General features: G+C 56.0%; 52 protein-coding genes (1 of these 52 running past the window's edge). 35 read left to right on the top strand and 17 right to left on the bottom strand.

Annotated features, from left to right (window positions below):
- Window positions 1-367 carry the 5' portion of a polyamine export protein PaeA gene (paeA, locus tag QVF11_RS13840; RefSeq protein WP_287857526.1) on the bottom strand. 977 nt of this gene lie to the left of the window's left edge, so only the first 367 of its 1344 coding nucleotides appear in the window; it begins with the start codon at window positions 365-367; its stop codon lies beyond the left edge, outside the window.
- A 179-nt stretch (window positions 368-546) separates the two neighbouring features.
- Window positions 547-1185, bottom strand: coding sequence for a peptide-methionine (S)-S-oxide reductase MsrA (msrA, locus tag QVF11_RS13835; protein WP_287857525.1), 639 nt, complete (start codon window positions 1183-1185; stop codon window positions 547-549).
- A gap of 218 nt (window positions 1186-1403) precedes the next feature.
- On the opposite strand from msrA, the gene tamA reads away from it, so the two are divergent.
- The 3 genes from tamA to QVF11_RS13820 are packed head-to-tail and all read left to right on the top strand — an operon-like array spanning window position 1404 to window position 7257.
- Window positions 1404-3137, top strand: a complete 1734-nt coding sequence (gene tamA / locus QVF11_RS13830; protein ID WP_112216733.1) for an autotransporter assembly complex protein TamA — start codon at window positions 1404-1406, stop codon at window positions 3135-3137.
- Window positions 3134-6910, top strand: coding sequence for an autotransporter assembly complex protein TamB (tamB, locus tag QVF11_RS13825; RefSeq protein ID WP_287857523.1), 3777 nt, complete (start codon window positions 3134-3136; stop codon window positions 6908-6910). Before tamA ends, tamB begins: the two co-directional genes overlap by 4 nt.
- Window positions 6911-6912: 2 nt before the next feature.
- Window positions 6913-7257 carry a gamma-glutamylcyclotransferase family protein gene (locus tag QVF11_RS13820; protein WP_004098039.1) on the top strand — a complete coding sequence of 115 codons (345 nt, stop codon included), beginning with the start codon at window positions 6913-6915 and terminating at the stop codon, window positions 7255-7257.
- 192 nt (window positions 7258-7449) lie between these two features.
- Here QVF11_RS13820 and QVF11_RS13815 read toward each other — a convergent pair whose 3' ends face one another.
- The 3 genes from QVF11_RS13815 to ppa all read right to left on the bottom strand — a co-directional run bounded on the left by QVF11_RS13815 (window position 7450) and on the right by ppa (window position 10532).
- Entirely contained in the window at window positions 7450-8739 is a 1290-nt protein-coding gene (locus tag QVF11_RS13815; protein WP_287857522.1) for a hypothetical protein, read from the bottom strand.
- Window positions 8739-9929, bottom strand: a complete 1191-nt coding sequence (locus tag QVF11_RS13810) for a hypothetical protein (protein ID WP_287857520.1) — start codon at window positions 9927-9929, stop codon at window positions 8739-8741. Before QVF11_RS13810 ends, QVF11_RS13815 begins: the two co-directional genes overlap by 1 nt.
- 75 nt (window positions 9930-10004) lie before the next feature.
- The gene (gene ppa / locus QVF11_RS13805; RefSeq protein ID WP_005134479.1) at window positions 10005-10532 is read right to left on the bottom strand and encodes an inorganic diphosphatase; all 528 of its coding nucleotides are present in this window, start codon (window positions 10530-10532) and stop codon (window positions 10005-10007) included.
- Between the two features lie 403 nt (window positions 10533-10935).
- Here ppa and ytfQ point away from each other — a divergent pair, with 403 nt between their 5' ends.
- The 4 genes from ytfQ to yjfF all read left to right on the top strand — a co-directional run bounded on the left by ytfQ (window position 10936) and on the right by yjfF (window position 15584).
- The gene (gene ytfQ, locus QVF11_RS13800; RefSeq protein WP_287857517.1) at window positions 10936-11892 is read left to right on the top strand and encodes a galactofuranose ABC transporter, galactofuranose-binding protein YtfQ; all 957 of its coding nucleotides are present in this window, start codon (window positions 10936-10938) and stop codon (window positions 11890-11892) included.
- Window positions 11893-12036: 144 nt separating this feature from the next.
- The gene (gene ytfR / locus QVF11_RS13795) at window positions 12037-13539 is read left to right on the top strand and encodes a galactofuranose ABC transporter, ATP-binding protein YtfR (protein ID WP_287857515.1); all 1503 of its coding nucleotides are present in this window, start codon (window positions 12037-12039) and stop codon (window positions 13537-13539) included.
- Between the two features lie 10 nt (window positions 13540-13549).
- Window positions 13550-14575 carry a galactofuranose ABC transporter, ATP-binding protein YtfT gene (ytfT, locus tag QVF11_RS13790; RefSeq protein WP_139540984.1) on the top strand — a complete coding sequence of 342 codons (1026 nt, stop codon included), beginning with the start codon at window positions 13550-13552 and terminating at the stop codon, window positions 14573-14575.
- A complete protein-coding gene (gene yjfF / locus QVF11_RS13785) occupies window positions 14562-15584 on the top strand; it encodes a galactofuranose ABC transporter, permease protein YjfF (protein WP_112216724.1) in 1023 nt (340 codons plus the stop codon). Before ytfT ends, yjfF begins: the two co-directional genes overlap by 14 nt.
- A 45-nt stretch (window positions 15585-15629) precedes the next feature.
- Here the strand turns inward: yjfF and QVF11_RS13780 are convergent, their stop codons facing one another.
- From QVF11_RS13780 to QVF11_RS13770, 3 genes are all read right to left on the bottom strand, one after another.
- Window positions 15630-16634: a SphA family protein gene (locus QVF11_RS13780; RefSeq protein ID WP_182235806.1), complete on the bottom strand. Its 1005-nt coding sequence runs from the start codon at window positions 16632-16634 to the stop codon at window positions 15630-15632.
- Between the two features lie 155 nt (window positions 16635-16789).
- Window positions 16790-17281, bottom strand: a complete 492-nt coding sequence (locus QVF11_RS13775) for a flavin reductase family protein (RefSeq protein WP_287857510.1) — start codon at window positions 17279-17281, stop codon at window positions 16790-16792.
- Complete coding sequence (locus QVF11_RS13770; RefSeq protein WP_110274410.1) at window positions 17278-18426, bottom strand: LLM class flavin-dependent oxidoreductase; 1149 nt, start codon at window positions 18424-18426, stop codon at window positions 17278-17280. The genes QVF11_RS13775 and QVF11_RS13770 overlap by 4 nt, the downstream gene beginning before the upstream one ends.
- A gap of 186 nt (window positions 18427-18612) precedes the next feature.
- Here QVF11_RS13770 and QVF11_RS13765 point away from each other — a divergent pair, with 186 nt between their 5' ends.
- Together QVF11_RS13765 and QVF11_RS13760 are read left to right on the top strand one after the other, a co-directional pair.
- Window positions 18613-19080 carry a MarR family winged helix-turn-helix transcriptional regulator gene (locus tag QVF11_RS13765; RefSeq protein WP_287857508.1) on the top strand — a complete coding sequence of 156 codons (468 nt, stop codon included), beginning with the start codon at window positions 18613-18615 and terminating at the stop codon, window positions 19078-19080.
- A 121-nt stretch (window positions 19081-19201) separates the two neighbouring features.
- Window positions 19202-19987 carry a cyclase family protein gene (locus QVF11_RS13760; RefSeq protein ID WP_112216720.1) on the top strand — a complete coding sequence of 262 codons (786 nt, stop codon included), beginning with the start codon at window positions 19202-19204 and terminating at the stop codon, window positions 19985-19987.
- Window positions 19988-20066: 79 nt separating this feature from the next.
- Here QVF11_RS13760 and QVF11_RS13755 read toward each other — a convergent pair whose 3' ends face one another.
- Window positions 20067-21074 carry an AraC family transcriptional regulator gene (locus tag QVF11_RS13755; RefSeq protein WP_112216719.1) on the bottom strand — a complete coding sequence of 336 codons (1008 nt, stop codon included), beginning with the start codon at window positions 21072-21074 and terminating at the stop codon, window positions 20067-20069.
- A 333-nt stretch (window positions 21075-21407) separates the two neighbouring features.
- On the opposite strand from QVF11_RS13755, the gene QVF11_RS13750 reads away from it, so the two are divergent.
- The 10 genes from QVF11_RS13750 to QVF11_RS13705 all read left to right on the top strand — a co-directional run bounded on the left by QVF11_RS13750 (window position 21408) and on the right by QVF11_RS13705 (window position 33703).
- A complete protein-coding gene (locus QVF11_RS13750) occupies window positions 21408-22688 on the top strand; it encodes an MFS transporter (RefSeq protein ID WP_287857504.1) in 1281 nt (426 codons plus the stop codon).
- Between the two features lie 317 nt (window positions 22689-23005).
- Window positions 23006-25180, top strand: a complete 2175-nt coding sequence (locus QVF11_RS13745; RefSeq protein WP_287857502.1) for an indolepyruvate ferredoxin oxidoreductase subunit alpha — start codon at window positions 23006-23008, stop codon at window positions 25178-25180.
- Window positions 25181-25191: 11 nt separating this feature from the next.
- Complete coding sequence (locus tag QVF11_RS13740; protein ID WP_142514502.1) at window positions 25192-26679, top strand: indolepyruvate oxidoreductase subunit beta family protein; 1488 nt, start codon at window positions 25192-25194, stop codon at window positions 26677-26679.
- A gap of 9 nt (window positions 26680-26688) precedes the next feature.
- Window positions 26689-27114, top strand: coding sequence for an acyl-CoA thioesterase (locus tag QVF11_RS13735; RefSeq protein WP_112216715.1), 426 nt, complete (start codon window positions 26689-26691; stop codon window positions 27112-27114).
- Window positions 27111-29408 carry a bifunctional salicylyl-CoA 5-hydroxylase/oxidoreductase gene (locus QVF11_RS13730; RefSeq protein WP_287857499.1) on the top strand — a complete coding sequence of 766 codons (2298 nt, stop codon included), beginning with the start codon at window positions 27111-27113 and terminating at the stop codon, window positions 29406-29408. The genes QVF11_RS13735 and QVF11_RS13730 overlap by 4 nt, the downstream gene beginning before the upstream one ends.
- Window positions 29405-30535 carry a cupin domain-containing protein gene (locus tag QVF11_RS13725; protein WP_287857497.1) on the top strand — a complete coding sequence of 377 codons (1131 nt, stop codon included), beginning with the start codon at window positions 29405-29407 and terminating at the stop codon, window positions 30533-30535. Before QVF11_RS13730 ends, QVF11_RS13725 begins: the two co-directional genes overlap by 4 nt.
- Window positions 30535-31446: a fumarylacetoacetate hydrolase family protein gene (locus QVF11_RS13720; protein ID WP_287857495.1), complete on the top strand. Its 912-nt coding sequence runs from the start codon at window positions 30535-30537 to the stop codon at window positions 31444-31446. Before QVF11_RS13725 ends, QVF11_RS13720 begins: the two co-directional genes overlap by 1 nt.
- Window positions 31447-31460: 14 nt before the next feature.
- Window positions 31461-32489, top strand: coding sequence for a carbon-nitrogen hydrolase family protein (locus QVF11_RS13715; protein WP_112216711.1), 1029 nt, complete (start codon window positions 31461-31463; stop codon window positions 32487-32489).
- Window positions 32489-33244, top strand: coding sequence for a maleate cis-trans isomerase family protein (locus QVF11_RS13710; RefSeq protein ID WP_142514507.1), 756 nt, complete (start codon window positions 32489-32491; stop codon window positions 33242-33244). The genes QVF11_RS13715 and QVF11_RS13710 overlap by 1 nt, the downstream gene beginning before the upstream one ends.
- A gap of 15 nt (window positions 33245-33259) precedes the next feature.
- Window positions 33260-33703 carry a MarR family winged helix-turn-helix transcriptional regulator gene (locus QVF11_RS13705; protein WP_110274398.1) on the top strand — a complete coding sequence of 148 codons (444 nt, stop codon included), beginning with the start codon at window positions 33260-33262 and terminating at the stop codon, window positions 33701-33703.
- A 50-nt stretch (window positions 33704-33753) separates the two neighbouring features.
- Here QVF11_RS13705 and fbp read toward each other — a convergent pair whose 3' ends face one another.
- Entirely contained in the window at window positions 33754-34752 is a 999-nt protein-coding gene (gene fbp, locus QVF11_RS13700; RefSeq protein ID WP_110274397.1) for a class 1 fructose-bisphosphatase, read from the bottom strand.
- Window positions 34753-34926: 174 nt separating this feature from the next.
- On the opposite strand from fbp, the gene mpl reads away from it, so the two are divergent.
- Window positions 34927-36300, top strand: coding sequence for a UDP-N-acetylmuramate:L-alanyl-gamma-D-glutamyl-meso-diaminopimelate ligase (gene mpl / locus QVF11_RS13695; RefSeq protein WP_112216708.1), 1374 nt, complete (start codon window positions 34927-34929; stop codon window positions 36298-36300).
- A gap of 64 nt (window positions 36301-36364) precedes the next feature.
- Window positions 36365-36910 (top strand): GNAT family N-acetyltransferase, encoded by a 546-nt coding sequence (locus tag QVF11_RS13690; protein WP_287857491.1) that lies wholly within the window; start codon window positions 36365-36367, stop codon window positions 36908-36910.
- A gap of 139 nt (window positions 36911-37049) precedes the next feature.
- Here QVF11_RS13690 and QVF11_RS13685 read toward each other — a convergent pair whose 3' ends face one another.
- The 5 genes from QVF11_RS13685 to yjgA all read right to left on the bottom strand — a co-directional run bounded on the left by QVF11_RS13685 (window position 37050) and on the right by yjgA (window position 45263).
- Window positions 37050-38258 (bottom strand): aldose 1-epimerase family protein, encoded by a 1209-nt coding sequence (locus QVF11_RS13685; RefSeq protein WP_287857489.1) that lies wholly within the window; start codon window positions 38256-38258, stop codon window positions 37050-37052.
- Window positions 38259-38582: 324 nt separating this feature from the next.
- Window positions 38583-39725 (bottom strand): iron-containing alcohol dehydrogenase, encoded by a 1143-nt coding sequence (locus tag QVF11_RS13680; RefSeq protein ID WP_112216705.1) that lies wholly within the window; start codon window positions 39723-39725, stop codon window positions 38583-38585.
- A 207-nt stretch (window positions 39726-39932) separates the two neighbouring features.
- Window positions 39933-41444 carry a CoA-acylating methylmalonate-semialdehyde dehydrogenase gene (locus tag QVF11_RS13675; protein WP_112216704.1) on the bottom strand — a complete coding sequence of 504 codons (1512 nt, stop codon included), beginning with the start codon at window positions 41442-41444 and terminating at the stop codon, window positions 39933-39935.
- Between the two features lie 107 nt (window positions 41445-41551).
- Window positions 41552-44221 carry a bifunctional acetaldehyde-CoA/alcohol dehydrogenase gene (gene adhE, locus QVF11_RS13670; RefSeq protein ID WP_287857486.1) on the bottom strand — a complete coding sequence of 890 codons (2670 nt, stop codon included), beginning with the start codon at window positions 44219-44221 and terminating at the stop codon, window positions 41552-41554.
- Between the two features lie 490 nt (window positions 44222-44711).
- The gene (gene yjgA, locus QVF11_RS13665; RefSeq protein WP_112216245.1) at window positions 44712-45263 is read right to left on the bottom strand and encodes a ribosome biogenesis factor YjgA; all 552 of its coding nucleotides are present in this window, start codon (window positions 45261-45263) and stop codon (window positions 44712-44714) included.
- 94 nt (window positions 45264-45357) lie between these two features.
- Between yjgA and pmbA the strand changes: the two genes are divergently transcribed.
- The 14 genes from pmbA to QVF11_RS13595 all read left to right on the top strand — a co-directional run bounded on the left by pmbA (window position 45358) and on the right by QVF11_RS13595 (window position 56760).
- Window positions 45358-46710: a metalloprotease PmbA gene (gene pmbA / locus QVF11_RS13660; RefSeq protein ID WP_112216246.1), complete on the top strand. Its 1353-nt coding sequence runs from the start codon at window positions 45358-45360 to the stop codon at window positions 46708-46710.
- A gap of 65 nt (window positions 46711-46775) precedes the next feature.
- Window positions 46776-47162 carry a cytochrome b562 gene (cybC, locus tag QVF11_RS13655; protein ID WP_112216247.1) on the top strand — a complete coding sequence of 129 codons (387 nt, stop codon included), beginning with the start codon at window positions 46776-46778 and terminating at the stop codon, window positions 47160-47162.
- A 347-nt stretch (window positions 47163-47509) separates the two neighbouring features.
- Window positions 47510-47848 (top strand): glycine dehydrogenase, encoded by a 339-nt coding sequence (locus QVF11_RS13650; protein WP_110276582.1) that lies wholly within the window; start codon window positions 47510-47512, stop codon window positions 47846-47848.
- 10 nt (window positions 47849-47858) lie between these two features.
- Complete coding sequence (locus QVF11_RS13645) at window positions 47859-48221, top strand: SFCGS family glycine-rich protein (protein WP_110276583.1); 363 nt, start codon at window positions 47859-47861, stop codon at window positions 48219-48221.
- Between the two features lie 2 nt (window positions 48222-48223).
- Window positions 48224-48523, top strand: coding sequence for a DUF4312 family protein (locus tag QVF11_RS13640; RefSeq protein ID WP_004108982.1), 300 nt, complete (start codon window positions 48224-48226; stop codon window positions 48521-48523).
- 20 nt (window positions 48524-48543) lie between these two features.
- The gene (locus QVF11_RS13635; RefSeq protein ID WP_112216248.1) at window positions 48544-49320 is read left to right on the top strand and encodes a DUF4311 domain-containing protein; all 777 of its coding nucleotides are present in this window, start codon (window positions 48544-48546) and stop codon (window positions 49318-49320) included.
- A 12-nt stretch (window positions 49321-49332) separates the two neighbouring features.
- Window positions 49333-49977: a DUF4310 family protein gene (locus tag QVF11_RS13630; protein WP_112216249.1), complete on the top strand. Its 645-nt coding sequence runs from the start codon at window positions 49333-49335 to the stop codon at window positions 49975-49977.
- A gap of 42 nt (window positions 49978-50019) precedes the next feature.
- On the top strand, window positions 50020-51153 hold the full coding sequence (locus QVF11_RS13625; RefSeq protein WP_287857478.1) for an amidohydrolase/deacetylase family metallohydrolase: 1134 nt from the start codon (window positions 50020-50022) through the stop codon (window positions 51151-51153).
- Window positions 51137-52255: a DgaE family pyridoxal phosphate-dependent ammonia lyase gene (locus QVF11_RS13620; protein WP_287857476.1), complete on the top strand. Its 1119-nt coding sequence runs from the start codon at window positions 51137-51139 to the stop codon at window positions 52253-52255. The genes QVF11_RS13625 and QVF11_RS13620 overlap by 17 nt, the downstream gene beginning before the upstream one ends.
- Window positions 52252-52992, top strand: a complete 741-nt coding sequence (gene dagF / locus QVF11_RS13615) for a 2-dehydro-3-deoxy-phosphogluconate aldolase (RefSeq protein ID WP_112216252.1) — start codon at window positions 52252-52254, stop codon at window positions 52990-52992. The genes QVF11_RS13620 and dagF overlap by 4 nt, the downstream gene beginning before the upstream one ends.
- An 89-nt stretch (window positions 52993-53081) precedes the next feature.
- On the top strand, window positions 53082-54233 hold the full coding sequence (locus tag QVF11_RS13610) for a lactonase family protein (RefSeq protein WP_142512838.1): 1152 nt from the start codon (window positions 53082-53084) through the stop codon (window positions 54231-54233).
- 22 nt (window positions 54234-54255) lie between these two features.
- Window positions 54256-56166 (top strand): BglG family transcription antiterminator, encoded by a 1911-nt coding sequence (locus QVF11_RS13605; protein ID WP_287857472.1) that lies wholly within the window; start codon window positions 54256-54258, stop codon window positions 56164-56166.
- Between the two features lie 77 nt (window positions 56167-56243).
- Complete coding sequence (locus tag QVF11_RS13600; RefSeq protein WP_287857470.1) at window positions 56244-56486, top strand: type II toxin-antitoxin system RelB/DinJ family antitoxin; 243 nt, start codon at window positions 56244-56246, stop codon at window positions 56484-56486.
- Window positions 56476-56760 carry a type II toxin-antitoxin system RelE family toxin gene (locus QVF11_RS13595; protein ID WP_287857468.1) on the top strand — a complete coding sequence of 95 codons (285 nt, stop codon included), beginning with the start codon at window positions 56476-56478 and terminating at the stop codon, window positions 56758-56760. The genes QVF11_RS13600 and QVF11_RS13595 overlap by 11 nt, the downstream gene beginning before the upstream one ends.
- Before the next feature lie 5 nt (window positions 56761-56765).
- Here QVF11_RS13595 and nrdG read toward each other — a convergent pair whose 3' ends face one another.
- Entirely contained in the window at window positions 56766-57230 is a 465-nt protein-coding gene (gene nrdG, locus QVF11_RS13590) for an anaerobic ribonucleoside-triphosphate reductase-activating protein (RefSeq protein WP_112216290.1), read from the bottom strand.
- Between the two features lie 244 nt (window positions 57231-57474).
- Window positions 57475-57671, bottom strand: a 197-nt coding sequence (gene nrdD, locus QVF11_RS13585) for an anaerobic ribonucleoside-triphosphate reductase (RefSeq protein WP_287857465.1), incomplete at its 5' end; no start/stop codon positions are given.

The following is a 57671-nucleotide window of genomic DNA, read 5'->3' as shown; positions in this document are numbered from 1 at the left end:
GTTTCGGAGTCAGGTCAGCAAACAGGATGAACAGGCTGGTGACCAGGGTGAAGGAGATGATAAAGCTTAACTGCTCGGAGAGCTCCGGTGATAAATAGCGGCTCAGCAAGCCGTGAAAAGCCGGTGAAAATGCAGCGTCGCCGACGATACCGCCGAGAATCGCCACCGCGTTAAGGCCGATTTGCACCACGGTGAAGAACATACCGGGGTTTTCCTGCATTTTGAGCACGCGTTGAGCGTTGACGTTGCCATCATCGGCCAACAGTTTGAGTTTGATTTTACGTGACGCGGCCAGCGAAATTTCCGATATCGAAAAGAACGCACTGACGGCTATCAGACAAAGTATTACTAAAATACTGTTTAACATATCTTATCTGACCGTTGAGATCAGATCCTCGGAAGGGAAGTGGATAACGCTAAGTGGAATTCACAAAAAACCGGTCCGAAGGCTCTGGACCGGCGATAACACGGGGTAGTATAGCGTAAGGTACTGTAAAGCCGCCAGAGCGTTAATTATTCAACCCGGCGGCTTGCCGAACGGTGAAATCAGGCCTGCGGCGGCAAACAAACGCCAATCCCGCCGATACCGCAGTATCCATACGGGTTCTTATGCAGATACTGCTGGTGGTCATCTTCTGCATAATAGAACGGTTTCGCTGTGGCGATTTCGGTGGTGATCGCACGGGTGTCGTTCGCTTCATTCATTGCCGCCTGAAAACGCGCCAGGCTGGCCTTCGCCGCTTCACTCTGCTCTGGCGTCAGCGGATAAATCGCGGAGCGATATTGCGTACCGTGGTCGTTACCCTGCTGCATCCCCTGTGCCGGGTCGTGATTTTCCCAGAATACCTGTAGCAGCTGATCATAGCTGATGACCTGCGGATCGTAGACCACGCGCACGGCTTCGGCATGGCCAGTCTCGCCGCTGCACACTTCTCGATAGGTCGGGTTTGGCGTATAGCCGCCAGTGTATCCAGCAGCGGTGCTGTAAACTCCAGGCAACTGCCAGAACAGGCGTTCGACGCCCCAGAAACAACCCATGGCAAATAGCGCGACTTCCATTCCTGCAGGTACGTTAGTCATCGAGTGGCCATTAACGGCGTGGAGTGTGGCTACCGGCATTGGCGTATTGCGCCCCGGCAGCGCATCCGCTTGGGCGACAAGATGCGTTTTATCAAATAGACTCACGGTTGGCCTCTCAAAACAGAAAATGTGGTTAATGTGGTTAAGGTTGTAACGAAGCGTGTCTTTTAACACAATAGACACGCTCATTACGTCTAGATTTAACCATAAGAATAATTTGGGCTATCGTCACTTTTTCAACCCTTAGTTGTTAGGGTTTTGTTAAGCCGTGGAGCGGCACTTTCGTTTCCTTCGGGGGGAAACAAGGATATTCAGGAGAAAACGTGCTACAAATCCGCCAGTTATGTATCACCAGCCTTTTGCTGGTCAGCGGGGTCGCCAGCGCAGCGAGCGTGCGTTTGCAGGTTGAGGGGTTATCCGGGGAACTGGAAAAAAACGTCCGCGCCCAACTTTCCACGATCCAGAGCGATGAAGTGACGCCGGACCGTCGCTTCCGTGCGCGCGTCGATGACGCCATCCGCGAAGGCCTGAAAGCGCTCGGCTACTACGAACCAACGATCGATTTTGATTTACGTCCACCGCCGGCGAAGGGCCGTCAGGTGCTGATTGCCAAAGTGACGCCCGGCGAGCCGGTGCGTATAGGCGGTACTGAAGTGATTTTGCGCGGCGGGGCCCGAACCGATAGCGATTATCTGGATCTGCTCAAAACGCGCCCGGCTATCGGCACCGTGTTGAATCACAGCGACTATGATGGCTTCAAAAGCTCCCTGACCCGCGTTGCGCTGCGTAAAGGCTATTTTGATAGCGAGTTTAATAAAAGCCAGCTCGGCGTCTCTCTCGACAGACATCAGGCCTTCTGGGATATCGACTACAACAGCGGCGAGCGCTACCGCTTTGGTCCGGTTACTTTTGAAGGCTCGCAAATTCGCGACGAGTATCTGCAAAACCTGGTGCCGTTTAAGCAGGGCGACTACTACACCTCGCAGGATTTAGCCGAACTCAACCGCCGCCTGGCGGCGACCGGCTGGTTTAGCTCGGTGGTGGTCGCGCCGCAGTTTGAAAAATCCCGTCAGACCAAAGTTCTGCCCCTACAGGGTGTGGTCTCCCCGCGTAAAGAGAATACCGTTGAAACCGGTGTCGGCTATTCCACCGACGTCGGGCCGCGCGTCAAAGGCACGTGGAAAAAACCGTGGATGAACTCCTACGGCCATAGTCTGACCTCCAGCCTCAGTGTTTCTGCTCCTGAACAGCAGCTCGATTTCAGCTATAAAGTCCCGCTGTTAAAAAGCCCGCTTGAGCAGTACTACCTGATGCAGGGCGGCTTCAAGCGTACGGATCTCAACGACACCAAAGCCGATTCCACAACTCTGGCCGTGTCGCGCTACTGGGAGATGTCGAGCGGCTGGCAGCGCGCGCTCAACCTGCGCTGGAGCCTTGACCACTTTACCCAGGCCAGCGTCACCAACACTACCATGCTGATCTACCCCGGCGTGTCGGTGAACCGCACGCGCTCGCGAGGCGGCTTGATGCCGACCTGGGGGGATTCGCAGCGCTACTCGGTGGACTACTCCAACACCATGTGGGGCTCGGACATTAACTTTATCGTGATGCAGGCGCAGGACGTCTGGATCCGTACCCTCTACGATCGCCACCGCTTCGTGGTGCGCGGTAACCTCGGCTGGATTGAAGCCGATAACTTCAGCAAGGTCCCGCCAGACCTGCGTTTCTTCGCCGGTGGCGACCGCAGCATTCGTGGGTATAAATACAAATCTATCTCGCCTAAAGACGATGACGGCAAGCTGATGGGGGCCTCGAAGCTGGCTACCGGCTCGCTGGAATATCAGTACAACGTGACCGGCAAGTGGTGGGGGGCAGTGTTTGTCGATAGCGGCGAAGCGGTGAGCGATATCCGTAAGAGTGATTTCAAAACCGGTGCGGGTCTTGGCGTACGCTGGCAGTCACCGGTCGGGCCGATCAAGCTGGATATCGCCAGGCCGATAGGCGACAAAGAAGAGCACGGTTTACAGTTTTACATCGGTCTGGGGCCTGAATTATGAGTTTATGGAAGAAGATAAGCCTCGGCGTACTGATCTTTTTAGTGTTGCTGCTGGGGACGGTTGGGTTTTTGGTTGGCACCACCACTGGCTTGCATCTGGTGATTAAAGCCGCCGACCGCTGGGTTCCAGGGCTGGATATCGGTAAAACCACCGGCGGCTGGCGTGACCTGACGCTGGAAAACGTGCGCTTTGAGCAGCCGGGCGTGGCGGTCACCGCCGGTCAGTTTCACCTTGGCGTCAAGCTACGCTGCCTGTGGGACAGCAGCCTGTGCGTTAACGATATCTCGCTGCGCGATATCTACGTGGCGATCGATACCAGTAAGATGCCGCCAGCGGCGCCGGTTGAGGAAGAAGATAGCGGTCCGCTAAATCTTTCTACCCCGTATCCGATTACCCTGAGCCGAGTGGCGCTGCATAACGTTAACGTGAAAATCGACGATACCGCCGTTTCGGTACGCGACTTTTCCACCGGTCTGAACTGGCAGGAGAAAAACCTGACCCTGACGCCGACCTCCCTGCAAGGGCTGCTGATCGCGCTGCCGAAGGTGGCGAAGGTGGCTCAGGAGCAGGTGGTCGAGCCGAAAATTGACAACCCGCAGCCGCAAGAAAAGCCGCTCGGCGAGACGATGAAAGACCTCTTCTCGAAGCCGGTGCTGCCGGAAATGGCCGACGTCCATCTGCCGCTGAATCTCAATATCCAGGAGTTCCGCGGTGAACAGCTGCGCCTGACCGGCGATACCGATATGACCATCTACAATCTGCTGCTTAAAGTGAGCAGCATTGATGGGCAGATGAAGCTGGACGCGCTGGACGTGGACTCTGACCAGGGGAAAGTCACCGCTTCCGGTAGCGCTCAGTTGCAGGACAACTGGCCGGTTGATATCACCCTCAACAGTACGCTGAACATCGACCCGCTCAAGGGCGAAAAGGTGCAGCTGAAAGTCGGCGGCGAAGTACGTAAAAAGCTGACGGTCGGCGTAGATTTGGCTGGCCCAGTGGCGATGACTCTACGGGCGGAAGCGCAGCTGGCGGAAGCTGGGCTGCCGCTGGATTTGGAAGTGAAAAGCAAACAGCTCTACTGGCCGTTTACCGGCGAGAAGGAGTTTCAGGCCGACGATGTGCTGCTGAAATTTAACGGCAAGATGACCGACTACGCCCTGGCTTTCAGCACCGCGGTGAAAGGGAAATCCCTGCCTCCGGCGAAGATTAACCTGAACGCGAAGGGCAACGAGCAGCAGGTTAATCTCGATAAGCTGACCGTCGCCGCCCTGGAAGGGAAAACCGAGCTGAAGGCGCTGCTCGACTGGCAACAGGCAATCAGCTGGCGCGGCGAGCTGACCCTTGACGGCATCAATACCGCCAAAGAAGTGCCGGACTGGCCGTCGAAGCTAAACGGTTTGATTAAGACCCAGGGCAGCCTGTACGGCGGCAGCTGGCAGATGTCGGTGCCGGAGCTGAAAATCACCGGTAACGTGAAACAGAATAAGGTCGATGTCAGCGGCTCACTGCAGGGCAACAGCTATATGCAGTGGAAAATTCCCGGCCTGCATCTGGCTCTAGGTCCCAATAGCGCCGACGTGAAAGGCGAGCTGGGGGTCAAAGACCTTAACCTCGATGCCACCATTGATGCACCGCATCTTGACAACGCGCTACCGGGCCTCGGCGGCACGGCGAAGGGGTTGGTAAAAGTTCGTGGTACCGTTGATGCGCCGCAGTTGCTGGCGGATATCACCGCCCGGTCGCTGCGCTGGCAGGAGCTGTCCGTTGCTCAGGTGAACGTGAAGGGCGACGTGAAATCAACCGACCAGATTGGCGGAAACCTCGACGTGCGTGTAGACCGCATCAGCCAGCCGGGCGTCAATATTAGCCTGGTGCAGCTCAATGCCAAGGGCAACGAGAAGCAGCACGACCTGCAGCTGCGGGTGCAGGGCGATCCGGTTTCCGGACAGCTGTCGCTGGCGGGTAGCTTTGATCGTAAAGAGGAGCGCTGGAAAGGGACGTTAAGCAATACCCGCTTCCAGACGCCGGTTGGGCCGGTTGCGCTAACGCGCGACATCGCGCTGGATTACCGTAACCTGGAACAGAAAATCAGCATTGGGCCACACTGCTGGACTAACCCGAACGCCGAGCTGTGCGTGCCGCAGACCATCGACGCCGGGGCCAGCGGACACGCGGTGGTGAATCTCAACCGTTTCGACCTCGCGATGCTGAAGCCGTTTATGCCGGAAGAAACGCAGGCCAGCGGCGTGTTTAGCGGTAACGCCGATGTGAGCTGGGACACCACCAAAGAGGGGCTGCCGCAGGGTAAAGTCACCCTGAACGGGCGCAACGTGAAGGTGACTCAGACGGTGAACGATGCGCCGCTGCCGGTGGCGTTCGATACCCTGAACCTCACGGCCGATCTGCACAATAACCGTGCTCAACTGGGCTGGCTGATTCGCCTGACCAATAACGGTCAACTGGATGGACAGGTGCAAATCACCGATCCGCAGGGCAGGCGTAATCTCGGCGGCAACGTCAATATCAACAACTTCTCGCTAGCGATGATTAACCCAATCTTCTCGCGCGGAGAGAAGGCCGAAGGGAAGCTTAACGCGCGTCTCACTCTTGGCGGCAACCTCCAGAGTCCGCAGCTGTTCGGGCAGATGCAGCTCAACGGCGTCGATGTTGAAGGCAACTTTATGCCGTTTGATATGCGTCCGAGCCAGCTGGCGATGAACTTCACTGGTACGCGCTCGACGTTGCAGGGAACGGTGAATACCAGCCAGGGGCAGATTGCCCTGAGCGGTAACGCCGACTGGACGCAGATTGATAACTGGCGCGCGCAAATTGCGGCGAAAGGCAGCCGGGTGCGGATAACCGTACCGCCGATGGTACGCCTTGATGTGTCGCCGGACGTAGTCTTTACCGCCACGCCGAGCCTGTTTAGCCTTGATGGCAACGTCGATGTTCCGTGGGCGCGTATCGTTGTTAACGAAGTGCCGGAAAGCGCCGTTGGCGTCTCTTCTGATGAGGTGATGCTGGATAAAAATCTGCAACCTATCAAGCAGCAGAGCGCCGGTATCCCTATCAACAGTAACCTGACGATTCATGTTGGCAACAACGTGCGTCTCGACGCCTTTGGCTTGAAAGCGCGTTTGACCGGCGATTTGAAAGTGGCTCAGGATAAACAAGGGCTGGGGCTGAACGGGCAGATTAACATCCCGGAAGGTCGTTTCCATGCCTATGGTCAGGATCTTATCGTGCGTAAAGGCGAGCTGCTGTTCTCCGGTCCACCGGATCAGCCGCTGTTGAATATCGAAGCCATTCGTAACCCGGATGCGACAGAAGACGACGTGATCGCTGGCGTTCGCGTGACCGGATCGGCGGATCAGCCGAAAGCGGAGATTTTCTCTGACCCGGTTATGTCGCAGCAGGAAGCCCTCTCTTACCTGCTACGCGGGCAGGGTTTAAGCAGCGGACAGAGCGATAGTGCAGCGATGACTTCAATGCTTATTGGTATGGGGGTTGCACAAAGTGGTCAGGTTGTGGGTAAAATCGGCGAGACGTTTGGCGTAAGCAATCTGGCGCTGGATACCGAGGGAGTGGGCGACTCCTCCCAGGTGGTGGTCAGCGGCTATGTGCTGCCGGGTCTGCAGGTAAAATATGGGGTAGGGATCTTTGATTCCCTGGCGACGTTGACGTTACGCTATCGCCTGATGCCTAAGCTATATATGGAAGCGGTGTCTGGCGTAGACCAGGCTCTCGATTTGCTCTATCAGTTTGAGTTTTAGCAATGCGAATATTTGTTTACGGCAGTTTACGACGCAAACAAGGCAACAGCCACTGGATGACCAACGCTCAGTGGCTGGGCGATCATAGTGTCAATGATTATCAACTGTATAGCCTGGGCCACTATCCAGGCGCGGTGCCTGGAGACGGCACGGTACATGGTGAGGTCTATCGTATTGACGCATCGACGCTGGCCGAATTGGATGCGCTGCGTACCAAAGGCGGCGAGTATGCTCGTCACCTGATCCAGACGCCCTACGGTAGCGCCTGGATGTATGTCTATCAGCGCCCTGTCGAGGGCTTCACGCTGATAGAAAGCGGCAACTGGTTGGACAAAGACCAGTATTAGGAATGATAACGCCACCTTCGGGTGGCGTTGTTTTATCTGCGGGTTAGCACTGGCTGGTTTTTGTCGCCCGGCTTAGCGTAGCGCGTAGTTCCCCGGAAGCGGCGCTAAAGCGCCTGTCCGGGCTACCGGCCCGCGGACGGCTGAAAACCGATCGGCAGGATCAGCTAAACCCTATCCATATGGTCGGCCGGATTATTCAAATGTACCGATCTGATAGTTCAACGTACGGTAATACTCAGGGAAACGGATAAAACGATCGCCAGCGCCATCAAATACCCCGTTTTTCCCCGGTAGCTTATAGCGTTGCCAATTTTTGCCGCCATCGCGGGAAAGATACAGATGCGTTCTGTCGCCGATATCTTTTTCTATCGCCAGCAGGTTAAGCCCGGCATAAATTTTCCCTAACCGATCGATATGTTCAAGTACCAACTGCGACGTACCGTTTTCCTCTAACCGATACAGGCCAAAGCGTGAAGCGCTTATTCTGCTGATCAGGAAAATCTGCCCCTGCGGCGAACGGGCGATATCGCGGATATTGGTAGCGAGAATTTGCTCCTGCTGTGACGAGACCACGTTATAGAGAAAGCGCCGTTCTCCCCGGCCTTCAGGAAGCGAAACGGTGACGTCGGCCAGTAGCCGCTGGTGGTTATCGATATACCAGCGTAGCTGGCTCAACCTGACAGACTGTTCTGCGCTATTGTCCCACTGGGTAGTGTTGCGCTTTAGCAGTGGACGAATATCGGCAGCGATTTGCCAACTTTGTCCCTGGTCTTCTGAAACGGAAAGCGTGTACTGGTCCGCCAGCCATAGCTTGCCTGCCTCAGCGCTGACCAGCTTCTGGGAATAAAAGCGTGACGGCATATCTGGCTCAGGAAAGCGCCACTGCGTCAGTTGCTGCCAGTTGATGCCGCCGTCCGGGCTATACCAGACGCTCTTGTTGGCGTGAAAAGGCCCATCGGCAATCAGATAGCACTCACCCTGAAGCGTGCAAACAGGGTCGTCGATATCCCCCAGCCATAGCGCGGAAGTCTGGAGCTGGCCCTGGCGGTCGAGATGCATGATGCTGGTCAGAGGAATGTTAAACCTGTCATCCCCGCGGTCGGTAGAAGTAAACCGGTTATACCGGCCTTTAATATCGCGTTCCAACTGCTCTTTTGCCATGAGACGGACATTAAGCAACTGGGGCATAAGGGGCGTTATTCGTTCAAGCGGCGGATTGTAATGATGAATAACACGCCGTTGTTGTTTATCCAGCTCATAGCGTTTGACGGTAAACAGCTCTTCGTGGCTGATAAACAGCGCACCGTTGGTAAAGCTGCTGATAATTGGGTCTTCAACCTCTTTTTCCTCGCCGCTCATCTGGTGCTGGTGCCACGTGATATTGGGCAGAAAGAGGTTAAACGAAAACGTCGCGGACCACAGGAAAGCCGCCAGCGTGACTATCGCGAGAAACAGTAACCGGCGCTTTATCGTGCTGAACATTACATCAGCTCCTGAAGCGTGGTGTTAGCTTCGGTGCGACCGAGGTAGCGCTTAAATGTACGCTGTAACGCTATCCAGTCGCCCACGCGGCTTGAGAGCATACGGGTCGCCAGGCCGCACAGTTCGAGGAGTACGATTACCCCGCCGACGCATAATAACGTTAAGGAAAGCAGGTCAAGCGACTCTGTGGCGAATTTCCAACCGTCCCAGCCGGACGTTCGCATATCATTCAGCTCCAGGCCGAACATAAACAGGAACATGACCAGCGCGATACTATAAAACACCTTATATATCTGCGACATTTGCTGTTCACCGGGATAGAACGGATGAGCTTTCAGATAAGCGCCGCCGTCGTTGCCGTTATACAGCGCCTGAACGTTGCCATTATCCCGCCGGTATATGGCGAGTATCCTATCGCCTTTGGCGAGAAAAGGCGGATGGTAACGGTAAAATAAAGGGTGGAGACCCCATCGGGTGCCGCTGATTTGCCAGGAGAAAGAGCGCGGCGCGTCATCGCACTGGAACAGTACGCCGTGATATTCGCGATGCGTTTTTCCTGCCCCAGTGGACCACTTCTTAAAATAGAGGCTTTTGATTATCCCTTCTTCAATGCTGAAGTGCGGCGGGACAGGATTATCGGCGGCAAAGGGCTGTATATGACTGCTGACGGCGGGGGAGATGGGTTGGCAGAATGAAACGTCTTTGCGTTGTGCCTGGCTCATTCTCGCCATTAGTCCACGCATTCCGGGGTGTATTTTTTGCGCGAAGCGATGCAACAGCGCGCCGATGCCCATCAGCGCAGGAACTAGCGCCAGCGCGGCGATAATCCCAAAAACAATAACCACCCAGGTTGTTGTGTAGAAATACGTTGGATACGCGGCGGCGGCAAACACCAGAGTACCGATAAAAAACATCAGCAGTTTGCTTTTCAGCGACGGCCTGGCCGGTTCGAGCAGAACGTTGCGGTCGCTCAGCCAGTGGATCCAGAAGCTGCCGTCCGGCAGGCGGCGAGCGCCAATATGCAGCGGCTGGTTGAGCTTAAGCTGCTCAAAAAGCGTGGGATCCTGGAAGTAACGCGTATCGGTATAAAAAACGTGGTCGCCAGCGACAAGGCGCAGATAGCTCTGCTTCTCAGAAGCGGCAGGGGTAAATCCGGTAAAATTCAGCGTGAAATAGCGGGTGTTTTTCACAAGGTTCCCTCTTGTGCAAGGCTGCAGCGTTCCGTTGCCGCAAACAGGCAGGGCAGGCGCCCTGCCTGAGAGAGATTACTTCTTAGCGCGCTCGAAGGACGCAACGATTTCAGCTTTAGCTGCTTCAGCGTTGTCCCAACCGTCAACTTTTACCCATTTGCCCGCTTCGAGATCTTTGTAGTGCTCGAAGAAGTGGGTGATCTGCGCTTTCAGCAGGTCTGGCAGGTCGTTCACATCTTTGATGTGATCGTATTCTTTGCTCAGCTTAGTGTGCGGTACCGCAACCAGTTTCGCATCTTCGCCGGATTCGTCGGTCATTTTCAGAACGCCAACCGGACGGCAGCGGATCACAGAACCTGGCTCCAGCGGATACGGAGTCGGGACCAGAACGTCTACCGGGTCACCGTCCAGAGACAGGGTGTGGTTGATGTAACCGTAGTTGCACGGATAGAACATCGCCGTGGACATGAAACGGTCAACGAACAGTGCACCGCTCTCTTTGTCGACTTCGTATTTGATTGGGTCTGCGTTCGCCGGGATCTCGATCACGACGTAGATGTCTTCCGGCAGATCTTTGCCCGCAGGTACGTTGAGTAAGCTCATGTCTGTTTCCTTTAAAATGTATGGCAAACAAGTGCCCGGTATTATAGCCAACTCACATCGAATGTCTTCGCTTCTTTTTCGCCAGAACGGGTGGGCGGTGTCCGAATTTTTCCCTGCAATACAGCCTGAAAATCCATAAACATAGCCGCATCCTGAATAAAATTATGTAACCGTTTTCATCGCATCTGTTTGATATCTCAAAGCGTGCAAAATTTTGTCATAAACGGTAAGGGGTGCGCAGGTCGCGAAGCCTTATCGGCTCTCTACTGCCGCAAGTCATGCGTATTAACATCTAATTAACTTTTTTGAAGTGTGATGTAACGCATTCAGTTACATCTCCGATTGTCTATAGTTTGTCCGCAGGTGAGGTTTTAACCAACAATAACCCTACGAGGATCCTCTTATGTGGAAGCGCTTACTTCTTGTCACAGCAGTTTCCGCAGCTATGTCATCTATGACCATGGCTGCCCCTCTGACCGTAGGTTTTTCGCAGGTCGGCTCTGAATCCGGCTGGCGTGCGGCCGAAACTAACGTCGCAAAAGAGGAAGCCGCGAAGCGCGGTATCACTCTGAAGATTGCCGACGCTCAGCAAAAACAGGAAAACCAGATTAAAGCCGTACGTTCCTTTATCGCGCAGGGCGTTGACGCCATCTTCATCGCCCCGGTAGTAGCTACCGGCTGGGAGCCGGTGCTGAAAGAAGCGAAAGAAGCCAAAATCCCGGTATTCCTGCTCGATCGTTCTATTGATGTCAAAGATAAAGATCTCTACATGACCACCGTCACCGCTAACAACGTGCTGGAAGGTCAACTGATTGGCGAGTGGCTGGTGAAAACCGTTGACGGTAAACCCTGTAACGTCGTTGAACTGCAGGGCACCGTCGGGGCCAGCGTGGCGATTGACCGTAAGAAAGGTTTTGCTGAGGCAATTTCCAAAGCTTCCAATATCAAAATTATCCGCTCTCAGTCCGGTGACTTTACCCGCAGTAAGGGCAAAGAAGTGATGGAGAGCTTTATCAAAGCGGAAAACAACGGCAAGAACATCTGCATGGTTTACGCCCATAACGACGACATGGTGATTGGCGCGATTCAGGCGATTAAAGAGGCCGGGCTGAAGCCGGGCAAAGATATTCTGACCGGTTCTATCGACGGCGTGCCGGATATCTATAAAGCGATGATGGCTGGTGAAGCGAACGCCAGCGTAGAGCTGACGCCAAATATGGCCGGCCCGGCGTTCGATGCGCTGGAGAAATACAAAAAAGACGGCACTCTGCCGGAGAAAGTGACCATTACCAAATCGACGCTCTACTTACCGGATACAGCGAAAGAAGAGTTAGAGAAGAAGAAAAATATGGGCTATTGAGTCGCGAATTACAGGTTCACCGCCGTCTGCGGATTGGGTAGCCCGGACAGGCGCGCAGCACCGCCTCCGGGATTTCCCCGGTCGCTAAAGCACGGCTGAGCTCCCTCTCCCCTCGTTGGGAGAGGGCAAAGGTGAGGGAAGATCATGAACGGCGAATCACATCAGGAAATCCTTCGTACCGAAGGGCTAAGCAAATTTTTCCCCGGCGTGAAAGCGCTGGATGACGTTAATTTCAGCCTGCGCCGGGGCGAAATCATGGCTCTGTTAGGCGAAAACGGCGCGGGTAAATCCACTCTGATTAAAGCGCTCACCGGCGTTTATCACGCCGATCGCGGGGCTATCTGGCTGGAAGGTCAGGCGATTTCACCGAAGAATACCGCCCATGCCCAGCAGTTGGGGATCGGCACCGTTTACCAGGAAGTGAACCTGCTGCCCAATATGTCGGTGGCGGATAATCTGTTTATTGGTCGCGAACCACGCCGTTTTGGTCTGCTGAGGCGCAAAGAGATGGAAAAGCGTGCCACGGCGCTGATGGAATCCTACGGTTTTTCCCTCGACGTGCGCGAGCCCCTCAACCGCTTTTCGGTCGCGATGCAGCAGATAGTTGCTATCTGCCGGGCGATCGACCTGTCAGCAAAAGTGTTAATTCTTGATGAACCTACCGCCAGCCTGGATACCCAGGAGGTGGAGATGCTATTTACTCTGATGCGCCGGCTGCGCGATAGCGGCGTCAGCCTGATTTTTGTCACCCATTTCCTCGACCAGGTTTATGCCGTTAGCGACCGGATCACCGTTTTGCGTAATGGCGGCTTCGTCGGCTGTCGGGAAACCCGCGAGCTGCCGCAAATCGAACTGGTAAAAATGATGCTCGGCCGCGAGCTGGAGCACAACGCCCTGCAGCGCGCGGGCCGCACTCTGTTGAGTGATAAACCGGTCGCTGCCTTCGAAGATTTTGGCAAAAAAGGCACCATCGCCCCGTTTAATCTGCAGGTTCGCCCCGGGGAAATCGTCGGCCTGGCGGGGCTACTAGGCTCAGGACGCACGGAAACCGCTGAGGTCATTTTCGGCATCAAACCCGCCGACAGCGGCAAAGCGTGGATCAAAGGCAAGCCGCAAACCCTGCGCTCGCCGCATCAGGCCTCCTGCCTTGGAATCGGCTTTTGCCCGGAAGATCGTAAAACCGACGGCATCATTGCCGCTGCTTCGGTAAGGGAGAACATCATTCTCGCGCTCCAGGCGCAGCGCGGCTGGCTGCGCCCGATTGGCCGACGCGAACAAAATGAGATTGCCGAGCGCTTTATTCGACAGCTGGGTATTCGTACCCCCAGCGCCGAGCAGCCGATCGAGTTCCTCTCCGGTGGTAATCAGCAGAAGGTGCTGCTCTCCCGCTGGCTGCTGACCAAACCACAGTTCCTGATCCTCGATGAGCCGACTCGCGGTATCGACGTGGGTGCCCATGCGGAGATCATCCGCCTGATTGAAACCTTGTGCGCCGATGGTCTGGCGCTGCTGGTTATCTCTTCGGAGCTGGAAGAATTGGTGGGTTATGCCGACCGGGTGATTATCATGCGCGATCGTCAGCAGGTGGCGGAGCTGGCTCTGAGCGAGCTCTCCGTCCCGGCGATCATGAACGCTATTGCGGCATAAGGAGTAACCGATGATGCCTCGATCTGTTCCGAAAACCGGTCAGCCAAAACGACGCTTTAGCTGGCCAAAAGGGATGCCGCAAATTATTGCGCTGCTGTTGGTGCTGGTTGTTGATAGCCTGGTGGCCCCGCATTTCTACCAGATAGTGTTGCAGGAAGGGCGGCTGTTCGGCAGCCCGATTGATATTTTGAACCGCGCTGCGCCGGTAGCCCTGCTGGCGATCGGCATGACGCTGGTTATCGCTACCGGTGGGATTGACCTGTCTGTGGGCGCGGTGATGGCGATTGCTGGAGCCACGGCGGCGTCGATGACCGTGGCGGGGCACAGTCTGCCGGTTGTGCTGCTGGCATCGCTCGCGGCCGGTGCGCTGGCGGGTCTGTGGAACGGAATTCTGGTGGCAATACTGAAGATCCAGCCGTTTGTCGCCACTTTGATCCTGATGGTGGCCGGACGCGGAGTTGCCCAACTGATCACTTCCGGGCAGATAGTAACCTTTGATTCTCCACATCTGGCCTGGCTCGGCAGCGGATCTCTGCTGCTGTTCCCGACGCCGGTGATCATTGCCATCGTTACGCTGGCGCTATTCTGGTTATTTACCCGCAAGACCGCGCTGGGGATGTTTATTGAAGCGGTGGGCATTAACATCCGTGCGGCGAAAAATGCCGGGGTGAATACCCGCATCGTGGTGATGCTGGCCTACGTATTAAGCGGCGTTTGTGCGGCCATCGCCGGGATTATCGTCGCGGCGGATATTCGCGGTGCCGATGCCAATAACGCCGGATTATGGCTGGAGCTGGACGCTATTCTGGCGGTGGTGATCGGTGGCGGCTCGCTGATGGGCGGGCGCTTTAACCTGCTGCTCTCGGTGGTCGGGGCGCTGATCATCCAGGGGATGAATACCGGGATCCTGCTGTCAGGATTTCCGCCGGAGCTTAATCAGGTAGTCAAAGCGGTGGTGGTGCTGTGCGTACTGATTGTCCAGTCGCCGCGCTTTATCAGCTTACTGAAGGGGATGCGCGGCCATGATAAAACGTAATTTACCGTTAATGATCACTCTGGCGGTGTTTGTGCTGGGCTATCTCTACTGCCTGACCCAATTTCCCGGCTTTGCCTCGACGCGGGTGATTTGCAATATCCTGACCGATAACGCTTTCCTTGGGATCATTGCTGTCGGCATGACCTTTGTGATCCTCTCCGGCGGGATCGATCTGTCGGTGGGATCGGTGATTGCATTTACCGGGGTATTTCTTGCCAAAGCGATCGGTTTTTGGGGGATCTCGCCGCTGGTGGCGTTTCCGCTGGTGCTGGTGATGGGCTGTGCCTTTGGCGCGTTTATGGGGCTGCTGATTGATGCGCTGAAGATCCCTGCTTTTATTATCACTCTCGCTGGAATGTTCTTCCTGCGCGGCGTCAGTTACCTGGTCTCCGAAGAATCTATTCCTATTAATCACCCGGTCTATGACACCCTTTCCAGCCTGGCATGGATGATTCCCGGTGGCGGTCGCCTGAGCGCTATGGGGCTGCTGATGCTGCTGGTGGTGGTGGCCGGGATTTTTATGGCTCACCGCACCCGCTTTGGCAATCAGGTTTACGCCATCGGCGGCAGCGCCACCTCGGCGAACCTGATGGGGATCTCGACGCGTAGCACCACGATCCGCATCTATATGCTCTCCACCGGACTGGCGACGCTGGCGGGAATTGTCTTCTCCATTTATACCCAGGCAGGCTATGCGCTGGCGGGCGTTGGCGTTGAACTGGACGCCATTGCTTCAGTGGTTATTGGTGGCACGTTGTTAAGCGGTGGCGTGGGGACGGTGCTGGGCACGCTATTTGGCGTGGCGATTCAGGGGCTGATTCAGACGTACATCAACTTCGACGGTACCCTGAGTTCATGGTGGACCAAAATCGCCATCGGGATCCTGCTGTTTGTCTTTATTGCGCTTCAGCGCGGCCTGACGGTGCTGTGGGAGAATCGGCAGAGTTCGCCGGTTACACGAGTGAATAACGTGCCAGCCAATCATGCTGGTGCGACCGATAAGTGGTGAAGTGACCGGGCCTGATGAGCAAAACGCCATCAGGCACCGGCTTTTTTAAAACCCATGAATATAAAATAGGTTCACGATCGCGCTGTTTCTGAGCCGGTTTTCTACCGCCGTTTCGGTGTAGAAGTTTAGCGTCAGGGTGTTATTGGCCGAATGATTCCACATCAGCCCGGGGCCAATGCCTAATACCTGCTCGCGGGAGTTTGGTAGGTCATCGCCATTCACTTTATCGTCGGAAATTTGCTTCAGATAATAGCCGTTAATACCCAGATGCCACTTGGGAGCCACTTCATATTCGGCAGCAAAGTTGAGCCAGGCCAACTGACCGGCGCGGGTGCGTTGTACGCTTTCGCCTTTCCAGTCCAGCGGGGCGCTGCTGGCCGGGTTGGTATTATTGAAGTTCACCAGATACTGTAAACGCCAGTTTAACGAGGCGCGCGGGGCAAAGAGCCAGGTGGCGGCCCAGGTTGGCGTAAACGACCACTGGTTCGCCCCCGGATTAATGTCCTGCTTCGCGTCATATTTTCCGGTGGGTACGTTGAAGCCGATTTCAAAACGCTGGGCAAACAGCGGCGTGCCCTGCGCATCCATCACCGGGTTAATTTGCAGATAGGTGCCGATAAAAATATCGCCAAACCCAGCATCATTGGCCTGTAATTTTGCCGGAGCATCGCCGAAATCGGTATGAAAGCCGACGATCGGAATAATCAGGTCTAAACCCAGCGAGGCATTCTCAAACGGGGAGTGTGCAAAGGTATAGAGAAATTGGTGGCTGGTTAGCCAGGTATCCACATTGCTTTTGCCAAAGGCATCTATTTTATTCCCGGCGCTGTCTTTAATCGCATTCGCATGGGTATAGCGATAATAGCCCAGATAGGACAGCTGTCCCGGCGCGGCCGCTGGGAAGCCGTCAAAAAAGCTGGTCAGGCCGAGGTTGATGCCAGCAGGCTCCGCCACCGACGGTGTAGCGGCTTCTGCCGGAGCATGGGCCAGTAAAATGAGCGCAAGAAGCCCCCCGACTCTGCGAGAGAGCCTGGTAAACGATACGGACATGATATTCTACCTTTTAACGACCTACCGTCTTTCCAGTTGCAGGGGGAGACCAAGTCGACACATTGGAATTGACCCGCCTTCCTGCAACTCGAAATCCATTAGGGTATAAAATAATCGTTTCTGGAATACATCGACCAGGCTTATCAGGAACGGAATTAGGCGATACGACGGGTCTGCACTGGCGCACCGTTGCGATAGAGCAGACAATCGCGGTCGTTCCGCTCAACGGCGACGACCGTGGCGGTCACGATGCTGTGGGTGGTGTCATCAATGATCTGATCCACCACGCAGTCGAAGCTCACTGCGGTACCTTCCAGCATTGGCGCGCCCGACTTCAGCGGATACCAGTTTCCCTGGCTGAAGCGCTGCTCGCCATGAAACGCTTTACTGGCGAAACGCATGGCGTGGTCGAGCTGTTCACTGGCCAGCACGTTGATGCCAATCCCCTCGCCAACGTTCAGCTGGCGATGGGCGCTGGCGCTTTTGCCAACGCAGACCAACACGCGCGGTGGATCGACGCTCACCGAGCAGAACGACGAGGCGGTTAAGCCGTTACGCTGCTCGTCGGAATGGACGGTAATCACCGCCACCGGCAGCGTCAGTTGACGCATGCCCAGTTTGAACTCATCAGCGGACAGAGAACTCATGCGGCTTCTCCTGCGGCGGAATCATACGGACGGAACGGCTCACGCAGGCCACGGGCTTCCAGGCGCGGCAGCACTTCGTCGCGGAAATAGGGGAACTCGCTGACATAGTCGGTGAACGACAGCGTGGTGCCGGAGAAACCGGTACGATACAGCTGCTCCAGGCCGTCGGCGACATCGTCCGGCGTCCCGACCAGCGGGAAGCCGCCGTGGCCAGCAGAGAAGCGGTCGCGAATCAGTTTGAGCTGATCTTTCGGGAACGATTCGGCGTTCTCGAACATCAGACGAATAATGTTATCCACCGCTGCCCAGTCGGCGTTCTGCTGGGAATAGTAGTGGTGATACTCCTCGGCTTCCGCGCGGGTTGGGCGGCAGACGACGTAGGAGAAGGTCAGAATATTGAGCGCTTTCTGGCGTGCGGCATCGAGGGCCTTCTGCTTCAACTCGACAATCTCTTTTGCGGAGCGCTCCAGGGTGATGGCGGAGGTGAACAGGAAATCGGCGTTGCGAATGGCGAAATCGCGCCCTTCGCCGGAACCGGCGGCGTTAAAAATCGGGATGTCTTGTTGCAGCGGTAACGGCAGACCGTAGGTGTCTTTCAGCTTGAAGAAATTGCCGTCCCAGTTGAAGGCTTTCTCTTCGCGCCACAGTTTACGGATCACCTCAAACCACTCCTGGCCGTAGGCGTAGCGGCTTTCGTGATCGTAGGCGAGGTCGCCGCCCAGCGCTTCATATTCCGGGCGGTTCCAGCCGCAAACCACGTTCAGCCCCGCGCGACCCTGGCCGATGTGATCCATCGTCGCCAGCTGTTTTGCCACCACCACCGGATGGTTAAAAGAGGTATGAACGGTAGAAAAGACGCTGATATGGCGAGTTGCCGCAAGCAGCGCGGAGGCCCAGGTGACGGTCTCCAGCACGTTGCCGTGGAAGTTGGTTTCGCCACCGTAGCCGATCCAGCGGGCGATCGGCAGCAGAAACTCGATCCCGGCTTCATCGGCGAGCTGCGCCATTTTCAGGTTGTTTTCCCAGGAGTTGTTCCAGCGATCTTCAATTTTGGTGACAGCCATACCGCCGGAGCAGTTCGCTGCAAAGAAACCCAATTTAAACTTATTGTTATTCAGGATCCGGTTTACTTTAGTGTTTGCCATGAGGTGGCTCCTTTCGGAAGTAGGTGATGACTTAACACAACTAAGCAATGGGTATATATTTTATATATGAATATTTTATACTTAAACAATATCGATTGCTTAATAATCACCCACCTGTGAGAGCAATCACATAATAAAATGTGATGATTAGGCTGGGAAGTCATGAGAAACAGAGGTAAATAATTAATGAAAACAAATGCATCCGCTATTTCACCTGAAGGCGGCTCGCGCGATGTCAAACTGTGGCTGCGGCTGTTATCGTGCGTCAACATCATTGAAACTGAACTTCGTCAGCGGATGCGTGAGCAGTTTGGCAGCACGCTGCCGCGCTTTGATATGCTGGCGCAACTAGATCGCTTCCCGGACGGCATCAAGATGGGCGAACTGTCGCGACTGATGCTGGTGACGGGCGGCAACATTACAGGGCTTGCCGATAGTCTGGAAAAAGAGGGCATGGCGGTGCGGGTGTACGATCCCAACGATCGTCGCTCGTGTCGGATCAAACTGACCGCGTCCGGCAAACAGCAGTTTGATCTGATGGCGGCGGCGCACCAGGGCTGGCTGAACGAACTGATGGCCGCTCTGCCGATGAAAGAAAAAGATCAGCTCTATACGCTACTGGGCAATTTTAAGAGCCAGTTCCCAGGAATGTAACGCCAACGGAAGTTTTTTCACTTTCTGGATAACAGCTTCAGGAAATGGATAGAGCGTTTGCCGGGCCTGCTTACAATGTTACTTGTTTGTTAATTTCAATTTCCCAAACAGGTGACCGCGTATGAACAAAGCATTGCTGACTGAATTTTCTGAGGGGATCGCTCAGGGCGCGATCCGGATTGTCGATTTAACACAAACGCTGAGCGAACGCTTCCCGACGCTGCAGCTGCCGCCACAGTTCGGCCAGGCCTGGGGCTTTAAAAAAGAGACCATTTCCCACTACGATGAAAATGGCCCCGGTTGGTACTGGAACAACTTTACCTGTAGCGAACACACCGGCACTCACTTTGATGCGCCGGCGCACTGGGTGAGCGGTCGTGAGCATCATGAAAATACCGTTGATACCATCAACCCTGCGGCGTTCATCGGCCCGGCGGTGGTGGTGGATGCCAGCCGCGAAGTAGCGGAAAATCCGGACTGGATCTTGTCGGTAGATTACCTGGAAAGCTGGGAAAAACAGCACGGTAAGATCCCGGAAGGCGCCTGGGTGCTGTTCCGTACTGACTGGTCGAAAAAGGCCGACGACGCTGGGGCGTTTCTCAATATGCGCGACGACGGCGCCCACACGCCAGGCCCCGCGCAGGCAACCGTCGAATGGCTGATTGAAGCGCGCAACGTACGTGGCTTTGGCGTGGAAACTATTAACACCGATGCCGGGCAATCCTACGCCTGGCCGGTGCCCTATCCCTGCCATACCCTGATGCACGGCGCTAATAAATATGGCCTGCAATGCCTGACCAACCTCGATCAATTACCGACGCGCGGTGCGGTGATTATCGCGGCCCCGCTCAAAATTGAGCAGGGTTCCGGTAGCCCGTTACGCGTACTGGCGCTGGTTAGCGAATAACTTCAACACAAATACACTAAGTCATTCGAGTTGCAGGACAAAACGCATCTGCAACTTGAAGTACGACGTGTATTGCCGGTCAGCGCTTACGCATGCTCTGACTGGGCGTCTCACCAAAGCGTGCTCTGTACTCGGCGCTAAAGCGCCCCATATGGGCAAATCCCCAGCGCAGCGCAGCGCCTGTCACGTTGTTTACCTCGCCGGAAAGCAGCTCGGCGCGCACCCGCTCCATACGGGTATCCCGCAGATATTGCATTGGGCTGACGCCAAGAAAGTTTTTAAACCCCGCATACAGTCCACGCAGGCTAACGCCGCCAATCCCCGCCAGTGCTTCCGCGCTCAGCGTTTCGTGCGCGTGGGCGTGAATGTACTCTTGCACGCGGCGGACGTGGGCCGGGCGAATGCTGGAACGCTTGCTGTCAGCGGGTTGGCGATAGTTATGCTGGTGGCTATTGAGCAACGTGGTGGCCACCAGTTGCTCCATCTGCTGGCGAATCAGACGGTGTTTTTCCAGGTCCAGCCCCTGGCTGGCGCACTCCAGCAGATAACCAATGAGCGCACACCACGCCGGGTTCTCCTGCCAGCGGAACGCGGTCTCGAAGCGCAGCGGTTCGTTCAGCGGCTGGCCAAGCTGGCCGACCAGCATGTTCTCCAGCAGCGAGCGGGAGATGCGCAGCAGAAACTGATCGTTGCCCGGCTCCCAGCGCATGCGGGTGACGTCTTCCGGGTTAATCACCGTGGCCAGTTGCGGACCGGATAGGATCTCCTGACCTTCGCTCACCACTGTGGCGCTACCGTGCAGCGGCATCTGCACCAGAAAAAAATCCTTCATCAGGCACGGCGCGATATCCACCCGCGAGCTATAGCGCAGGCGGTTAAGTGAGATTTCACCCATCGGAATGTGGTGCATCCGCACGTCGGCGCGCGCGCCGCGATCGACCAGATCCACCTGGCAAGGTTTGAAGATCCGTCCTACGACGGCACCTGCTTGCTCCAGCGTGGCGGAGGTAAACAGCAGGTTGGCGGACGAATTGAGATGACTAAGCGCGGCGGACAGACGCGGTGAGACGATATCGTTGATCAACATAACAGACTCCTCGTGGAGACGACGTAAAGGTGAAACGTCCTGCCTGTTGTTGATTGCTGGCCGTCATACGCGAACGCGTTGCTTTAATCAACATTCCACTAACAACTTGCTAACGCATACACGTTAACTGGAATTCAGAAGTTATGTCAGAGCAAATTCCGATAACGAGAGATGGATCGCGCAGATTTTGTTATCGCTGCGGGCGGCGAAATGCCATTTTGCGCGGTGATTATCCGGCTTGTGCAGATATAACTGCTGGCAGATGGAGGGAGGATTGATCCTTTGCGCCACTTTTCTTATCGCTGATGGTGTGTCCACTAACCGGAGTTTGCCATGACCATTGCGATGACAAAGAGTGCGGTGCGTCCGTACGCCGTGACCCGCCGGGTATTACTGGTGTGCTGGTTGAGTATTTTATTTGAAGGCTATGACGTTGGCGTGATGGGAGCGGTGCTTTCCAGTATGGCGGAAGACGCTGGCTGGGGGCTGACGCCGCTGGAGCTGGGGGCGCTCAGTAGCTACGCGCTGGTGGGAATGTTCTTCGGCGCATTCGCTGCCGGTTCACTGAGCGAACGCATCGGGCGGCGGCGGATGCTGCTGTTGTGCGTCGGGCTGTTTTCGATTTCGATGATAGCCACCACCTGGGCGCCGACGCCGCTGCTGTTCGGCGTGGCGCGTTTTGTTGGAGGGCTGGGGCTGGGCGGGGTGATTCCTGTGGCGGCGGCGCTAACCGTAGAATATTCGCCGCCGGAGCGGCGCAGCTACAACTACGGGATTATGTATTCTGGCTATTCGCTGGGCATTCTGTGCTCGGCGCTGGTGGCGATGTGGCTGATTCCCCACTTCGGCTGGCGCAGCGTGATTGGCGTGGGCGCCCTGCCGCTGCTGGTGCTGTGGCCGATGTCGCGCCTGCTGCCGGAGTCGCTAGAGTATCTGGTCAGCCGTGGGCGAATGATTGAGGCGCGTGAGCTGTCATCGCGTCTCGGCGTTCCGCTGCCGCAAGCGGAAACGCCGCGCCCGCAGCTGGAGGGCTGGCGTAAAACCGGCAGCCTGCTGTTCTCGGGTGACTATCTGCGCGCCACGGCCTGCTTCTGGGTCGCCTTATTCTGCGGCATGTTGCTGGTCTATGGTCTCAACACCTGGCTGCCGAGCATCATGCGCAAAAGCGGCTATGCGCTGGGGCCAAGCCTGCTGTTTTTGGTGGTGTTTAGCCTCGCCTCGGCGGTGGGCGGCTTGTTCCTCGGGCGCATTGCCGATCGTATCGGCGCGAAACGGGCGGTGGCGCTTTCTTACCTCGTGGGCGGCGCGGGTATTTGCGCGCTGATGTTCCCGCACTCGCTGCCGGTCAATATTCTGCTGACCGCGCTGGCAGGTGTCGGCAGTATTTCTGCATCGCTTATCTTGACCGGCTATCTGGCGACCTGGTATCCAGGCAACAGCCGCGCGGCGGCCACCGGTTGGGCGCTGAGCTTTGCGCGTATCGGCGCGATGAGCGGGCCACTGTTTGGCGCGTGGATAGCCAGCAGTGGGCTATCTCTGTCGTGGAACTTTGGCGCGTTTGCGCTGGTGTCGCTGGTCGCGGCGCTGACGGTGATGTTGCTACCGAAGCGGTAGGATGCCGGAAATCAGAAGAACGATAATCTTTTAAATTACGGTGCGTTAACCCTCTCTCTTAAAAAGGAGAGGGGCGCACCGAGCTGAGATATTCATGTTCAGCACACCTCAATCCAGCACCCAACGGTTCCTTCGCCCCTTTTGGGAGAGGGCCAGGGTGAGGGGATGCGTACCAATCCCCCCATTTTTATCCCCGTTCTGCAATCGCTATCCATCTTCCGCACAAATGACAATTCCATGACAAATCATGGATTGCCCCTCCTTCGCACGTTGCTTACAAGTTAATCAGACCAAATTGAAATGAAAGTGAGGTTGTGATGGCTGAACGTTCGTTTGTTGAAGAGGTAAAGAAACTGACTTTACCGGCAGGTTCTGTATTTAGCGGCGAAGGTATTCTGGCCGTCACTAAAGCGCTGCTGGAATCCGGCGTCTCCTACGTGGCCGGCTATCAGGGCGCGCCTATTTCCCACTTGATGGACGTGCTGGCCGATGCCCAGCCGATCCTCGACGAGTATGGCATTCGCTTTGAAAACAGCGCCAGCGAAGCTACCGCGGCGGCGACGCTGGCGGCGTCGGTCAACTACCCGCTGCGCGGCGCGGTGACCTTCAAGGCGACGGTTGGCACCAACGTGGCTTCCGACGCGCTGGCCAACCTCTCCTCCGGCGGCGTGCTGGGCGGAGCGTTGATTATCGTCGGCGAAGACTACGGCGAAGGTTCATCAATCATGCAGGAGCGCAGCCATGCTTTCGCCATGAAATCACAAATGTGGCTGCTCGACCCGCGCCCGAACCTGCCGTGTATCGTGCAGGCGGTGAAGGATGGCTTTGAACTGTCCGAGGCCAGCAACACCCCGGTGATGCTGCAAATGCGCATCCGTTCCTGTCACGTTCACGGTCAGTTTGTCACCTCGGAAAACCGCGCTCCGGCGTTTACGGTGAAACAGGCGCTGGAAAATCCCCAGCGCGACGTCAACCGCATCGTGCTGCCGCCCGCCAGCTTCCTGCATGAAAAAGAGAAGGTTCATCAGCGCTGGCCTGCGGCGGTGCGCTTCATTCGCGAACGTCGCCTGAACGAGTTCTTCTCCTCCGACGCCGACGATATCGGCATCGTGCTGCAGGGCGGCAACTACAACACGTTGATTCGCGCCCTTAACCAGCAGGATCTGGCCGACGTGTTTGGCAACAGCAAAATCCCGCTGTACGTGATGAACGTCGCCTACCCGCTGGTGGACGAAGAGTTGGACGAGTTCTGCCGCAACAAGCGCGCGGTGCTGGTGCTGGAAGAGGGGCAGCCGAACTTCGTTGAGCAGAATATTGCTAACATCCTGCGCCAGAAGGGGCTGAGTACCAAACTGCACGGCAAAGACCTGTTACCGCTTGCTGGCGAGTACAACACCGCCACCGTGCTGGCGGGGCTGCGCGCCTTCTTCGAACGTTACGATCGTCTGGCGCCGGATGCCCTGGCTGCCGCGCGCCAGGTGCGCATTCCGCTGGCCAACGTGATGCCGGATGTCGTCAACGCCGCGCCGCCTGCGCTGGCTGATGCGATTCACGCTCGCCCGCCAGGGTTTTGTACCGGCTGCCCGGAGCGGCCGATTTTTACCGCCATGAAGCTGATTGAGCGCGAGCTTGGCCCGCACCACATCAGCGCCGACATCGGCTGCCATCTGTTCTCGATTCTGCCGCCGTTTAATCTCGGTAATACCACCATGGGCTACGGTCTGGGCGGCGCGGGAGCGGCGGCGCTCAATAGCAAAGACGGCAAGCGCGCCATCTCGGTGATGGGCGACGGCGGTTTCTGGCACAACGGTCTGACCAGCGGCATCGCCAACAGCGTATTTAACCAGAGCAACAACCTGACCATTGTGGTCGACAACAGCTACACCTCAGCCACTGGCGGTCAGGACATTCTGTCGTCCACCGCGCAAAACGCCACCCGCAGTACAGGCCACGCTATTGAGCAGGCGGTGAAGGGCGTTGGCGTGAAATGGGTGAAAACGGTGCGTCGCACCTATGACCTGAAAACCATGACCGCTACTCTGCGCGACGCCTTAACCAGCAAAACGCCGGGTCCGAAGGTGCTGATTGCCCAGAGCGAATGCATGCTCAACCGCCAGCGCCGTGAAAAGCAGCAGGTGCGTAAAGCGCTGGAGAGCGGCAAACGCGTGGTGGCGGAGCGCTTCGGCGTGGATAGCGACACCTGTACCGGCGACCACTCTTGCATTCGTCTTTCCGGCTGTCCGTCACTGTCGATTAAACCGAACCCGGATCCACTGCGTACCGACCCGGTCGCAACGGTGATCAACAGCTGTGTCGGCTGCGGCCTGTGCGGCGAAGTGTCGCATGCCGCCGTGTTGTGCCCCTCGTTTTATCGGGCGCGCATCGTCACCCATCCGGGGCGCAGTGAACGCTGGAGAGAGGCGATTCGTCGTCCATTAATCAACTGGTTACAGCGCCGGAACGCCCGTCGCCTGGCCCGCGTTAGCCTGTAAGGAGCACTCAGATGCCGAAAGTACAGCCCATCAAAATCGCCATTCTGGCGATGGGCGGGGAAGGGGGCGGCGTGCTAGCCGACTGGATTGTCAACCTGGGCGAAGAGAACGGCTATTTCGCCCAGACCACCTCGGTACCGGGCGTGGCGCAACGTACCGGCTCCACCATCTATTACGTCGAGCTGTTTCCGGGTCTGCACGAGCTGGATAAACCGCCGGTGCTGGCGTTGATGCCGATGCCGGGCGACGTAGACGTGGTGCTGGCCTCCGAGCTGATGGAGGCCGGGCGCGCGGTGCAGCGCGGGTTAGTGACGCAGCAGCGCACTACGCTTATAGCCTCCACCCACCGCGTTTACTCCATTGGTGAAAAAACGGCGATGGGCGACGGTCGTGTGAATAACACCACGTTGATCGACCACGCCAGCAGCGCCGCGCGCAAATTTATCCGCTTCGACATGGCGAAAACGGCGGAAGAGAGCCGCAGCGTAATTAGCGCCGTACTCTTTGGCGCGCTGTGCGGTTCCGGCGTGCTGCCGTTTAACCAGCAGCAGTTTGAAGAAACCATTACCCGCGGCGGCGTAGGGGTGAAAACCAGCCTTGTCGCCTTCGCCCAGGGGGTGATGAACACCCGTCTGGAAGAGGCGGAACCGGCAGTGGTTACTACTCAGGCGCCCCAGCCTTCCAATGCGAAAGTGGCGGCGTTGCTGACGCGCATCCATCAGGAACTGCCGGAAAGCGCACAGCCGACTGCCATTGAAGGCGTGCGCCGCCTGTTGGATTACCAGGATGTGGCCTGGGCGGCGAACTATCTCGATCGTCTGGCCGCGCTCGCCGCACAGCCCGGCGGTAACGATGAGCTGCTGCTGCGTGAAGCTGCACGACATCTGGCTATCTGGATGTCGTGGGAAGACACCATTCGCGTGGCGGATCTGAAGATTCGCGGCAGCCGCTTTGAGCGTATCCGCAGCGACGTGAAACTGCAGGATAACCAGCATCTGAGTATCAACGAATACATGCACCCACGGCTGGAGGAGATCTGCGAAACCCTGCCCACCGGGCTGGGGCGCTGGCTGCAACAGCCGGGCTTTTGTCAGCGCCTGTTGAGTAATGCCACACGCAAAGGACGCGTGGTAACCACCAGCTCGCTGCGTGGCTACCTGCTGCTGTGGACGCTGGCGCACTGGCGTCGCGGGCGTCGCCTGACCCTGCGCTACCAGCTGGAAACGGCGCGTATTGATGAATGGCTGCAATACGTTATCCGCGCGGCGGCGTTCAACCCGGCGCTGGCGCTGGAGATTGTGCAGTGTCAGCGGCTGGTGAAAGGTTATGGCGACACCCACGCCCGCGGGTTACGTAATTACCAGACGTTAATCGGCATTGTGGAACGCCACGATTGTCGTCTGCCGCCCGCCACTTTGCGCGAGCTGCGCGATGCGGCGCTGGCGGATGAACATGGCGATAAATTGCGCGAGTGCCAGGTGCGCCTGGCGCTGAACTAAGGAGCTTTTATGAGTGCTACAACCTTTACCCAGCCGCACCGCATTCGTTTTGCCGAGTGCGATCCGGCGGGGATTGTTTTCTATCCGCAATATTTCGTGATGTTCAACAACCTGCTGGAAGCATGGGTTGATTCGCTGCTGCCGTATGGTTTTGCCGGTTTTATCGGCGAGCGCCGCTTCGGCATGCCGACGGTGCACCTGGACGCAGATTTTAAAGCCGTCAGTCGTATGGGCGACGACGTCATTCTCCAGTTGGAAGTGATTCACATTGGTTCGCGCTCGCTGAAGCTGGCGCTGAACTGTACCAGCCTTGAAGGCGAGCAGCGCATGCAGGTCACCCAGACGCTGGTGACGACCTCCCTTGAAACCCATCGTTCTATCGATATCCCGGCTGAGCTGCTGGCCGCGTTGCAATCATCAGGAGAGAGTCTATGAACATTGTGTGTATCGGCGGCGGTCCGGCGGGGCTTTACTTTGCCCTACTGATGAAGCTGCAAAACCCGGCCAACAACATCGTGGTGGTGGAGCGTAACCGCCCGTACGACACTTTCGGTTGGGGCGTGGTCTTCTCCGACGCTACGCTGGAAAATTTGCGCCAGGCCGACCCGGTGAGCGCCGAGCAGATTGCCCAGCAGTTCAACCGCTGGGACGATATCGAAATTCACTTTAAGGATTCGGTAAACCGCAGCGGCGGTCACGGCTTTATCGGCATTGGCCGTAAAAAGCTGCTCAACATTTTGCAGGAGCGTTGTCAGTCGCTCGGCGTTGAACTGGTGTTCGACACCCTGGTGGAGGACGAGCAGACGCAGATTGAACGTTATCAGGCGGATCTGGTGATCGCCTCCGACGGTATTAACAGCCGTATTCGCAGCCGCTATCAGCAGCAGTTTCAGCCGGATATCGACAACCGTCAGTGTCGTTTTGTCTGGCTGGGCACGCGCAAAGTATTTGAAGCCTTTACCTTTTTATTTGCCGAATCGCCGCACGGCTGGTTCCAGGTACATGCCTACCAGTTCGAGCCGGGGTTATCGACCTTTATTATCGAAACCACCGAAGAGACGTGGAAAGCAGCCGGGTTGGATGAGATGAGCCAGGAAGAGGGCATCGCTTACTGCGAGAAGCTATTCGCCCCGTGGCTGGACGGCCTGCCGCTGATGTCCAACGCGGCCCACCTGCGCGGCGCGGCAATCTGGATCCGCTTCCCGCGGGTGATTTGCGAGAACTGGGTGCACTGGATTGAACATCAGAAGAAGCCAGTACCGCTGGTGCTGATGGGCGATGCCGCTCACACCGCCCACTTCTCGATTGGTTCCGGCACAAAGTTAGCGCTGGAAGATGCTATCGAACTGGCTAACAGCTTACAGCACACCAGTGGCGACCTGCATCGCGGCCTCGACCACTATCAGGCGGTGCGCAGCGTCGAGGTGCTGAAAATTCAGAACGCGGCGCGCAACTCCACCGAGTGGTTCGAGAATGTCGCCCGCTACGAAAATTTTCCCCCGCAGCAGTTTGCCTACTCGCTGCTGACCCGCTCCCAGCGTATCTCTCACGAGAACCTGCGCCTGCGCGATCCGCAGTGGTTAAATCAATATGAGCAGTGGCTGGCGAAAGCGCCGGGCGTGCCGCCGATCCTCACGCCATATCAGGTACGCGGCGTGACGCTGAAAAACCGCACCGTGATTTCGCCGGTGTTGCTCTACCAGGCGAAAGAGGGCGTGCCGGGTATGTTCCACCTGATGCATCTGGGCAGCCGCGCCGTCGGCGGGGCGGGGCTGGTCATGACCGAAATGACCGCCGTGTCGCCGCAGGGGCGCATCACTCCCGGTTGTCCGGGGCTGTGGAACGACGAGCAGGTGCTTGCCTGGCGGCAGGTGACCGATTTTGTCCATCAAAATAGCGGTGCCAGCATTGGTGTACAGCTGGGGCACGCAGGGCGTCGCGGTTCCACCCAGCGTGGGGATGAGAAGCCGGATCACCCGTTGGCGCAGGGCAACTGGCCGCTAATTTCCGCCTCGCCGCTGCCGTACCGTCCTGGCGTGTCTCAGGTGCCGGAGGAAGTGACGGCTGAACAGCTTGATGCGGTGATTGCCGAGTTTGTCGCGGCGACGCGTCGCGCGGCTAAAGCCGGGTTTGACTGGCTGGAAATTCAGGCGGCGCACGGCGTGCTGCTGTCGAGCTTTATCTCGCCGTTGACCAACCAGCGCCAGGATGAATATGGCGGTTCGCTGGAAAACCGTCTGCGCTTCCCTCTGGCGGTGTTCCGCGCGGTGCGGGAAGTGTGGCCGCAGCATTTACCTATTTCGGTGCGTATCTCCGCGACCGACTGGGTGGAAGGGGGGACTACGGTGGACGAGGCGGTAGAGATAGCCCGCCGTTTGCGCGAAGCGGGCGTGGACATGATCACCTGCTCCTCCGGCGAAGTTTCTGTCGATCAAAAACCGGTGTATGGCCGTATGTTCCAGACGCCGATGGCCGACCGTCTGCGCAATGAAGGCGGCGTTGCCACCATGGCGGTGGGCGCGATTAGCGATGCGGATCAGGTGAACAGCATTATCGCTTCCGGGCGTGCCGATCTGTGCGCCATTGGCCGCCCTGCGCTGGCGGATGCTAACTGGTTACAGCGCGAATGCGCCCGCTATGGTTGGAGTCAGGTGGCCTGGCATCCGGCCTATCACTATGGCCGCGATTTGTTGCAGCGTGCGTTACATCCACAGGAGAAATCAGCATGAAATATGACGACTTTCGTGAAAGCACCGCCGGTCGCGCGGACGTAGAAGATACCCCGGAGCTGGTGGCCTACTACCAGCAGCTCTCGGAGCTGAAAACCGGCGCGCTATGGACGGTGGCGAACAAAATCGAACCATGGCAGCCGAAATCGTCTTCCGTGCCGGTGCTGTGGCGCTATCAGGATCTGCGCGAGCACGTGCTGCGTTCGGTGGAACTGGTCACTCCGCAGAAAGCCGGACGGCGGGTGATTTACCTCAATAATCCGGGCCGCCAGGACGTGGCGGCGGCGGTGGGCTGGCTGTACTCCGGGCTTCAGGTGATGCACCCCGGCGAAGCCGCCTCGGCGCACGCGCACTCTTCATCGGCGCTGCGCTTCATTATGGAAGGGCGTGGGGCTTACACCATCGTCGACGGTCACAAGATGCCGCTAGAGGCCAACGACTTTGTGCTGACGCCGAACGGCACCTGGCATGAACACGGCGTGGAAGCGGATGGTTTGCCCTGCATCTGGCAGGACGGGCTGGATATTCCGCTGGTCAACGCGATGGAGGCCGGGTTCTACAAGGTACACCCGGATATGCATCAGCAGGTCACCGCGCCGGTTGATGACCGTGTGGCGCTGTGGGCCGCCGCCGCTCTGCGCCCGCACAACGTCGGTTGGGATAAACCCTATTCGCCGCTGTTTAAGTACCAGTGGCAGCCGACCTATGAAGCGTTGTGCCGCGCGGCGAAGGTCAGCGACGGCTCGCCGTTTGACGATGTGCTGATGCACTACACCAACCCGGTGACCGGTGGCCATGTGATGCCGACCATCGGCGCCAGTATGCAGCGCCTGCGGCCCGGATTTGTCGGCAAGGCACACCGCCATACCGGCAGCTTTATGTACCAGGTGGCGAAGGGTAAAGGCTACTCGATTATCGACGGGCAGCGCTTTGACTGGCAGGAGCGCGATATTTTCTGCGTGCCGTCCTGGGCCTTCCATGAGCACGTCAACCTGTCGCAAACCGATGATGCGTGCCTTTTCTGTTTCAACGACTTGCCCGTGATGCAGTCGCTCAGCCTCTATTACGAGGACGCGCTGCTGGACAACGATGGTCAGCAAAAAATAGTGTCTGAGGAGAAAAAATAATGCGCCTGATTACCTACCGTAGCAACGTCAACGCCGCGTCCCGTCTGGGCGCAATCGTCGGGGATTATGTGGTGGATTTAGCCAGGCTGGCGCAGTACCGCAGCCAGTCGTTACCGGACAACATGCTGGATTTTATCGACCTTGGTCCGTCGGCGGTGGAGGCAGGAAGGGAACTGCTGAACGCCTGTGAGGGTAACTGGCCGGTCGGCTGTGCCCAGCCGCTGGTCAACGTGAAAGTGCTGGCGCCGATCCCGCGTCCGCGCAAAAACATCTTCGGCATCGGCCTGAACTATGTTGAGCACGTGGCGGAGTCTAGCCGCACGCTGGACACCTCCAAAGATCTGCCGAAAGAGCCGGTGATTTTCTCCAAGCCGCCGACCTCGGTGATTGGCCCGGATGATGCCATTGAACACAACGCGCAGATCACCCAGCAGTTGGACTGGGAAGTGGAGCTGGCGGTGATTATCGGCTCGCGCGCCAAACGCGTTAGCGAAGCGCAGGCGTTGAACTATGTCTTCGGCTACAGCCTGATGATCGACATGAGCGCCCGCGACTGCCGCCGCGCCGGGCAGTGGATTTACTCAAAAGGTCAGGACACCTACGCGCCGTTCGGGCCGTGTATTGTCACCGCTGATGAGATTCCGGATCCGCACAATCTCAACCTCAGCCTGCGCGTGAACGGCGTCACCAAACAAAGCTCCAACACCCGCCACATGCTGTTCAAAGTACCAACGCTGATTGCCGACATCAGCAAAGGGATCACCCTCGAGCCGGGTGACATTATCGCCACCGGCACGCCGGAAGGCGTTGGCGCGGGCCGCAGCCCGCAGGAGTGGGTCTGGCCGGGCGATGTGATTGACGCCGAAGTGGAGTTTATCGGCAAGCTGCGCCACCCGGTTGTGGCGGTGTAAGAGGAGAACGATTGATGCTGGAATTAGCCAAATTTACCGCCGCAGCCGTACAGGCCTCGCCGGTGTTTCTCGACACTGACGCCACCGTTGATAAAGCCTGCCGCCTGATTGCCGAAGCGGCAAGCAACGGCGCGAAGCTGGTGGCCTTCCCGGAAGTGTTTATCGCCGGTTATCCGTACTGGAGCTGGGTGATGAACCCGGTGGAAGGCAGCCCGTGGTTTGAAAAGCTGTGCCGTAGCGCGATTGAAGTTCCCGGGCCGGAGATTCGTAAAATCGCCCAGGCTGCCGCGCGCCATAAGGTGAACGTGGTGATTGGCGTCAACGAGCGCCATCCGCAGAGTATCGCCACGCTCTATAACACGCTGGTGACCATCAACGACGAAGGCAAAATTATTGGCCGCCATCGCAAACTGGTGCCGACCTGGGCGGAAAAACTGACGTGGGCCAACGGCGACGCGTCGTCGCTGCGAGTGCACAAAACCAGCATCGGCCCGCTGGGGGCGCTGGCCTGCGGCGAGAACACCAACACGCTGGCACGCTTCTCGCTGCTGGCGCAGGGCGAGCTGGTGCACGTGGCCAGCTATATCGCGCTGCCGGTGGCGCCGAAGGATTACGACATGGCGGAGGCTATTCGCCTGCGCGCCTCGGCGCACTGCTTTGAGGGCAAGGTGTTTACAGTGATCGCTTGTTCGACCGTTAGCGAAGAGATCGTTGAGGCAATGGCACAAACCCATCCCGAAGCGCGTGAATTGCTGGCGCGGCCGAATAGCGCCTTCTCCGGGGTGATTGGCCCGGACGGACGCGTAGTGGGCGAACCGCTGATTGATAAAGAAGGCATCGTCTACGCCGAGATTGACCTCAACCGCTGTATTCAGCCGCGGCAGATGCACGACATCACCGGCCACTATAACCGTTTCGATATTTTTGATTTACAGGTCAACCGTCGCGCCCAGAACGCGGCGACCTTCCATGACTCCGTTGAGAGTTCACTGGATTTTAGCGGCCAGAATGAAGCGGCGGAGCCGTTCCAGGAGCAAAACTAATGCAGACTTCACGCCATTTCCGTATTGGCCAGATTGTACCGTCGTCGAACACCACCATGGAGACGGAGATCCCGGCGATCCTGCGCGCCAGAGAGGCGATCGCCCCGGAGCGTTTTACCTTCCACTCCAGCCGGATGCGCATGAAGAAGGTGTCAAAAGAGGAATTGTCGGCGATGGATGCGGACAGCGATCGCTGCGCGCTGGAACTGTCCGACGCCGCTGTGGACGTGCTGGGCTACGCGTGCCTGGTGGCCATCATGAGTATGGGTAAAGGCTACCACCGCATTTCCGAAGAGCGTCTGCACGCGCGGACCGTGGAAAACGGCCATCCGTCGCCAGTGATTACCAGCGCGGGCGCGCTAGTGGAAGGGTTACAGGCGATTGGCGCGAAGCGGGTATCGATCCTCACGCCGTATATGAAGCCGCTGACGCAACTGGTGATCGACTACATTGAAAATGAAGGGATCGAAGTGGTGGATAGCCTGTCGCTGGAGATCCCGGATAACCTCGAAGTGGGCCGCCAGAATCCGCTGGCACCGGTTGAGCTGACTAAAAAGCTCAATACCAATGTTGATGCGATTGTCGCCTCGGCCTGTGTTCAGATGCCGTCGCTGCCCTCTATCCAACTGATCGAGGATCGCGTGGGACTGCCGGTGATCTCGTCGTCCGTCGCCACCACCTGGATGATGCTCAACCGTCTGCGCCTGGATACCAGGGTGCCGGGCTTTGGTTCGCTGCTGTCCGGGCGCTATTAACCGCAGGAGGTACCGATGTCAGGTTCACCGACATTCATTAACAGCTATTTACCGGCGCTGCTGGGGCAAGCGTGGCTGGTGGTGTCATCGGAGTTCCACACGGTAGTGGAGGCGCGCGGCTTCTCGGTGCTGGAGTGGCGCGTGCTGTCAGTGCTGGAAGGCAATGGGCCGACCAGCGTCAGCGAGCTGGCGTTAAAAACGGTGAGCAAGCAGCCGACCATTACCCGACTGCTGCATCGGCTGGAGAAACAGCAACAGGTTGAACGCTGTGAAAGCCAGAGCGGCGATCGGCGGCAGAGTTGGGTGACGGTGACGGAGGAAGGGCGTCGGCTGGTGCGCGAGCTGAACACTGAGGCTGCGCGCTTTGAAGAGAGCGTGCTAAGTGAGTTGGGGGAGGCGCGCAGCGCGGTACTGAAGAATACGTTGCAGACGTTGATTCAGCGCTATAGCGTGGCGTGATTTGGGGCTAACCCTCTCCCCACAGGGGAGAGGGGGTATCTTCGAGCTGATTACGCGTCCGGGAACTCTTTAATTAAGTTCTCAACGTCTTCAACCATATGGTTGTTGCCGACGAAGAAGGAACGGCGCTGGTGCAGGCTTTCCGGGATGATATCCAGAATGCGCTCTTTACCGTCGCTGGCCTTGCCGCCCGCCTGTTCCGCAAGGAACGCCATCGGGTTGCATTCGTACAGCAGACGTAGCTTACCATCCGGGTGGCTGGCGGTGCTTGGGTAAAGATAGATGCCGCCTTTGAGCAGGTTGCGGTGGAAATCCGCCACCAGAGAGCCGATATAGCGCGAGGTGTACGGGCGCTGGGTTCCGATATCTTCTTCCTGGCAATATTTAATGTACTTCTTCACACCCATCGGGAACTTGATGTAGTTACCTTCGTTGATGGAGTAGGTGTTGCCCTTTTCCGGGAAGCGCATGCGCTCCTGGGACAGGCAGAAGACGCCAAGAGACGGGTCATAGGTGAAGGCGTGAACGCCGCAGCCTGTGGTATAGACCAACATGGTCGATGAACCATAAACCACATAGCCTGCAGCGACCTGTTTGCTGCCCGGTTGCAGAAAATCTTCTTCGGTAACAGGTGTACCTACCGGCGTGACGCGGCGGTAGATAGAGAAAATCGTTCCGACGGAGACGTTAACGTCGATGTTAGAAGATCCATCCAGAGGGTCCATCAGCACCACGTATTTAGCGTGCTCACATCCTTCAAAGACGACAATTTCATCTTCTTCTTCGGAGGCGATCCCGGCGACAATATCGCGTGCTTTCAGTGCTGCTTTTAATTTTTCATTAGCAAACAGGTCGAGTTTTTGCTGCACCTCGCCCTGAACGTTTTCAGCACCGCTGGCACCCAGGATATCGACCAGACCGGCCTTGTTGATATCGCGGTGGATGATCTTGGCGCCTAACTTTATTGCCGATAATAACGAAGTCAGCTCGCCAGTCGCGTGAGAGAATTCGTGCTGCTTTTCGACAATAAATTCACCTAACGTTTTCATAACCCGTTCCCTGCATGTTTATGTGAAGTAAAACGAACGCAACAATCTTAACAAAGAATAAAAAATCTCGCACAGGTGAATCGCGCCAGCAAAATACGGATTCGCCTGAAATGCATTTCTTTCCCCCCCCACATCCCGGTAAACTGTGCTTCAGATAAGAGAAGGAAATGACGAATGCGCATTCATATTTTAGGAATCTGTGGCACGTTTATGGGGGGGCTGGCGATGCTGGCACGTTCCCTCGGTCATGAGGTAACGGGGTCGGATGCGAACGTTTATCCGCCAATGAGTACCCTGCTGGAAAACCAGGGAATTGAGTTAATTCAAGGATATGATGCCAGCCAGCTGGATCCTCAACCGGATCTGGTGATCATCGGTAACGCGATGACGCGCGGTAATCCATGCGTGGAAGCGGTGCTGGAAAACAACATTCCGTACATGTCCGGGCCGCAGTGGCTGCATGATTTTGTGCTGCGCGATCGTTGGGTGCTGGCGGTAGCCGGGACGCACGGAAAAACCACCACTGCCGGAATGGCGACCTGGATCCTCGAAGTCTGCGGCTATAAGCCGGGATTTGTCATCGGCGGCGTACCGGGTAACTTTGATGTTTCCGCGCGACTTGGCGACAGCCCATTTTTCGTGATTGAAGCCGATGAATACGACTGCGCTTTCTTTGATAAACGCTCCAAGTTTGTTCATTACTGCCCGCGCACGCTGATTCTCAACAACCTTGAGTTTGATCATGCGGATATTTTTGACGACCTGAAAGCGATTCAGAAACAGTTCCATCACCTGGTACGAATCGTGCCGGGCAAAGGCAAGATTATCCTGCCGGAAAACGACATCAATCTAAAACAGACGATGGCGATGGGCTGCTGGAGCGAACAGGAGCTGGTCGGCGAGCAGGGCCACTGGCAGGCGAAAAAACTCACCACCGATGCTTCCTCATGGGAAGTGTGGTTGGACGGCGAGAAAGTCGGTGAAGTGAAATGGGCGCTGGTCGGAGAGCATAATATGCATAACGGCCTGATGGCGATTGCCGCTGCCCGTCATGTGGGCGTGCTGCCTGCTGACGCGGCCAATGCGCTGGGCAGCTTTATCAATGCCCGTCGTCGCCTGGAGCTGCGCGGCGAAGCCAACGGCGTTACCGTATATGACGACTTTGCCCACCATCCGACGGCTATTTTGGCGACCCTGCAGGCATTACGCGGCAAGGTCGGCGGCACTGCGCGTATTCTTGCCGTACTTGAGCCACGTTCCAACACGATGAAGATGGGGCTTAGCAAAGACGATCTGGCGCCGTCTCTCGGGCGTGCAGATGAAGTCTTCCTGCTGCAGCCGCAGCATATTCCGTGGCTGGTAGCTGAAGTTGCCGATGCCTGCATACAGCCTGCTCACTGGAGCGCTGATGTTGATACGCTGGTGGATATGATTGTCAAAACGGCGCATCCGGGTGATCACATCCTGGTGATGAGTAACGGCGGTTTTGGCGGTATCCATCAGAAGCTACTGGATAAACTGGCTCAAAAAGCCGCCGCGACCGAGTAAGCAATACTCTTCGTTTGGCTGCCCTCCACGTGAGGGCAGCTGTCTTTTGTGACCAGGTGCCGTCATGTTGATCCCTGAAAGAGTGACCTCCCCCAATTCCGCTTATTTTCCCGCGCTCGATGCGTTGTACAGTCGGGCGTTTCCGTGGCATGAACAACGTGAAGCCGATGCTAAACTGCAGGCGCTTCACAATCAGAATTATGTGCTGGAAGCCTGGTTTGACGACGCGTTGTTTATCGGGCTGAGCGGCTGCTGGCGTTTTGCCGATTACAGCTATATTGAGCATCTGGCTATTGACGATACGCTGCGTTCGCGCGGCTACGGCAAGCAGCTATTGGCTGAAATCGTCAAACGTGAACCGCTAACTATTCTGGAAATTGATCCGCTGACCAGCGAGATAGCCCACAAGCGCCTGCGCTTCTATGAAAAGATGGGCTTTTACGCAAATACCTGGTCACATAGCCACCCGACCTATCATCAAGGGATGGCCGATCATGAGTTGATTGTGTTGAGTTATCCGCAGCCGATTGATGAGGCGCAGTATCAGCGCTTTGCGCAGGATTTGCGTCAGGTGGTCATGGATCAGGTTGGCGTGGTCACGGTTTTGTAGTTCTGTAGCCCGGACAGATGCGCAGCATCGCCTCCGGGAATGTAGCCACACTGCCCCGGGGCAGTGTGGCTACAGGTGCATCACCGTCTGCGGACCGGTAGTCCGGAGAGGTGCACAGCACCGCCTCCGGGAAACAGCGCTACTCCTTCGCGATCGGCGTTTCGTTTTCTGCCACTTTGGTGTCGCCCTGAATCGCCGCAATTTTCTTCTCAACGTCAGCCACCTGCTCGCTGCTGTGCAGCAGCGTATAGGTCAGGTCAAACTGGGTGCTGGCCCCTGGCTGAAGCTGCTTAACGCGTTTTTGTTCACGTTCAATGGTCACTGGATAGGCGTAGCTGGTGCCAGGCTCAATACCGGTGACGTAGCCCTGTTTCTCGGTATCGGTATTTTTCCACAGCGTCAGCACCGGCAGCTGGCGGGTATCAAACTGAATCGATGCCCCTTTATCTCCGGATTTATTGACCACTGCAGCGAGTGTCTGGTGATTCTCGTCCGCTAGCGGCTGCATATTAAACACCATTTCATCGAAATCTTTAGTCGGGCCTGCGTAGGTTTGCCACGTTTTTAAACCGGCTTTGGCATAATCATTGAACGGACTGATGCTGGCTATCGGTGCCAGGAAACGCGCGCCCTCTTCGAGGATCGGCTTACCGAAGTTGCTGTGGTAGATAATTTGATAGTCATGCGGATAGTCGGCATGGTTGGTTAACACATCATGCAGGCTGAAGCTGTTGCTGCCGGGCACATAGCGCAGCTCGGTCATGGTCTGCAAATCTGCTTTCTTGAAAGTGCTCTCTTTCACCAGTCCGCGAATGCGGATTTCATACGGCGCGGTATCTGCCACTTCAACTTCCACCTGTGAGGCGGGCGTATTACCGACTTTGCCATGCAGGGTATAAATCTGCCCATCAGCAGTCACCGGGTGACCGGTCCATTCGTAGCCGCAGCGCACCATCATCTCATTGAAACCTTCCAGCCATCCCAGACCGTTGCGGCTTTCGAGGTTAATAAAGGCCGGGTTGACCACCTCTTTCACCGGCGAATCCCAACCCATTCGTGAACCGAATCCTTCGATTTTCAGCAAGTTCATGCCGCGAGTTGGGCTTAGAGTGATAGTCAGGCCGTCTTTACTCTGGATCACAAGGATTTTGCTGCCTTCTTGTTTACCGCCGTGAAGGACTTTTTGCTCAATGCTGAAATGATGATCTTTAATCTTCAGCTGGTCGCTGGTTATCTGCCAGTTTCCTTTATCCATGCCGCTTTCATCGCTTGTCAGCACCCACGTTTTAGCCACGGCTGGCGCAGATATAAGCATCGCAATTGCTGTCAAAGCTAATGTCTTTTTCATTTCTCATTCCTTTTGCTGAATCGATTGTGTTGCTGATGTAGGGAATTTAGTGGCAAGTGGATGATGAAAATGTGAAGTGCCTCACCTGGTGAGAAAACACGCTATTTCATGTTTGTAAATGAGGAATTGATCGCTTTAATCTGTAACAACAATGTGTTGTTACTAAAAAATATGTGAATTTAATCAATTTTAGCTTTAACGATTCAGCTTTAGTTTTGCGTTGGATGTTATATGCTTACAGAAACAAGAAGGCCGCAGGGGATCTGGTTACCCATGCGGCCTTCTTTAACGATTTTTTAGCTTAAAAAACGGGAGCGATGAACATCATGCGCCGTAAAATGCTTTGGTATATAACCCCTTCACATCCTGAACTGAAGGATAATTAGGGTTAGTTAACGTGCACGGATCGTCAACGGCATTACCGCTCATTCTGTCGAGTACATTGACGAAGGTGACTTCATTGATCTCAACTTCATCACATTGACTTAACGTTTTCGGAATACCCAGACGTTTATTCAGCTCATTGAGCGCCTCAATCAAATTATTTATTCCTAAGGCCTCTTCCAGCTGGCGATATTTTTTAGTGAACTTCGCATTATATTGGATGATATAAGGCAACATAATTGCGTTTGCCAGACCATGGGTAATACCAAATTCACCACCTATTTTATGCGCCATCGAATGCACTAACCCTAATGATGCGTTAGTAAAGGCAATCCCCGCCAGCGCAGAGGCATTATGCATATGCATACGCGCGTTTAAATCATCAGGTGAACGGTATGCGGTTTCCAGATGCTCAAACACCAGACGAATAGCCTCGACGGCATAGGGATCGGTAAACGAGTTGGCCGCAGTGGACACATAAGCTTCGAGCGCATGGGTCATGACGTCCATCCCGGTATGAGCGGTAACGTGCGGCGGCATTTTGGCAGGAATCGTGGGGTCGAGGATGGCGATATCCGGCACCAGGTCGGCGGCAACAATGGGATATTTAATATGATTCGCCGTATCGGTAATCACCGAGAATGCCGTGATTTCAGAGGCGCTGCCGCTGGTGGAGGGGATGGCCACAAACCGGGCTTTGTTGCGCAGCGGCGGCATGGAGCCGACGGGGATAATGTCTTCAAACTTCAACTCTGGGTGCTCATAGAAACACCACATCACCTTGGCGGCATCCAGCGCCGAACCGCCGCCAATCGCCACAATCCAGTCCGGTTCGAAAGCCAGCATCTCTTTTGCGCCGCGCCAGACGGTTTTAATGGACGGGTTGGGCTCGACATTATCGATAACAATGCATTCCATACCAGCTTTATTTAGTTCGCCGATGGCTTTATCCAGAAAACCAAAACGCTTCATTGAACTTCCGCCGGTGACTAATGCGGCTTTTTTACCGCTCAGCGTCGACAGATGTTCTAAAGCATCTTCGCCATAAATAATACTGCGTGGAATTGAGAAGGCCTGGGTCATAGGAAACTCCATTTAATATTAAGGATTTTTTTAGTGTGCATTCGTCATTTGAAATTCAGCGACATGTGCAGAGTAAAAAAATCCTGTTAATGCTCCAGATATTGCCGGAGCAATATCTGGAGGGAGCTATACCCATCATACATCAAGTTGCTGGTGTGCTGGTTTCCCGGCAACTTGAATTATTTAGGATAATATTTATATTTCCGATTAAATCGTACCGTCCCAGGAGTCGACTTTTTCACGTTTCGCTTCTTCTTCATCAAACCAGCGCGAGGTCACGCATTTTGATTCGGTATAGAAACGCACACCGTCTTTGCCCAGGCAGTGCAGGTCGCCGAAGAACGACTGTTTATGGCCTGAGAACGGGAATACGCCAACTGGTACCGGGATACCGACGTTAATCCCCACCATGCCGCCGTGGGTGCGTTTCTGGAATTCGCGAGCGTAGTAGCCGCTTTGGGTGAAAATAACCGAGCCGTTGGCGAACGGGTTATTGTTCATTAATTGCAGACCTTCTTCGAAGGTTTTCACCCGTTTAAAGCACAGTACCGGCCCGAAAATTTCCTGCGTCCCGACGCTCATCTCTTCGGTCACATGATCCAGCACGGTTGGCCCGACGTAGAAGCCTTTCTCCTGGCCTGGAACTTTGATGTCGCGACCATCGAGCACGACCTTCGCACCTTCTTCGATCCCTTTATTAATCCAGTTGATGACTGACTGTTTGTGGTCTTTAGAAATCACCGGCCCCATATCGGTATCATGCAGATACCCGGGGCCGATTTTCAGCTGTTTGGCTTTTTCGACGACGGCGGCAATCAGCTTATCGGCTACCTCTTCCTGGACCACGACGACTGGCAGCGCCATGCAGCGTTCACCCGCGCAGCCGAAGGCGGCGTTGATAATCCCTGCGGCGGTACGGTTAATCGGCGCATCGGCCAGCACCAGAGCGTGGTTTTTGGCTTCGCACAGCGCCTGGACGCGTTTGCCATGGGCCGCTGCTTTAGAGTAAACGTGCAGACCGACGGAGGTGGAACCGACGAAGGAGACGCCGTTAACGTCCGGATGGGTCAGCAGAATATCGGCTTCATTACGCGAACAGGTCACGACGTTAATTACGCCATCCGGCACGCCCGCTTCCTGATAGAGTTTGGTGATTTCCATACAGGTCATTGGCGTCATGCTGGCGGCTTTAATGACCATCGTATTACCGGAAGCGACGCATAATGGCGCCATCCACCCCATCGGGATCATCGCGGGGAAGTTAAACGGCACAATACCGGCGAACACGCCAATCGGTTCGCGGTACAGGTTGGTGTCAATACCGGCGGAAGCATCCATCAGGTTTTCACCCGCCAGCAGCGTGGGGATAGAACAGGCCAGCTCGGTGCCTTCTTTGGCTTTTAAGACATCGCCCTGGGCATCGCCCCAGGCTTTACCGTTTTCTTTTGCCACCAGCTCGGTTAAGCGTTCCTGATGCTGCATTAATAATTCGCGAACGCGGAACATAATTTGCGAGCGTTTAATGGCCGGAGTATCTGACCACGCCGGGAAGGCTTTGCGGGCCGCGGCAACGGCATCCAGCACTTCTTGCTCGGTGCAGCAGGGGGCCTGAGCCATGACTTCGCCGGTACTTGGGTTATAGACGTCCATATAGCGTTCAGTCTGCGAAACGCGCCATTGACCATCAACGAAATATTTCAGTCTTGGTACAGTAGTCATATTTTTCTCCATGATGATATCTTTCGACTTTCTCTAAAAATCTGGCTCTGAGCGGCGGTAATCACTTACCGCCGGGTCAGCCACTCTTTTGAATGTTGATTAACTGATTATTTCTGCGCGACGGCCTCCGCTTTGCTGGGCTTTTCTGCGGCAGCGGCCGGTAATTTTTCCTCGTATTTATTTCCGTAATAGCTGTCTAACAACAGCTGTTTCAGTTCAGAAATCAGCGGATAGCGCGGGTTGGCGCCGGTACACTGGTCATCGAAGGCATCTTCGGACAGCTTATCGACGTGGGCGAGGAAATCGGCTTCCTGCACGCCCGCCTCGCGGATGGATTTTGGAATGCCCAGCTCGGCTTTGATACTCTCCAGCCACGCCAGCAGCTTTTCGATTTTCGCCGCGGTGCGGTCTCCCGGCGCGCTCAGGCCTAAATGATCGGCAATCTCTGCGTACCGACGACGGGCTTGCGGACGGTCGTACTGACTGAACGCCGTCTGCTTGGTCGGGTTGTCGTTGGCGTTATAACGAATGACGTTGCAGATCATCAGCGCATTCGCCAGACCGTGCGGAATGTGGAACTGCGAGCCCAGCTTGTGCGCCATGGAGTGGCACACCCCGAGGAAGGCGTTAGCAAAAGCGATCCCGGCGATGGTTGCCGCATTATGGACGCGCTCGCGGGCCACCGGGTTTTTCGACCCCTCGTGATACGAAGCGGGCAGATACGCTTTCAGCAGCTTCAGCGCCTGCAGCGCCTGACCGTCAGAGAATTCGGAGGCCAGCACGGAAACATAGGCTTCCAGCGCGTGGGTCACTGCGTCCAGACCACCGAAGGCGCACAGGGACTTCGGCATATCCATTACCAGGTTAGCGTCGATAATCGCCATATCCGGGGTCAGTGCGTAGTCCGCCAGCGGATATTTCTGCCCGGTGGCATCGTCGGTGACCACCGCAAACGGCGTGACCTCCGATCCGGTGCCGGAAGTGGTGGTGATCGCCACCATCCGGGCTTTGACGCCCATTTTCGGGAAGGTGTAGATACGCTTGCGGATATCCATAAAGCGCAGCGCCAGCTCTTCGAAGTGGGTTTCCGGATGCTCGTACATCACCCACATGATTTTCGCCGCATCCATCGGCGATCCGCCGCCCAGGGCTATGATGACGTCGGGCTTGAAGGAGTTAGCCAGCTCTGCACCTTTGCGCACGATGGTCAGCGTCGGGTCGGCTTCCACTTCAAAGAAGACTTCGGTTTCGACGCCCGCCGCTTTCAGCACGGAAGTGATCTGATCCGCGTATCCGTTGTTGAACAGGAAGCGGTCGGTGACGATCAGTGCGCGCTTATGGCCATCGGTGATCACTTCATCCAGCGCGATGGGCAGAGAGCCGCGGCGGAAATAGATGGATTTCGGAAGTTTATGCCACAGCATATTTTCAGCTCGCTTTGCCACGGTTTTCTTGTTGATCAGATGCTTCGGCCCGACGTTTTCCGAGATAGAGTTACCGCCCCAGGAGCCGCAGCCCAGGGTCAGGGAGGGCGCGAGACTAAAGTTATAGAGATCGCCAATGCCGCCGTGGGAGGTCGGGGTGTTAATCAGGATGCGTGCGGTTTTCATTTTTTCGCCAAAGGTCATCACCCGCGCGGCCTGGTTATCCTGGTCGGTATAGAGGCAGGAGGTGTGGCCGATGCCGCCCATATCGACCAGCTTCACCGCTTTCTCCACGGCGTCGGCGAAATCTTTCGCCCGATACATGGCCAGCGTCGGGGAGAGCTTTTCATGTGCAAAAGGCTCGCTGTCGTCGATAGCTTTAACTTCGCCAATCAGGATTTTTGTATCGGCAGGCACGCTGATCCCGGCCATTTCGGCAATTTTAATCGCCGACTGCCCGACAATCGCCGCGTTTAACGCGCCGTTTTTCAGCAGGATACCCTGAACCGCTTTCAGTTCTTTTCCCTGTAGCAGGTAGCCGCCGTGGCTGGCGAAACGCTCGCGCACCGCGTTATAGGCGGCATCAACCACCACCACCGACTGTTCGGAAGCGCAGATCACGCCGTTATCGAAGGTTTTTGACATCAGGATCGAGGCTACCGCCCGCTTCACGTCGGCGGTTTCATCAATCACTACTGGGGTGTTACCCGCGCCAACGCCTATCGCTGGTTTACCGGAGCTGTAGGCGGCCTTCACCATACCCGGTCCGCCGGTGGCGAGGATCAGATTGATATCCGGGTGGTGCATCAGGCGGTTAGACAGATCTACGGTTGGTTCGTTAATCCAGCCAATGATGTCCGGTGGCGCACCGGCCTCGACTGCGGCACGCAACACGATTTCCGCCGCGCGGTTGGTGGCATTTTTCGCCCGCGGATGCGGCGAGAAGACGATGCCGTTACGGGTTTTCAGGCTAATCAGCGATTTAAAAATGGCGGTAGAAGTTGGATTGGTGGTCGGGACGATCCCGCAGATCAGCCCAATGGGCTCGGCGATGGTCATGGTGCCGAAGGCTTCGTCTTCGCCAAGGACCCCGCAGGTTTTTTCGTCTTTATAGGCGTTGTAGATATATTCGGAAGCGAAGTGGTTTTTAATCACTTTATCTTCCACGATGCCCATGCCGGACTCGGCGACCGCCATTTTCGCCAGCGGAATGCGGGCATCAGCGGCGGCTAAAGCGGCGGCACGGAATATTTTGTCGACTTTATCCTGAGGAAAGTTCGCATACGCCTGCTGCGCCTTTCGTACCCGGGCGACCAGCGCGTCGAGGTCATCATTACTGGTGGTGAGTGACATAAGTTTTCTCCATAAGGGATTGAATTCTCTTAAGTAAAACATGTGCCTTAACTGTAATGACGCCAAACCTTCCGCCACTGCAGATGCCTGGTTTTAATTAACAGAACTGACTGGCCAGAGTGCGCTTGCGTATGACTTCTTGTTTCGTGTATTAATGAAATTAATTTTTCATTATAATAATGAATGAAATGCAAAAATCGTTTTGAGAGGTGGATCAAAGATAAGCAAACTGCTGCTAACGTTGGCGTTTTAAAGAAGGTTTTTCTTATTTAATCGAATAAAAACAGATTGTTGAATTTGTTGCGGAGTCGCTGATAGCGTAGAGAGATCGAGAGGTTGTCTGGAAAAGATAACTGATTTTGTGAAATAAACGTTAAGTTAAGAAGCAATGCTAGATGAAAATGAAAAATTAAAACCGATTTTAAAAGATGTACGTTCGGTTTAGTCGCCCGGATCAGGCACTGGCCTTAATCCGGGGAGTCTTGCGGGATTAGTTTTCGCTCTCGGCCAGCTCACGCAGATACTGGAAGATAAGACGCGCGGACTTCGGCGGCTTATTACCTTCTTTCTCTTTTTTGGCGTTACGGATAAGCGAACGCAGCTGCTGACGGTCAGCGTCAGGCCACAGGTTCAGTACTTCAGCAACGGCGTCATCACCATTATCAATCAGACGATCGCGGATCTGTTCGAGCTTGTGGAACAGCGCAACCTGCTGGTTGTGGCGGTTCTTCAGCTTGTCCAGCGCCTGGCGAATCGGATCGACATCGCGGTTACGCAGCATTTTGCCAATCAGCTGCATCTGGCGGCGGCGGCCTTCTTTCTTGATGCGTTGGGCGAGTTCAATGGCATCGCGCAGATCGGTATCCAGCGGGATTTTATCCAGCGCGTTTTTCCCAAGCTCTACCATTTCCGCGCCAAGACGCTTCAGTTCTTCGGCGTCGCGCTTAATTTCACTTTTACTGACCCAGATAATTTCATCGTCTTCATCTTCGACGTCATCACCAGGGACATCGTCGAGCCAGTCTTCGGGCTGCTTTGTCATCTCAGGCTCCTTAAAAAAGAGGCTAATGTTACCAGTTAAGGCGCGCACTGAAAAACGGTTCTCTGTTAGACTTCAGTTAACTCCTTCTTACATTATGGCATTAGCGATGAAAGTCATCTCTCAAGTTGCACAGCAGCGTAAGACGCTGGAAGAGGCCGTGACCACGGCGCTGGAACTGGCGGCAGGCAAATCCGACGGGGCTGAAGTCTCCGTCAGCAAAACCACCGGCATTGGCGTCAGCACCCGCTACGGTGAAGTGGAGAACGTAGAATTTAATAGCGATGGTGCTCTGGGCATCACCGTTTATCACCAGAATCGCAAAGGCAGCGCCTCCTCGACCGACCTCAGCCCGCAGGCCATTGCCCGTACGGTACAGGCGGCGCTGGATATCGCGCGCTATACCTCACCGGACCCGTGCGCAGGCGTGGCGGATAAAGAACTGTTGGCTTTTGAGGCTCCGGATCTCGATCTGTTCCACCCGGCGGAAGTCTCCCCGGACGAAGCGATTGAGCTGGCCTCTCGTGCAGAGCAGGTCGCATTGAAAGCGGATAAACGCATCAGCAATACCGAAGGCGGCAGCTTTAATAGCCACTACGGCATTAAGGTGTTCGGCAACAGCCACGGCATGCTGCAAAGCTACTGCTCCACTCGCCATTCGCTCTCCAGCTGCGTGATTGCCGAAGAAAACGGCGATATGGAGCGCGATTACGCCTACACCATCGGCCGGGCGCTTGAAGATTTACAATCACCGGAATGGGTCGGTGAGGAGTGTGCCCGCCGCACCTTATCGCGCCTGGCGCCACGTAAACTGTCGACGATGAAAGCGCCAGTGATTTTTGCCAACGAAGTGGCGACCGGGCTTTTTGGTCACCTGGTCGGAGCGATTGCCGGCGGCTCGGTTTATCGTAAATCCACCTTCCTGCTCGACGCTCTGGGTAGTCAAATCCTGCCGGACTGGCTGACCATTGAAGAGCATCCGCATCTGCTGAAAGGGCTGGCTTCCACCCCGTTTGATAGCGAAGGCGTGCGTACAGAGCGTCGCGACATTATTAAAGATGGCGTGTTGACCCAGTGGCTGCTGACCAACTATTCCGCGCGTAAGCTGGGGCTGAAGAGCACCGGCCACGCAGGCGGTATCCATAACTGGCGCATTAACGGCCGTGGCCTGAGTTTTGCAAAGTTGCTTAAAGAGATGGGTACCGGTCTTGTGGTGACTGAGCTGATGGGGCAGGGTGTTAGCGGCGTCACCGGCGACTACTCACGCGGCGCATCCGGCTTCTGGGTAGAGAACGGCGAAATTCAGTATCCCGTCAGTGAGATCACCATTGCAGGAAATCTGAAAGATATGTGGCGTAATATCGTGACCATCGGCGACGATATCGAAACGCGTAGCAACATTCAGTGCGGTTCCGTGCTGCTGCCGGAGATGAAAATCGCCGGGCAATAACCTGTGTGCCGGGCGCGTCCTGCCGCGCCCGCTTGATACTTCCATAATAAAAAAGGACGTGAGCAATGCGTAAAAAACTGTTAGCGATGCTGGCTGTATCGGCTTTTGCGCTTGGTTCGGCATCGGCCTTCGCCGATCTGGGCGAAGACATGGATACCCTTGCCGAGAACCTGCAAGTGGTGCAGAAAACTTCAGATGCCGGTGAGCTGAAAGCGGCGCTGAATAAGATGCGTACTGCGGCGGTTGACGCCCAGAAAGAGACGCCGCCGAAGCTGGAAGGTAAAGCTTCGGACAGCGCGGAAATGAAAGACTATCGCCACGGCCTTGATGTGCTGATCGGCCAGATTGACGGCGCGCTGAAGCTGGCTGACGAAGGCAAAGTCAAAGAAGCCCAGGCCGCAGCGGAAGAGTTTAAAACGACTCGTAATACTTACCATAAGAAATATCGTTAATCGTCTTTAGATAGTCGGTATTTCTGCCGGGCGGCGTCTGACGCCTTGCCCGGCCTACCAAACCCCAAACCCGTTCCGTCGCTCCGCGCAGGCGGAAGAACCATCTCAAAATTCCACCACCATCACATTTTTTCTCTTTTTTATTCCGTGAGTTCCGCGTCGTCGGTAACGTCAGTTTTGTGATATTCATCATGTGAATTTCACAATATAAATACATTTTTTGTTGTTATGTGAAATAAGTCACTCCTGCCGTCCTTCTTTCCACTTCGAAGTGGAAAACCACTCGCTACAAACTCTTTCCCCCCGGCATTAGTGTTATCCCCAGAGACATCAACGGGGTAATTCAAGTGAATAACGGAGCGGTAACACACGTCCCAGAGGAGCAGGCCACGCTAACCGAAAGGCTGGCCGACGAGATGCTGCAGCAGGTCTTCGCACTGTTAAGCCGCCGCAATATCGTCCCCAACGACGTTCAGGAGCAAATGCTGACTTCCCACGTGCGGGCGATGGCCCATCGGTCAATCAGCGGCGAGCCGCTGCCGGACGTGGATGCCAGCCTGTTCGAAGAGATTTCAGAAGATTCAATGATGCTGGCCCGCGAAGTGGTCGCGCAATTCGGCAATCTGCCAGATGAAGAAGCCTGGCTGCTGTCCGTCCACTTCGAAGTCGCAAAAGAAAACCTGTAAGGAGCAAAACATGGAACAAATCACCGTAGTCATTGGCGATCGCCTGGGTAAAGGACAAAAAGTTGCCGCAGGTGCGGAAAAAGCCGGTGCTCGCGCCGTTGTGGTACCGGGCGTCGCCGCGGATATGAAACTGGGCGACATGATGAAAGCCGAAAACGCCACTTTCGGTATCTCCTTCTGCGGCAGCGGTGGAGCAGGGGCTATCACCGCACAGAATAAGCACGGCTACAAAGCAAAATATGGCATGCGTTCCGTTGATGAGGGCGTCACTGCTATCAACGAAGGTTACAACGTTCTGGGCTTCGGTTTTATGGATAAAGAAGAGCTGGGCGAGCGCCTGGTTGAAGCCTGGAAGAAGAAATACGGCGTGTGAGTATGAAAGAGCAATTCACCACCACGGTGAGCGTTACTGGCAAAGGTGAGAGCAAAACACGCGCTTTCGCCGATGCCCTGAACCATGTCCAGGCGGCGGTAATGAAAACGTCGCCGCACATCTTACTGCGTATTGAACCACAGGATGTGGAGGTTGTTCATGCGCGAGAAGCGGTACGGAAAGAGGCGTTCTTGTTCTTCTTTCTGCGCCGTGAACGACGGACCTACAGCGTTGAGCTGAACGTCACCGTTACCGTGACCGCCATTAATCTCGATAAAGTGGATTTCGTCACGCAAACCTGATTTTACCAAAGGGTCAGATTATGTTCCTGATAATTTTAATAAAATCGCTCATCATCGGCGGCCTGGTTGGCGTCGGCGTGGGCGCCGGAGCGGCACGTATGTTTCATGCGCCCACCACGCAAGGGATGGGCGCATTTCGTACGTTGGGCGAGCTGAATTCATGTGAAGGCGATCCGGCTTCCCACTTCTCTTTTGGCCTTGGTTTCTTCTTTAACGCCTGGGCTTCCTCCGTCGCAGCAGGCTCCTTCACTCAGGACGTCGACCACCGCATTATTCCCAACTGGGGCGCGGCGGCGTTGATGATCAAAAACCGCAACGTCGGCGAAACGCTGCACGATCCGAGGAAGATGGCTATTTCCTGCGGCATCATCGGCATGATTGTCGTCACCTTCCTTAATCTGACCGCCTCTTCAGTACCGGAAGCGCTGCAGGTAACCGCAGTCAAAGTGCTGGTACCGGCGGCAAACCTGCTGGTGAACATCGTGATGCCGGTTATCTTCTGGCTGGCGGCGATTGATGCGGGTAAGAAATCGGGCTTCTGGGCGACGATTTTCGGCGGCGCGGCGCAGCTGATTATGGGTAACGCCGTACCGGGACTGGTGCTGGGGATCCTGATTGGTAAAGGTGTCGAAGAGAGCGGCTGGCACCGCGTCACTAAGGTGATGATGGTTGCTATTGTCGCGCTGTTTGTCTTGAGCGGCTTCTTCCGCGGCTTCGATATGAAGATGATTGAATCCTTCCATATGACCGTGCCGAACTGGCTGGAACTGATCCACAACTCGCTCAGCGGTAAATAACAGGAGCCTCTCATGGAACAAAATAAAGGTTTTTGGTATGCCGACTGGTCGTTCCCGATCTTTGTTGGCCTGCTCTCTTCCGGCGTATTTGCCGGGACACACATGTACTACCTGTACGGGATCGGCGCGTTTAACGAAGTGGCTTTTGTCGCCATGCTGAAAGCGGGAATTGATACCGGAGCCTACGGCGCGGTGGCGGCGTTTGGCGCCAGCTTCCTGTTCGCTCGTATTATTGAAGGCTCGCTGGTGGGGATTCTGGATATCGGAGGGGCGATTCAGACCGGCGTCGGCCTGGGCGTTCCGGCGCTGTTGCTCGGCGCGGGCATCATGTTCCCGGTGACCAACTTTATTGCTTCCCTGGTTACCGGTCTGGTCATTGGCCTGGCGATTGGCTATATCATCATTCTGGCGCGTAAATTCACTATCAACCAGAGTGACTCCACTTACGGTGCCGACGTCATGATGGGCGCGGGGAACGCTTCCGGCCGCTTCCTCGGACCGTTGATTATTCTCAGCGCGATGAGCGCATCGATTCCTATCGGTATCGGTTCTCTGTTGGGCGCACTGCTGTTCTATATCTGGCAGAAGCCGATTACCGGCGGCGCGATCCTTGGCGCGATGATCCTCGGTACCCTCTTCCCGATTGCGATTAGTTAAGTCCTGCGGGCGCCTTTGCGCCCGCTCTAACAGGAGATAGCTATGTTTGATTTACTCCTGCGCCGCGCGCGCCTCGTTGACGATACCATCACGGATATTGCCATTCGGGACGGAAAGATCGCGGCGCTGGGCGAGATTAGCGCGCCCTCGCGAAAAACCGTCGAACTGGACGGCAACTATTACGTCAGCGCAGGCTGGATTGACTCTCACGTCCACTGCTACCCGAACTCACCGATTTATCACGATGATCCGGACAGCGTGGGCATTGCCACCGGCGTGACCACCGTGGTTGACGCGGGCAGCACCGGCGCTGACGACGTTGACGATTTCTATCAGTTAACTCGCAAAGCGGCGACCGAGGTTTATGCGCTGCTCAATATTTCCCGCGTCGGGCTGATTGCTCAGAACGAACTGGCCAATATGGCGAATATTGATGCGGATGCGGTGAAGCAGGCGGTCAACCGCTACCCGAACTTTATCGTCGGCCTGAAAGCACGGATGAGCAGCAGCGTGGTGGGCGAAAACGGCATTACGCCGTTGGAGCGTGCGAAGACTATCCAGCAGGAAAATGGTGACCTGCCGCTGATGGTGCATATCGGCAATAATCCGCCGAACCTCGATGAAATCGCCGACCTGCTGACTTCTGGCGACATTATTACCCATTGCTACAACGGCAAACCCAACCGCATCCTGACGCCGTCCGGCGAGCTGAAAAGCTCGATTACCCGGGCTTTACAGCGCGGCGTGCGCCTTGATGTCGGTCACGGTACTGCCAGCTTCAGCTTTGAAGTCGCGCGCCGGGCGATTGCGATGGGCATTCTGCCGCACACTATCAGCTCAGATATCTACTGCCGCAACCGCATCGACGGCCCGGTGCGCTCACTGGCGCTGGTGATGTCCAAATTTCTCGCTATCGGTATGTCGCTACCGCAGGTTATCGACTGCGTGACGGCAAATGTCGCCGACGGGCTTCGTCTGGCGCACAAAGGGCAGCTTGACGTGGGCTATGACGCCGATCTCACGCTGTTCACCCTCGCGCAGACGCCAACTGTGCTGGTGGATGCCGAAAAAGAGAGTCTTCAGGCCGACAAGATTCTGCTGCCGCTTGCCGCCATTCGCGCGGGCAAGGGCTATTTGACCGAACAAGGGAGCGCGGAAAATGCCTTCGATTTTTGAAAAATACGATTTAAAGCAGGTCATTAATACCTCCGGTCGTATGACCATTCTCGGCGTCTCTACGCCGCGTCCGGAAGTGGTGGAAGCCGCGATGGCGGGCATGAACCAGTACTTCGAGATGAAGGACCTGGTAAATAAAACGGGAGCTTACATCGCGAAACTGCTGGACGTGGAAGGGGCGACCGTCGTCTCCTGCGCATCAGCAGGCATTGCCCAGTCGGTGGCGGCAGTGCTGGTGAAAGACAGCGACTGGCTGCTGGAAAACCTGCACGTGACGCCGATTGAAAACAACGAAATCGTGTTGCCGAAAGGTCATAACGTCAACTTTGGCGCGCCGGTGGGTACCATGGTGGCGCTGGGCGGCGGCAGGCTGGTGGAAGCGGGCTACGCCAACGAATGTTCCGCCGAACAGCTGGCGTCGGCGATCACTGCGCGTACCGCGGCGATTTTGTATATCAAATCTCACCACTGCGTGCAGAAAAGCATGCTCAACGTGGCGCAGGCGGCTGCGGTGGCGCGGCTCCATAATCTGCCGCTGATCGTTGATGCGGCGGCAGAAGAGGATTTACAGGCTTATTACCGTGCGGGGGCGGATCTGGTTATTTACAGTGGAGCAAAGGCCATCGAAGGGCCAACCAGCGGGTTGGTGATTGGCAAAACGCAGTACGTCGAGTGGGTCAAACGCCAGTCGAACGGTATTGGGCGGGCGATGAAGGTCGGCAAAGAGGGGATCCTTGGTCTGACCTGCGCTATCGAACATTACCTGACGGCGACCAAAGAGAGCGGTGAGGAGATGGTGGCGAAGATGACGCCGTTTATTAACCAGCTCAACACGCTCAACGGCGTGACTGCGCGAGTGGTCTGGGACAGCGCGGGACGCGATATCGCGCGTGCTGAAATTAAATTTGATGAAGCCGTGACCGACGTGGACACCAGCGAGCTGGTGAACGCCCTGAAGCAGGGTGAATACGCTATCTACTTCCGCGGCTATAAGGCTAACGAAGGAATTATTGAAGCCGATGTCCGCAGCGTCAACGCGCAGCAACTGGAGATTGTCTCCCGTCGCATCGCTGAGGTTCTGAACCAGGAGAAAAAAGCATGAAACTGACCCCTAAATTTTACCGTGACCGCGTCTGCCTGAACGTGCTGGCGGGCAGTAAAGACAACGCTCGCGAGATTTATGAAGCGGCGGAAGGTCATGTGCTGGTCGGCGTGCTCTCTAAAAACTATCCCGATATCGCCAGCGCGGTGGCCGATATGCGCGAGTACGCGCAGCTGATTGATAACGCGCTTTCCGTGGGGCTGGGAGCGGGTGATCCGAACCAGTCGGCAATGGTCAGTGAAATTTCGCGTCAGGTGCAGCCGCAGCACGTAAATCAGGTCTTCACTGGCGTGGCCACCAGTCGTGCACTGCTGGGGCAGAACGAAACCGTGGTCAACGGTCTGGTCTCACCAACCGGCACGCCGGGTATGGTGAAGATCTCAACCGGCCCGCTGAGCAGCGGCGCACCCGACGGCATTGTGCCTCTGGAAACCGCGATTGCTTTGTTGAAGGATATGGGCGGCAGCTCGATTAAATACTTCCCGATGGGTGGGTTAAAGCATCGCGATGAGTTTATTGCGGTAGCCGAGGCCTGCGCCCGCCATGATTTCTGGTTGGAGCCAACTGGTGGGATCGATCTGGAAAACTACGGCGAAATCCTGAAAATTGCGCTGGACGCTGGAGTGAGCAAAATTATCCCGCATATCTACAGTTCGATTATTGATAAAGCCAGCGGTAATACCCGTCCGGCAGATGTACGTCAGCTGATGGATATCACTAAACAGCTTGTTAAGTAGTGCCGATTGCCCCTCACTCTAACCCTTGTCCCCTTAGGGAGAGGGGCGGGGTGAGGGGAAACATCCCACCGAACCATCAAGGAGTTACTATGCCTACCGCTCGTCACCTGCTTGTTGCTTCACTCTCTCTGCTCGCCGCCAGCGTGGCTGCGCAAACCCACTACGCCTGGGTCGGCACTTACAATCCCAACGGGGAAGGTCTATACCGTTTTACAGTCGATAGACAAACCGGCGTATTGAGTGACAAAACCCTGGTTAGCACACTGCCGAACCTCGCCCAGCTCACCGTCTCAGCTGATGGGAAAACCCTGTATGCCTCCAGCGAAGTAGAAAAGGGCGTGGTACAGGCGTGGCGCATTGGCAGCAATGGCGAACTGAGCGAGTTGAATCAGGTGGCTTCCGGCGGGGCCGGGCCGGTTTATCTCTCCCTGACTCCCGATAGCCGTCATCTACTGGTGGCGAACTACGTTAGCGGTACCATCGCGGTGCTGCCGGTGAAAGAAGATGGCAGCCTTGGCGAATCGGTAGATGTCCACCAGGATCAAGGGCCAGCAGGGGCTGAACGTCCAGCAGCAGCCGTCGAAGGCAGCTTTGCGATTAGCGATCATAACGGCCCACATGCTCATATGATCGCCGCCGATCCCAGCGGTAAATATGTTTACTCTACCGATCTGGGGCTGGACAGGATCTACCAATACCGGATGGATAACGCCAGCGGCAAGCTGACACCGAACGATCCGCCGTTTATCGCCGCGTCTTCCCCAGGCGCTGGCCCGCGCCACTTTGTCTTTACACCGCAGGGTGATGGACTATGGTTGATTAACGAAGAAGCCTCGACGCTCACCTTCTATCATCTTGATAAGCAAAGCGGACTGCTACGCGAGGGGAAAACTGTCTCCGCGCTGCCCAAAGAGTATAAAGGCACCAGCTTTGCCGCCGGTCTGGTCCTCAGTCAGGATGGTAAACAGCTTTACGTCGCCAACCGCCTGCATAACAGCATCGCCCACTTTACGGTGATGGCCGACGGTAGCCTGAGCCATCAGGAGGATATCTGGACCCGCGGCGACTATCCGCGCACCTTAACTCTGGATAACCAGGGCCAGTGGCTTTACGTCATGAACCAGCGTAGCGACAACATCACCCGTTTTAGCGTCGCGCCGAAGGACGGCAGGCTGACGTTTTCGCCAGACTATACCCCGGTGGGCAGCCCATCTCAGATGGTGATATCCGCTCAACCCTGAGCCGTAAGAAAAAGGAACCGACATGCGATTTCCCAATCCACGTTTAGCGCAGCTGTTTACCCTGCTGCAAAACGAAACGCTGCCGCAGGATGAGCTGGCGCAGCGGCTGTCGGTTTCTACCCGGACGGTACGCGCTGATATCACTGCGTTGAACGAGCTGCTGTTGCACTATGGGGCGCAGTTTACTCTTAGCCGCGGTAGCGGTTATCAGTTGGTCATTAACGATCCGTTGCGCTATCAGGCCCTGGAAGAGAGCGCGCCAAAAGCGCAGCATATTCCGCGCACAGCGGCAGATCGGATCCACTTTTTGCTGGTGCGCTTTTTGACTTCGGCCTTTTCTATCAAGCTGGAGGATCTGGCCGATGAGTGGTTCGTTAGCCGGGCGACGCTGCAAGGCGACATGGCCGAGGTGCGCGAACGTTTTCAGCGTTATCAGCTGACTCTGGAGACGCGTCCACGCCACGGTATGAAGCTGTTTGGCAGCGAAGTGTCGATTCGTGCCTGTCTGACCGACCTGCTGTGGGAGTTGACGCAGCAGGGAGCGCTGAATCCGCAGCTCAGCGAAGAAGCGCTGACTCCCGGCGTGCCGGAGCGGTTGGAGCAGATACTGCAAGAGACGCTGACCCGCCACCAGATCCGCCTGACCGACGTTGGCGAGCGTTTTGTCTGCCTGTACGGCGCAGTAGTGGTGCGCCGCGTGAGCGAAGGGTATCCGCTGGTGGATTTCAGCGCCGATGATGTGGCGCATAACGTTCGTGATGCTGCGCGGGAGCTGGCAAATGCCATGCAGCAACTGGCGGATAAACCGCTTGCGCCAGCGGAAGAGGAGTGGCTGTGCGTGCACTTAGCCGCGCGTCAGGTACAAGACGTCGATCCGGGGACCATCAGCGCTGATGATGATGAAGCGCTGGTGAACTACATCCTGCGTTATATCAATCAGCAATATAACTACAACCTGTTGAATGACGACCAGCTGCACGCCGATCTGCTGACGCATATTAAGACCATGATCACCCGCGTACGCTACCAGATAATGATCCCCAACCCGCTGCTTGATAACATCAAGCAGCACTATCCGATGGCGTGGGATATGACCCTGGCGGCGGTGTCCAGCTGGGGGAAATATACACCCTATGCCATCAGCGAAAACGAGATTGGCTTTCTGGTGCTGCATATCGGCGTCGGGCTGGAGCGCCACTACAATATTGGCTATCAGCGTCAGCCGCTGGTGCTGCTGGTGTGCGATACCAGCAACGCGATGGTGCGGATGATTGAAGCTATTCTGCAACGTAAGTATCCGCAACTGGAGATCGCCGCCACGCTGTCGCAGCGCGAGTATGAGCAACGACAAGAGATCGCGGAAGATTTTGTGATCTCCACCGTACGCATCAGCGAAAAAGATAAGCCGGTGGTGACCATCGCGCCGTTTCCTACCGACTATCAGCTCGATCAAATCGGCAAGCTGGTGCTGGTGGACAGGACCCGGCCGTGGATGCTGGACAAGTATTTTGATGAAGTTCATTTTCAGGTGATTGATACGCCGATGGACCAGCAAACGCTGTTTGCCACGCTGTGCCAACAGCTACAGCAGGAGGGGTTTGTCGGGGCGGAGTTTCATGATTCGGTGGTAGAGCGTGAAGCTATCGTCAGTACTATGCTCGGCGACGGTATCGCGTTGCCTCATGCCCTCGGCCTGCTGGCCAAAAAGACTGTGGTCTATACGGTGATTGCGCCGCACGGCATCGCCTGGGGCGATGAAACGGCACACATCATTTTCCTGCTCGCGATCAGTAAAAGCGAGTATGAAGAGGCGATGGCTATCTACGATATTTTCGTCACCTTCTTGCGCGAACGCGCAATGGCGCGACTTGCCGCCACCCGCAGCTTTGATGAGTTTAAAACGGTGGCGATGGAGTGCGTCAGCCGGTTTTGAGAGGCGTTTTCCAGAAATGAATGTAATTCAAACGTAATGCTATAATGCATTACATTTCTATTTTTACTGGAGGCATAATGGCCACACTTAACGTTCGCCTGGACGATAATCTCAAAAAAGAGGCTTATGCCGTGCTGGAAAAACTCGATATCACGCCGACTGAAGCCGTCCGGCTTTTGTTTCAGTACCTTGCGGAAAATGGTCGGATGCCGGTGAAAACGGTGACTATCAGCGACAGCGAAGAAGCGCTGGTACAAATCGTTCGGGAACGTCTGGCAAATCCGGAGAAGGGGATCAAGGTTAGCCTGGATGATCTATGAGCTGGAGTTCGATCCGCGGGCGCTCCGGGAGTGGCATAAGCTGGGGGATACGGTAAAAAAACAGTTCAAAAGTAAGTTGGCCGTAGTTCTGGAAAATCCTCGTATCGAATCTTCACGGCTTCGCGACTTACCTAACTGTTATAAAATTAAGCTGAAAGCATCGGGGTATCGTCTGGTGTATCAGGTGCGTGATGAAGTTGTGATTGTTTACGTTGTTGCTGTGGGTAAACGAGAAAAATTAGCCGTCTACCGGAAAGCAAATAAACGGCTGTAGCGCAGCTACCTCAGATGGTGCACAACCTGATTGCTGCTTCCGCGCCAGATCAGCGCCGGGTCTTTTAAGTCCTGCACAAATTTGCCATCAACCAGCACGTTGATTAAATCCACCACCTGCATTTGCGCGGCGTTGAGTTCGTCCAGCTTGTAGCCGGTCCATACCCAAATATCTTTGCCCGGGCACTCGGCGCGAACGCGCTGAACCAGCTTGAGGATCTCCGGCACGTTCTGCGGATGTAGCGGGTCGCCGCCGGAAAGCGTGATCCCCTGGCGTTTTACGCGGGTGTCGTTGAGGTCGGCAATAATGCGATCGGCCATTTCGGTAGTAAACGGCATGCCGGAATTCAGCCGCCAGGTGCTTTTGTTATAGCAGCCGGGGCATTCGTGGACGCAGCCGGAGACAAACAGGGTGCAGCGGGTGCCGGGGCCATTGACAATATCTACCGGGTAGTACTGATGATAATTCATTTTTCGCTTCTCAATTAACGCCATAGCCGCGTTGGCTGCGCTCACTCACCCCGGTCACGTACTTAATGTACGCTCCCGGGGATTCCCTCGTTTGCCGCCTTGCTCTGACGCTAATTGCTTTGCGAAAACGTTGGGCGTCTTTGCATTTGTAAAGGGAACGACTTCCGAATGGTCAAACAGCGACTGGGCGATTCCCTCTCCCCTGTGGGGAGAGGGTTAGGATGAGGGGCTAAAGCGCTCGGGATTAACCGATCTGCCCGTTACCCAAATGCTTAACGCGGCGTTTCACTTCTTCCTGCTTACCGGCGTTGAACGGACGGGCGTCCGGGCTGCCGAGATAGCCGCACACGCGACGGGTCACCGATACGCGAGAGGCATCATGGTTACCGCATTTCGGGCAGGTGAAGCCTTTGCTGGTGCACTCGAACTCGCCGGTAAAGC

This window comes from Klebsiella sp., from assembly GCF_027492335.1.
Classification (GTDB): Bacteria; Pseudomonadota; Gammaproteobacteria; order Enterobacterales; family Enterobacteriaceae; genus Klebsiella; species Klebsiella huaxiensis.
The sequence above is the reverse complement of the archived record's forward strand: the minus strand, read 5'-3'. Positions and strand labels throughout refer to the sequence as shown.

Excerpts from the sequence above, each read along its gene's own strand:
- tamB (WP_287857523.1), top strand. The coding sequence starts at position 3,134 with ATGAGTTTATGGAAGAAGATAAGCCTCGGCGTACTGATCTTTTTAGTG.
- QVF11_RS13820 (WP_004098039.1), top strand. The coding sequence starts at position 6,913 with ATGCGAATATTTGTTTACGGCAGTTTACGACGCAAACAAGGCAACAGC.
- QVF11_RS13815 (WP_287857522.1), bottom strand. The coding sequence starts at position 8,739 with ATGTTCAGCACGATAAAGCGCCGGTTACTGTTTCTCGCGATAGTCACG.
- ppa (WP_005134479.1), bottom strand. The coding sequence starts at position 10,532 with ATGAGCTTACTCAACGTACCTGCGGGCAAAGATCTGCCGGAAGACATC.
- ytfQ (WP_287857517.1), top strand. The coding sequence starts at position 10,936 with ATGTGGAAGCGCTTACTTCTTGTCACAGCAGTTTCCGCAGCTATGTCA.
- ytfR (WP_287857515.1), top strand. The coding sequence starts at position 12,037 with ATGAACGGCGAATCACATCAGGAAATCCTTCGTACCGAAGGGCTAAGC.
- ytfT (WP_139540984.1), top strand. The coding sequence starts at position 13,550 with ATGATGCCTCGATCTGTTCCGAAAACCGGTCAGCCAAAACGACGCTTT.
- yjfF (WP_112216724.1), top strand. The coding sequence starts at position 14,562 with ATGATAAAACGTAATTTACCGTTAATGATCACTCTGGCGGTGTTTGTG.
- QVF11_RS13780 (WP_182235806.1), bottom strand. The coding sequence starts at position 16,634 with ATGTCCGTATCGTTTACCAGGCTCTCTCGCAGAGTCGGGGGGCTTCTT.
- QVF11_RS13775 (WP_287857510.1), bottom strand. The coding sequence starts at position 17,281 with ATGAGTTCTCTGTCCGCTGATGAGTTCAAACTGGGCATGCGTCAACTG.
- QVF11_RS13770 (WP_110274410.1), bottom strand. The coding sequence starts at position 18,426 with ATGGCAAACACTAAAGTAAACCGGATCCTGAATAACAATAAGTTTAAA.
- QVF11_RS13765 (WP_287857508.1), top strand. The coding sequence starts at position 18,613 with ATGAAAACAAATGCATCCGCTATTTCACCTGAAGGCGGCTCGCGCGAT.
- QVF11_RS13760 (WP_112216720.1), top strand. The coding sequence starts at position 19,202 with ATGAACAAAGCATTGCTGACTGAATTTTCTGAGGGGATCGCTCAGGGC.
- QVF11_RS13755 (WP_112216719.1), bottom strand. The coding sequence starts at position 21,074 with ATGTTGATCAACGATATCGTCTCACCGCGTCTGTCCGCCGCGCTTAGT.
- QVF11_RS13750 (WP_287857504.1), top strand. The coding sequence starts at position 21,408 with ATGACCATTGCGATGACAAAGAGTGCGGTGCGTCCGTACGCCGTGACC.
- QVF11_RS13745 (WP_287857502.1), top strand. The coding sequence starts at position 23,006 with ATGGCTGAACGTTCGTTTGTTGAAGAGGTAAAGAAACTGACTTTACCG.
- QVF11_RS13740 (WP_142514502.1), top strand. The coding sequence starts at position 25,192 with ATGCCGAAAGTACAGCCCATCAAAATCGCCATTCTGGCGATGGGCGGG.
- QVF11_RS13735 (WP_112216715.1), top strand. The coding sequence starts at position 26,689 with ATGAGTGCTACAACCTTTACCCAGCCGCACCGCATTCGTTTTGCCGAG.
- QVF11_RS13730 (WP_287857499.1), top strand. The coding sequence starts at position 27,111 with ATGAACATTGTGTGTATCGGCGGCGGTCCGGCGGGGCTTTACTTTGCC.
- QVF11_RS13725 (WP_287857497.1), top strand. The coding sequence starts at position 29,405 with ATGAAATATGACGACTTTCGTGAAAGCACCGCCGGTCGCGCGGACGTA.
- QVF11_RS13720 (WP_287857495.1), top strand. The coding sequence starts at position 30,535 with ATGCGCCTGATTACCTACCGTAGCAACGTCAACGCCGCGTCCCGTCTG.
- QVF11_RS13715 (WP_112216711.1), top strand. The coding sequence starts at position 31,461 with ATGCTGGAATTAGCCAAATTTACCGCCGCAGCCGTACAGGCCTCGCCG.
- QVF11_RS13710 (WP_142514507.1), top strand. The coding sequence starts at position 32,489 with ATGCAGACTTCACGCCATTTCCGTATTGGCCAGATTGTACCGTCGTCG.
- QVF11_RS13705 (WP_110274398.1), top strand. The coding sequence starts at position 33,260 with ATGTCAGGTTCACCGACATTCATTAACAGCTATTTACCGGCGCTGCTG.
- fbp (WP_110274397.1), bottom strand. The coding sequence starts at position 34,752 with ATGAAAACGTTAGGTGAATTTATTGTCGAAAAGCAGCACGAATTCTCT.
- mpl (WP_112216708.1), top strand. The coding sequence starts at position 34,927 with ATGCGCATTCATATTTTAGGAATCTGTGGCACGTTTATGGGGGGGCTG.
- QVF11_RS13690 (WP_287857491.1), top strand. The coding sequence starts at position 36,365 with ATGTTGATCCCTGAAAGAGTGACCTCCCCCAATTCCGCTTATTTTCCC.
- QVF11_RS13685 (WP_287857489.1), bottom strand. The coding sequence starts at position 38,258 with ATGAAAAAGACATTAGCTTTGACAGCAATTGCGATGCTTATATCTGCG.
- QVF11_RS13680 (WP_112216705.1), bottom strand. The coding sequence starts at position 39,725 with ATGACCCAGGCCTTCTCAATTCCACGCAGTATTATTTATGGCGAAGAT.
- QVF11_RS13675 (WP_112216704.1), bottom strand. The coding sequence starts at position 41,444 with ATGACTACTGTACCAAGACTGAAATATTTCGTTGATGGTCAATGGCGC.
- adhE (WP_287857486.1), bottom strand. The coding sequence starts at position 44,221 with ATGTCACTCACCACCAGTAATGATGACCTCGACGCGCTGGTCGCCCGG.
- yjgA (WP_112216245.1), bottom strand. The coding sequence starts at position 45,263 with ATGACAAAGCAGCCCGAAGACTGGCTCGACGATGTCCCTGGTGATGAC.
- pmbA (WP_112216246.1), top strand. The coding sequence starts at position 45,358 with ATGGCATTAGCGATGAAAGTCATCTCTCAAGTTGCACAGCAGCGTAAG.
- cybC (WP_112216247.1), top strand. The coding sequence starts at position 46,776 with ATGCGTAAAAAACTGTTAGCGATGCTGGCTGTATCGGCTTTTGCGCTT.
- QVF11_RS13645 (WP_110276583.1), top strand. The coding sequence starts at position 47,859 with ATGGAACAAATCACCGTAGTCATTGGCGATCGCCTGGGTAAAGGACAA.
- QVF11_RS13640 (WP_004108982.1), top strand. The coding sequence starts at position 48,224 with ATGAAAGAGCAATTCACCACCACGGTGAGCGTTACTGGCAAAGGTGAG.
- QVF11_RS13635 (WP_112216248.1), top strand. The coding sequence starts at position 48,544 with ATGTTCCTGATAATTTTAATAAAATCGCTCATCATCGGCGGCCTGGTT.
- QVF11_RS13630 (WP_112216249.1), top strand. The coding sequence starts at position 49,333 with ATGGAACAAAATAAAGGTTTTTGGTATGCCGACTGGTCGTTCCCGATC.
- QVF11_RS13625 (WP_287857478.1), top strand. The coding sequence starts at position 50,020 with ATGTTTGATTTACTCCTGCGCCGCGCGCGCCTCGTTGACGATACCATC.
- QVF11_RS13620 (WP_287857476.1), top strand. The coding sequence starts at position 51,137 with ATGCCTTCGATTTTTGAAAAATACGATTTAAAGCAGGTCATTAATACC.
- dagF (WP_112216252.1), top strand. The coding sequence starts at position 52,252 with ATGAAACTGACCCCTAAATTTTACCGTGACCGCGTCTGCCTGAACGTG.
- QVF11_RS13610 (WP_142512838.1), top strand. The coding sequence starts at position 53,082 with ATGCCTACCGCTCGTCACCTGCTTGTTGCTTCACTCTCTCTGCTCGCC.
- QVF11_RS13605 (WP_287857472.1), top strand. The coding sequence starts at position 54,256 with ATGCGATTTCCCAATCCACGTTTAGCGCAGCTGTTTACCCTGCTGCAA.
- QVF11_RS13600 (WP_287857470.1), top strand. The coding sequence starts at position 56,244 with ATGGCCACACTTAACGTTCGCCTGGACGATAATCTCAAAAAAGAGGCT.
- QVF11_RS13595 (WP_287857468.1), top strand. The coding sequence starts at position 56,476 with ATGATCTATGAGCTGGAGTTCGATCCGCGGGCGCTCCGGGAGTGGCAT.
- nrdG (WP_112216290.1), bottom strand. The coding sequence starts at position 57,230 with ATGAATTATCATCAGTACTACCCGGTAGATATTGTCAATGGCCCCGGC.